The organism is Streptomyces aurantiacus (genome assembly GCF_001418335.1).
In the GTDB taxonomy this organism is placed as follows: domain Bacteria; phylum Actinomycetota; class Actinomycetes; order Streptomycetales; family Streptomycetaceae; genus Streptomyces; species Streptomyces aurantiacus.
In genome coordinates this window covers 58,160-114,893 of sequence record NZ_LIPP01000110.1, presented here as the reverse complement: position 1 = coordinate 114,893, position 56,734 = coordinate 58,160, and the positions used below count along the sequence as shown (strand labels likewise).

The 56,734-nt window shown below is 71.2% G+C and carries 51 protein-coding genes and 1 pseudogene (2 of these 52 cut by a window edge); 31 read left to right on the top strand and 21 right to left on the bottom strand.

Going from position 1 to position 56,734, the window contains the following annotated elements:
• The 9 genes in view from AOK01_RS16195 to AOK01_RS16155 are tightly spaced (at most 32 nt apart) and all read left to right on the top strand, a layout consistent with a single transcriptional unit that may run on beyond the window.
• Positions 1-223, top strand: partial view of a gas vesicle structural protein GvpA gene (locus AOK01_RS16195; RefSeq protein ID WP_055512150.1) — the final stretch only. It extends 230 nt beyond the left edge of the window; 223 of the gene's 453 nt are visible here — the last part of the coding sequence; its start codon lies off the left edge, out of view; it ends in the stop codon at positions 221-223.
• Positions 220-978, top strand: a complete 759-nt coding sequence (locus AOK01_RS16190) for a GvpL/GvpF family gas vesicle protein (RefSeq protein WP_055512149.1) — start codon at positions 220-222, stop codon at positions 976-978. Before AOK01_RS16195 ends, AOK01_RS16190 begins: the two co-directional genes overlap by 4 nt.
• Positions 979-1,005: 27 nt before the next feature.
• Entirely contained in the window at positions 1,006-1,272 is a 267-nt protein-coding gene (locus tag AOK01_RS16185; RefSeq protein ID WP_055512147.1) for a gas vesicle protein GvpG, read from the top strand.
• The gene (locus tag AOK01_RS16180) at positions 1,269-1,877 is read left to right on the top strand and encodes a hypothetical protein (protein ID WP_055512145.1); all 609 of its coding nucleotides are present in this window, start codon (positions 1,269-1,271) and stop codon (positions 1,875-1,877) included. Before AOK01_RS16185 ends, AOK01_RS16180 begins: the two co-directional genes overlap by 4 nt.
• Positions 1,870-2,979: an SRPBCC family protein gene (locus tag AOK01_RS16175; protein WP_055512143.1), complete on the top strand. Its 1,110-nt coding sequence runs from the start codon at positions 1,870-1,872 to the stop codon at positions 2,977-2,979. Before AOK01_RS16180 ends, AOK01_RS16175 begins: the two co-directional genes overlap by 8 nt.
• Positions 2,976-3,335, top strand: coding sequence for a gas vesicle protein (locus AOK01_RS16170; RefSeq protein WP_055512142.1), 360 nt, complete (start codon positions 2,976-2,978; stop codon positions 3,333-3,335). Before AOK01_RS16175 ends, AOK01_RS16170 begins: the two co-directional genes overlap by 4 nt.
• A complete protein-coding gene (locus tag AOK01_RS16165) occupies positions 3,332-4,108 on the top strand; it encodes a GvpL/GvpF family gas vesicle protein (protein WP_055512141.1) in 777 nt (258 codons plus the stop codon). Before AOK01_RS16170 ends, AOK01_RS16165 begins: the two co-directional genes overlap by 4 nt.
• On the top strand, positions 4,105-4,293 hold the full coding sequence (locus AOK01_RS16160; RefSeq protein WP_055512139.1) for a gas vesicle protein: 189 nt from the start codon (positions 4,105-4,107) through the stop codon (positions 4,291-4,293). The genes AOK01_RS16165 and AOK01_RS16160 overlap by 4 nt, the downstream gene beginning before the upstream one ends.
• A 32-nt stretch (positions 4,294-4,325) precedes the next feature.
• Complete coding sequence (locus AOK01_RS16155) at positions 4,326-4,616, top strand: gas vesicle protein K (RefSeq protein ID WP_055512138.1); 291 nt, start codon at positions 4,326-4,328, stop codon at positions 4,614-4,616.
• 108 nt (positions 4,617-4,724) lie between these two features.
• On the opposite strand, the gene AOK01_RS16150 is transcribed toward AOK01_RS16155, so the two are convergent.
• Both AOK01_RS16150 and AOK01_RS16145 read right to left on the bottom strand, forming a co-directional pair.
• Positions 4,725-5,543 carry a class I SAM-dependent methyltransferase gene (locus AOK01_RS16150; protein WP_055512137.1) on the bottom strand — a complete coding sequence of 273 codons (819 nt, stop codon included), beginning with the start codon at positions 5,541-5,543 and terminating at the stop codon, positions 4,725-4,727.
• Positions 5,544-5,707: 164 nt separating this feature from the next.
• Positions 5,708-7,198 carry a bifunctional phosphatase PAP2/diacylglycerol kinase family protein gene (locus AOK01_RS16145; protein ID WP_055512136.1) on the bottom strand — a complete coding sequence of 497 codons (1,491 nt, stop codon included), beginning with the start codon at positions 7,196-7,198 and terminating at the stop codon, positions 5,708-5,710.
• 81 nt (positions 7,199-7,279) lie between these two features.
• On the opposite strand from AOK01_RS16145, the gene AOK01_RS16140 reads away from it, so the two are divergent.
• Positions 7,280-8,899, top strand: a complete 1,620-nt coding sequence (locus AOK01_RS16140) for an ABC-F family ATP-binding cassette domain-containing protein (protein WP_055512135.1) — start codon at positions 7,280-7,282, stop codon at positions 8,897-8,899.
• Between the two features lie 171 nt (positions 8,900-9,070).
• Positions 9,071-9,298 (top strand): DUF6158 family protein, encoded by a 228-nt coding sequence (locus AOK01_RS16135; protein WP_055512134.1) that lies wholly within the window; start codon positions 9,071-9,073, stop codon positions 9,296-9,298.
• A 64-nt stretch (positions 9,299-9,362) separates the two neighbouring features.
• Here AOK01_RS16135 and AOK01_RS16130 read toward each other — a convergent pair whose 3' ends face one another.
• Positions 9,363-9,908, bottom strand: coding sequence for a type 1 glutamine amidotransferase domain-containing protein (locus AOK01_RS16130; protein WP_055512133.1), 546 nt, complete (start codon positions 9,906-9,908; stop codon positions 9,363-9,365).
• 104 nt (positions 9,909-10,012) lie between these two features.
• Entirely contained in the window at positions 10,013-10,441 is a 429-nt protein-coding gene (locus AOK01_RS16125; RefSeq protein ID WP_055512132.1) for a CBS domain-containing protein, read from the bottom strand.
• Positions 10,442-10,769: 328 nt separating this feature from the next.
• On the opposite strand from AOK01_RS16125, the gene AOK01_RS16120 reads away from it, so the two are divergent.
• The gene (locus AOK01_RS16120; protein WP_055512131.1) at positions 10,770-11,564 is read left to right on the top strand and encodes an RNA polymerase sigma factor SigF; all 795 of its coding nucleotides are present in this window, start codon (positions 10,770-10,772) and stop codon (positions 11,562-11,564) included.
• A 98-nt stretch (positions 11,565-11,662) separates the two neighbouring features.
• On the opposite strand, the gene AOK01_RS16115 is transcribed toward AOK01_RS16120, so the two are convergent.
• Positions 11,663-12,844, bottom strand: a complete 1,182-nt coding sequence (locus AOK01_RS16115; protein ID WP_055512130.1) for a GAF domain-containing protein — start codon at positions 12,842-12,844, stop codon at positions 11,663-11,665.
• A gap of 112 nt (positions 12,845-12,956) precedes the next feature.
• Between AOK01_RS16115 and AOK01_RS16110 the strand changes: the two genes are divergently transcribed.
• From AOK01_RS16110 to AOK01_RS16100, 3 genes are all read left to right on the top strand, one after another.
• Complete coding sequence (locus AOK01_RS16110; RefSeq protein WP_055512129.1) at positions 12,957-13,673, top strand: ANTAR domain-containing response regulator; 717 nt, start codon at positions 12,957-12,959, stop codon at positions 13,671-13,673.
• Positions 13,674-13,864: 191 nt separating this feature from the next.
• A complete protein-coding gene (locus tag AOK01_RS16105) occupies positions 13,865-14,590 on the top strand; it encodes a hypothetical protein (protein ID WP_055512128.1) in 726 nt (241 codons plus the stop codon).
• A 138-nt stretch (positions 14,591-14,728) separates the two neighbouring features.
• Positions 14,729-15,955, top strand: a complete 1,227-nt coding sequence (locus AOK01_RS16100) for an aminotransferase class I/II-fold pyridoxal phosphate-dependent enzyme (protein ID WP_055512127.1) — start codon at positions 14,729-14,731, stop codon at positions 15,953-15,955.
• Between the two features lie 27 nt (positions 15,956-15,982).
• On the opposite strand, the gene AOK01_RS16095 is transcribed toward AOK01_RS16100, so the two are convergent.
• Both AOK01_RS16095 and AOK01_RS16090 read right to left on the bottom strand, forming a co-directional pair.
• Positions 15,983-16,609, bottom strand: coding sequence for a DedA family protein (locus AOK01_RS16095; protein WP_055512125.1), 627 nt, complete (start codon positions 16,607-16,609; stop codon positions 15,983-15,985).
• Positions 16,610-16,677: 68 nt separating this feature from the next.
• Positions 16,678-17,445, bottom strand: a pseudogene (locus tag AOK01_RS16090) (MBL fold metallo-hydrolase); the annotation flags it as partial.
• A gap of 85 nt (positions 17,446-17,530) precedes the next feature.
• Here AOK01_RS16090 and AOK01_RS16085 point away from each other — a divergent pair.
• From AOK01_RS16085 to dnaK, 6 genes are all read left to right on the top strand, one after another.
• Positions 17,531-17,956 (top strand): hypothetical protein, encoded by a 426-nt coding sequence (locus AOK01_RS16085; protein ID WP_055512124.1) that lies wholly within the window; start codon positions 17,531-17,533, stop codon positions 17,954-17,956.
• Between the two features lie 225 nt (positions 17,957-18,181).
• A complete protein-coding gene (locus AOK01_RS16080; protein ID WP_213862105.1) occupies positions 18,182-20,305 on the top strand; it encodes an alkaline phosphatase family protein in 2,124 nt (707 codons plus the stop codon).
• A gap of 256 nt (positions 20,306-20,561) precedes the next feature.
• Positions 20,562-21,623: an ATP-binding protein gene (locus AOK01_RS16075; RefSeq protein ID WP_055512119.1), complete on the top strand. Its 1,062-nt coding sequence runs from the start codon at positions 20,562-20,564 to the stop codon at positions 21,621-21,623.
• A 68-nt stretch (positions 21,624-21,691) separates the two neighbouring features.
• Positions 21,692-23,434, top strand: coding sequence for a vWA domain-containing protein (locus AOK01_RS16070; RefSeq protein WP_107099822.1), 1,743 nt, complete (start codon positions 21,692-21,694; stop codon positions 23,432-23,434).
• A gap of 64 nt (positions 23,435-23,498) precedes the next feature.
• Positions 23,499-23,924, top strand: coding sequence for an OsmC family peroxiredoxin (locus tag AOK01_RS16065; RefSeq protein WP_055512115.1), 426 nt, complete (start codon positions 23,499-23,501; stop codon positions 23,922-23,924).
• Positions 23,925-24,119: 195 nt separating this feature from the next.
• The gene (gene dnaK / locus AOK01_RS16060) at positions 24,120-26,033 is read left to right on the top strand and encodes a molecular chaperone DnaK (RefSeq protein ID WP_055512113.1); all 1,914 of its coding nucleotides are present in this window, start codon (positions 24,120-24,122) and stop codon (positions 26,031-26,033) included.
• Between the two features lie 200 nt (positions 26,034-26,233).
• On the opposite strand, the gene AOK01_RS16055 is transcribed toward dnaK, so the two are convergent.
• The gene (locus AOK01_RS16055; RefSeq protein ID WP_079103458.1) at positions 26,234-27,097 is read right to left on the bottom strand and encodes a helix-turn-helix domain-containing protein; all 864 of its coding nucleotides are present in this window, start codon (positions 27,095-27,097) and stop codon (positions 26,234-26,236) included.
• Between the two features lie 257 nt (positions 27,098-27,354).
• Between AOK01_RS16055 and AOK01_RS16050 the strand changes: the two genes are divergently transcribed.
• The 3 genes from AOK01_RS16050 (at position 27,355) to AOK01_RS16040 (ending at position 30,381) form a co-directional block, all read left to right on the top strand.
• The gene (locus AOK01_RS16050; protein ID WP_055512109.1) at positions 27,355-27,660 is read left to right on the top strand and encodes a 4a-hydroxytetrahydrobiopterin dehydratase; all 306 of its coding nucleotides are present in this window, start codon (positions 27,355-27,357) and stop codon (positions 27,658-27,660) included.
• A gap of 8 nt (positions 27,661-27,668) precedes the next feature.
• The gene (locus AOK01_RS16045) at positions 27,669-28,421 is read left to right on the top strand and encodes a class I SAM-dependent methyltransferase (protein WP_055512185.1); all 753 of its coding nucleotides are present in this window, start codon (positions 27,669-27,671) and stop codon (positions 28,419-28,421) included.
• Between the two features lie 88 nt (positions 28,422-28,509).
• Positions 28,510-30,381 (top strand): rhamnogalacturonan lyase, encoded by a 1,872-nt coding sequence (locus AOK01_RS16040; RefSeq protein WP_055512107.1) that lies wholly within the window; start codon positions 28,510-28,512, stop codon positions 30,379-30,381.
• 86 nt (positions 30,382-30,467) lie between these two features.
• Here the strand turns inward: AOK01_RS16040 and AOK01_RS16035 are convergent, their stop codons facing one another.
• On the bottom strand, positions 30,468-33,383 hold the full coding sequence (locus tag AOK01_RS16035) for a glycoside hydrolase family 48 protein (protein ID WP_055512105.1): 2,916 nt from the start codon (positions 33,381-33,383) through the stop codon (positions 30,468-30,470).
• 305 nt (positions 33,384-33,688) lie between these two features.
• On the opposite strand from AOK01_RS16035, the gene AOK01_RS16030 reads away from it, so the two are divergent.
• Together AOK01_RS16030 and AOK01_RS16025 are read left to right on the top strand one after the other, a co-directional pair.
• The gene (locus AOK01_RS16030; RefSeq protein WP_055512184.1) at positions 33,689-35,410 is read left to right on the top strand and encodes a glycoside hydrolase family 6 protein; all 1,722 of its coding nucleotides are present in this window, start codon (positions 33,689-33,691) and stop codon (positions 35,408-35,410) included.
• A 163-nt stretch (positions 35,411-35,573) separates the two neighbouring features.
• Entirely contained in the window at positions 35,574-36,497 is a 924-nt protein-coding gene (locus AOK01_RS16025; RefSeq protein WP_055512102.1) for a class I SAM-dependent methyltransferase, read from the top strand.
• Positions 36,498-36,509: 12 nt separating this feature from the next.
• On the opposite strand, the gene AOK01_RS16020 is transcribed toward AOK01_RS16025, so the two are convergent.
• From AOK01_RS16020 to AOK01_RS16010, 3 genes are all read right to left on the bottom strand, one after another.
• Complete coding sequence (locus AOK01_RS16020; protein WP_055512100.1) at positions 36,510-37,196, bottom strand: glycoside hydrolase family 75 protein; 687 nt, start codon at positions 37,194-37,196, stop codon at positions 36,510-36,512.
• A 133-nt stretch (positions 37,197-37,329) separates the two neighbouring features.
• The gene (locus AOK01_RS16015) at positions 37,330-38,118 is read right to left on the bottom strand and encodes an aldo/keto reductase (RefSeq protein ID WP_055512182.1); all 789 of its coding nucleotides are present in this window, start codon (positions 38,116-38,118) and stop codon (positions 37,330-37,332) included.
• 235 nt (positions 38,119-38,353) lie between these two features.
• Positions 38,354-39,295 carry an SDR family oxidoreductase gene (locus AOK01_RS16010; protein ID WP_055512098.1) on the bottom strand — a complete coding sequence of 314 codons (942 nt, stop codon included), beginning with the start codon at positions 39,293-39,295 and terminating at the stop codon, positions 38,354-38,356.
• 184 nt (positions 39,296-39,479) lie between these two features.
• On the opposite strand from AOK01_RS16010, the gene AOK01_RS16005 reads away from it, so the two are divergent.
• A complete protein-coding gene (locus AOK01_RS16005; protein WP_213862104.1) occupies positions 39,480-40,346 on the top strand; it encodes a helix-turn-helix transcriptional regulator in 867 nt (288 codons plus the stop codon).
• Between the two features lie 25 nt (positions 40,347-40,371).
• Here AOK01_RS16005 and AOK01_RS16000 read toward each other — a convergent pair whose 3' ends face one another.
• Entirely contained in the window at positions 40,372-42,198 is a 1,827-nt protein-coding gene (locus tag AOK01_RS16000) for an AMP-dependent synthetase/ligase (protein WP_055512096.1), read from the bottom strand.
• 235 nt (positions 42,199-42,433) lie between these two features.
• On the bottom strand, positions 42,434-43,300 hold the full coding sequence (locus AOK01_RS15995) for a LysR substrate-binding domain-containing protein (RefSeq protein ID WP_055512094.1): 867 nt from the start codon (positions 43,298-43,300) through the stop codon (positions 42,434-42,436).
• Positions 43,301-43,432: 132 nt separating this feature from the next.
• Here AOK01_RS15995 and AOK01_RS15990 point away from each other — a divergent pair, with 132 nt between their 5' ends.
• Positions 43,433-44,479: a bile acid:sodium symporter family protein gene (locus AOK01_RS15990; RefSeq protein ID WP_245702275.1), complete on the top strand. Its 1,047-nt coding sequence runs from the start codon at positions 43,433-43,435 to the stop codon at positions 44,477-44,479.
• Here AOK01_RS15990 and AOK01_RS15985 read toward each other — a convergent pair.
• The 7 genes from AOK01_RS15985 to AOK01_RS15955 all read right to left on the bottom strand — a co-directional run bounded on the left by AOK01_RS15985 (position 44,418) and on the right by AOK01_RS15955 (position 54,306).
• Positions 44,418-45,668, bottom strand: coding sequence for a DUF4185 domain-containing protein (locus AOK01_RS15985; protein ID WP_055512092.1), 1,251 nt, complete (start codon positions 45,666-45,668; stop codon positions 44,418-44,420). The genes AOK01_RS15990 and AOK01_RS15985 overlap by 62 nt on opposite strands.
• A 10-nt stretch (positions 45,669-45,678) precedes the next feature.
• Entirely contained in the window at positions 45,679-47,592 is a 1,914-nt protein-coding gene (locus tag AOK01_RS15980) for a sialidase family protein (RefSeq protein WP_055512090.1), read from the bottom strand.
• Between the two features lie 188 nt (positions 47,593-47,780).
• A complete protein-coding gene (gene fdhD, locus AOK01_RS15975; RefSeq protein WP_055512088.1) occupies positions 47,781-48,644 on the bottom strand; it encodes a formate dehydrogenase accessory sulfurtransferase FdhD in 864 nt (287 codons plus the stop codon).
• 7 nt (positions 48,645-48,651) lie between these two features.
• Positions 48,652-49,512, bottom strand: a complete 861-nt coding sequence (locus AOK01_RS15970) for a 2Fe-2S iron-sulfur cluster-binding protein (protein WP_055512086.1) — start codon at positions 49,510-49,512, stop codon at positions 48,652-48,654.
• Positions 49,509-51,332: an NAD(P)H-dependent oxidoreductase subunit E gene (locus AOK01_RS15965; RefSeq protein WP_055512084.1), complete on the bottom strand. Its 1,824-nt coding sequence runs from the start codon at positions 51,330-51,332 to the stop codon at positions 49,509-49,511. Before AOK01_RS15965 ends, AOK01_RS15970 begins: the two co-directional genes overlap by 4 nt.
• A gap of 6 nt (positions 51,333-51,338) precedes the next feature.
• On the bottom strand, positions 51,339-53,264 hold the full coding sequence (locus AOK01_RS15960) for a molybdopterin oxidoreductase family protein (RefSeq protein ID WP_055512082.1): 1,926 nt from the start codon (positions 53,262-53,264) through the stop codon (positions 51,339-51,341).
• Between the two features lie 70 nt (positions 53,265-53,334).
• Positions 53,335-54,306, bottom strand: a complete 972-nt coding sequence (locus AOK01_RS15955) for a 2-dehydropantoate 2-reductase (protein WP_055512081.1) — start codon at positions 54,304-54,306, stop codon at positions 53,335-53,337.
• A 571-nt stretch (positions 54,307-54,877) separates the two neighbouring features.
• On the opposite strand from AOK01_RS15955, the gene AOK01_RS15950 reads away from it, so the two are divergent.
• The 3 genes from AOK01_RS15950 to AOK01_RS15940 form a co-directional block, all read left to right on the top strand.
• Positions 54,878-56,206, top strand: a complete 1,329-nt coding sequence (locus AOK01_RS15950; protein WP_055512078.1) for an OFA family MFS transporter — start codon at positions 54,878-54,880, stop codon at positions 56,204-56,206.
• Positions 56,178-56,369 (top strand): MFS transporter small subunit, encoded by a 192-nt coding sequence (locus tag AOK01_RS15945; protein ID WP_055512077.1) that lies wholly within the window; start codon positions 56,178-56,180, stop codon positions 56,367-56,369. Before AOK01_RS15950 ends, AOK01_RS15945 begins: the two co-directional genes overlap by 29 nt.
• A 193-nt stretch (positions 56,370-56,562) precedes the next feature.
• Positions 56,563-56,734, top strand: partial view of a beta-ketoacyl-ACP synthase III gene (locus AOK01_RS15940; RefSeq protein ID WP_055512075.1) — the 5' portion only. Its footprint extends 767 nt past the window's final position; only the first 172 of its 939 coding nucleotides appear in the window; its start codon is at positions 56,563-56,565; its stop codon lies beyond the right edge, outside the window.

The following is a 56,734-nucleotide window of genomic DNA, read 5'->3' as shown; positions in this document are numbered from 1 at the left end:
GCGCAGCCCCGGACTGCCCGACCTGGTCGGTGACATCACCGAGTCCGGCGCGCGCGGCAAGTCCAAGGGGGCGCTGTCCGGCGCCGCCGAGACCATCTCGGACGCGTTCAAGCAGTCCCGCGAGCAGTCCCGTGAGGAGCCGCGTGAGGAGTCCCGGTCCGAGTCGCGGCCGCGGGCCCGCAAGTCCACCACCGCCTCGCGCCGGAAGGAGGAGCAGGAGTGAGCACGTACGTCTACGGCATCACCGCCGGTTCGCATCCTGCGCTCCCCGACGGCATGGGAGGCGTCGGCGACCCGGCACAGGAGGTGCGCGTCATCAAGGAGGGCGACCTCGCCGCCGTCGTCAGTGACGCGCCCGAAGGACTGCGCCCCAAGCGCAGGGACCTGCTCGCCCATCAGAACGTACTGGCCGAGACCGGTGCGGGCGGTCCGGTGCTGCCCATGCGGTTCGGCAGTGTCTCGCCCGACGACGCGGCCGTGGCCGGCGTCCTGGCCGAGCGCGGCGACCACTTCAAGGAGCGCCTCCGAGCGCTGGCGGGCAAGGTCGAGTACAACGTCAAGGCCACACACGACGAAGAGGCCGTCCTGCACCGGGTGATGTCCGAGAACCCGGAGGTCCGGGCCCTCACCGAGGCCAACCGGGCCGCGGGCGGCGGCGGCTACGACGACCGGCTGAGGCTCGGCGAGATGGTGGTCGCCGCGGTGAAGAACCGCGAGGCCGAGGACGCCGCCGAGATCCAGCAGGCCCTGGAGCCGGCCGCCGCCGCCGTGAGCGCGGGGCCGGAGTCCACCGGATGGCTGGCCAACCTGTCGTTCCTCGTGGACCGCGAGTCGGCCGAGACGTTCATCGCCACCGTCGAAGAGGTCCGCAAGGGACACCCGCATCTCGATCTGCGGGTCCACGGACCGCTGCCGCCGTACAGCTTCGTCGAGCCGGGCCCTTCCGAGCCCGCTGAGCCCGCCGAGACGGACAACTGAGACAGCCGAGGCGGAGGAGTTGAAGGCATGGGGTTGATCGGAGAGGTCCTGATGCTGCCGTTCGCCCCCGTGCGCGGCAGCCTCTGGGCGATGAAGCAGGTGGTGAACGAGGCCGAGCGTCAGTTCTACGACCCGGCGGCGGTCCGTGCCGAGCTCGGCGCTCTGGAGGAGCGCCTTGAGGCCGGCGAGATCGACGAAGCGGAGTTCGACCGGATGGAGGACGAACTCCTCGACAGGCTGGAGGTAGCCATGACCAGGGGTACGGGAACGGGCGACAACGGGACGACACGATGAACCGACTGGGGCTCGGCCTCGCCGTAGGGGCCGGATACGTCCTCGGACGTACCAAGAAGATGAAGCTGGCGTTCGCCGTAGGAACCATGGTGGCCGGCAAGCGGATGCACCTCAGCCCACGGGCGCTCGGGGAACTGGTCACCCAACAGCTGCAGAACAATCCGCAGTTCAAGGAGATCGGGGACCAGCTGCGCCAGGACCTGCGCGGGGTGGGCAAGGCCGCCTCCGGGGCACTCGTCGAGCGGCAGATCACGGGTCTCGCCGACCGGCTGCACGGCCGGACCGCTCAGGTGAAGGACCAGCTCGCGGGCGTGGTCCCGGACGACGAGTACGACGAGTACGAAGACGAGTACGAAGAGGACGACGGGCGGGCTCCCGCGAAGAAGGCTCCCGCGAAGAAGGCCGCCGAGAAGCGGAGCCCCGCCACGAAGGCCCCGGCGAAGAAGGCATCAGCGAAGAAGGCACCCGCCAAGAAGACCGCGGCCAAGAAGACGGCGGCGACGGCCGCGAAGAAGGCTCCGGCCAAGAAGACAGCCGCGGCGAAGACGGCAGGGCGCCGCGTGCCGCGGGCCCGTACGACGAGGGGAGGCGGCGACGATGACTGACACCCTCGGGTCCGCGACCGAGCAGGCCAAGAGCAACCCGCTGACCTCCGTCGCCCGGAGCGAGGCGGCCGACCGGCTCAAGGCGGAGGTCCAGGCGTACCTGGCCGCCCAGACCCAGCGACTGCTGGTCGGAGTCGGACACAAGCTCGGCGAGACGACGGGCAAGCTCAACGACGTGGCGTCGGGCAACAGCCCCGGCTTCGCCAAGCTCGCTCTCGACGGCGGACGCAAGCTGGCCGACGGCAAGGGTCCGGTGAGGTCCGCGCTGGAGCTGGGCGCGGGCCGGGCCAAGGACGGCGTGGTGGGCGCGTTCAAGAACCTGACCGGAGGCAAGGGCAGGCGCAAGGGCGGTGCCGGCCAGAAGCCGACCGTCATCATCGAGTTCATCGACGTCGGTGTGCCGCTGCGCACGGCGTACGACCAGTGGACCCAGTACCAGGACTTCAGCACCTTCGCCAAGGGCGTCAAGAGCGCGAACCGCGCCGACGACACGTCGTCCGACTGGCAGATGAAGATCTTCTGGTCCAGCCGCAGCTGGAAGGCCCACACCACCGAGCAGGTGGCGGACCAGCGGATCAGCTGGACGTCGGAGGGCGCCAAGGGCACCACGAAGGGCGTCGTCACCTTCCACTCGCTGGCCGAGAACCTCACCCGCGTCCTGCTGGTCATCGAGTACTACCCCAAGGGGCTGTTCGAGAAGACCGGCAACATCTGGCGCGCCCAGGGCCGCAGGGCACGCCTCGACCTCAAGAACTTCGCCCGGTTCACCACGCTCAAGGGCGAGGCCGAGGACGGCTGGCGCGGCGAGATCCGCGACGGCGAGGTGGTCACGAGCCACGAGGACGCGCTCGCGGAGGAAACGGAGGAAACGGAGGAAGAGGCGCCTCCGGAGAACGAGGAGTCCTCCGAGTACGAAGAGGTTCCGGAGGACGAGTACGAGGATGAGGGCGAGGAGGCGTACGAGGAAGAGGACGAGCCGGAGGAGGCGGAGGAAGCGGAGGAAGCGGAAGCTGTCGCCGAGGACGCGGACGTGGAGGACGCGGACGCGGAGGACGTGGACGAACGTGAACGTGAGCCCGCCGGCACCCGGGGCCGTCGATGACCACGGCCCAGCGCTTCCCCGACCCCTACGGCCACGGCGGCGGCGCCAACCTCGCGGACATCCTCGAACGGGTGCTGGACAAGGGCATCGTGATCGCGGGCGACATCCGCATCAACCTCCTCGACATCGAACTGCTCACCATCAAACTGCGGCTCATCGTCGCCTCCGTCGACAAGGCCAAGGAGATGGGGATCGACTGGTGGGAGACCGATCCGCAACTGTCCTCCCGCGCCGGCCGCGACGAACTCGTCCGGGAGAACGCCGAGTTGCGCGCACACGTCGCCGAACTGCAGGGCACGCGTGCCGAGGTGCCCGCGCGTGAGCGTCGACCTTCGGAGGAGGAAGCTCAAGAATGAGTGGTCTGCGCTACGTCTACGCCGTCTGCCGCCCGTTCGGTACGCCCCTGCCGGCCCAGCTGACAGGGGTGGCAGGGGTGCCGCCCAAGCAGCTGGTCCACCACGACCTGGTCGCCGTCGTCGGCCACGTTCCGGAGGGCGACTTCGCCGAGGAGCCGCTGCGGGCCCACCTGGAGGACCTCGACTGGCTCGGCGCGACCGCGCGGGCCCACCAGAACGTGATCGACGCGCTCACCGTCGTCACCACGCCGCTGCCGCTCCGGCTCGCCACGGTGTTCCGGGACGACAGCGGCGTCCGGACGATGATGCAGGAACGGAAGGAGACCTTCCTGCGGACACTCGACCGGCTCGACGGGCGGGTCGAATGGGGAGTGAAGGTGTACTCGGAACCGGAACCGGAACCGGAACCGGAATCGGAACCCGGAAGGACCGGAAGGACCGGAAGGACCGGGTCGGGGCGCGACTATCTGCGGCAGCGGCGCAACCAGCGCAGGGAGCACGAGGAGAAGTGGGAGCAGGCCGAGCAGTTCGCGCGCCGGCTCCACGAGTCCCTTTCCGGGTACGCGGAGGACACCCGGATCCACGCCCCGCAGAACGCGGCGCTCTCCCGCGCGCCCGGCCGTAACATCCTGAACGCCGCCTATCTGGTGCCGCGCACGGAGTCAGAGGCGTTCGTGGAACTGGTGGACCGTACGAAGGACGACGCTCCCGGGCTGCGGGTCGAGCTCACGGGTCCCTGGGCTGCCTACTCGTTCAGCGGGGAGGACGCGTGACTGTCGTGGAACGCCGGGAGGTCGCCCTGGTCGACCTGCTCGACCGGCTGCTCGCGGGCGGGGTCGTCATCACCGGTGACCTCACCCTGCGGATCGCGGACGTCGACCTCGTACGCATCGACCTGAACGCGCTCATCAGCTCGGTGAACGAGAACGTGCCCGCGCCCTGGGACGACCTGCTGTGAACGGGGACGCGACAGCGAGGACCGCAGGGCAGGTGGCCGGGAAGGCAGGGCGCAGCCGTCTCGACCTCGAACCGGACACCGTGGAGCGGGACCTGATCAAGCTGGTGCTGACCGTGGTCGAGCTGCTGCGGCAGCTCATGGAGCGGCAGGCCGTGCGGCGGTTCGACACGGGTGATCTGTCGGAGGACCAGGAGGAGCGGATCGGACTGACGCTGATGCTCCTCGACGACCGGATGGCCGAGCTGCGGGACCGCTACGGGCTGCGGCCGGAGGACCTGAACCTGGACCTCGGGCCACTGGGCCCGCTGCTCCCCAGGGAGTAGGTCCGGCTGCGGGCCCGGTGGGGGCCGGCCGCGCAGTTCCCCGCTTTTCAGGGGCGCGGGGAACTGCGCGAGCAACCCCCACCGGGCCCGCAGGCGAAACTCAAGGCATCAGGTCGTCGGCTTGCGGCACAGGATTTCCCCGTGCAGGACCGAGAACCAGCCGTCCTCCGCCAGCCCCCACGCCCGCCACGCCGAGGCAACCGCCCGCAGCTGCTCCCCGTCGGCGTGACCCCCCTCCACGGCGAGCGCCGCGTACGCGGAGGCGACCGTGCGGTCCGCCCACAGACCGCTCCACCAGGCCCGTTCCTCGGCCGTCGAGTAGCACCAGGTACCGGCCGAGGCGGTGATGTCCTCGAAGCCGGCCGCCAGCGCCCAGGACTTGAGGCGCCGCCCGGCGTCCGGCTCGCCGCCGTTGGCGCGCGCCACCCGCCGGTACAGGTCGAGCCAGTCGTCCATGCCCGGGGACCGCGGATACCAGGTCATCGCCGCGTAGTCCGAGTCGCGGACGGCGACGAGACCTCCCGGCTTCGTGACCCGGTACATCTCCCGCAGCGCCTGCACCGGGTCGCCCACGTGCTGGAGCACCTGGTGGGCGTGGACGACACAGAAGGTGTTGTCCGGACAGTCCAGCGCGTGGACGTCCGCGACGGCGAACTCGACGTTGCGCAGGCCTCGTTCGGCGGCCGTGGCGCGCGCCTGGTCCAGAATGCCGGGCGCGTGGTCGACGCCGGTGACGTGTCCGTCCGGGACCAGCTCGGCCAGGTCGGCGGTGATGGTGCCGGGACCGCAGCCGATGTCCAGGATCTGCATGTGGGGCTTCAGCGAGCCGAGGAGGTAGGCCGCCGAGTTGGCGGCCGTGCGCCAGGTGTGCGAGCGCAGCACGGACTCGTGGTGGCCGTGCGTGTAGACGGCGGTCTCCTTCGGCATGGCGGCGTCCCCTCAACTCGTACCGGACCCCGCGGAGCGACCCCGCGGCGGATACGGGTCAAGCTACGCCGCCATGTCGGATGATGAGACCCACGTCTTGCGATACGGACTGACGAGTAGTCACCCTTCGCTTGCTTGAGTTTCCCGCATGAGTTTTCGGTGGCTCAGCGGCGCATGCTCGGCCGGTAGACCGTCAGTGCCTCCGGGAGCTTCTGGATCGTCACATCGCCCCCCATCGTGGTGACTTCGCCGTCGAAGGCCAGCAGGGTGCCCGGCTCCACGCCCTGCACACGCAGGCCGCCGACCCGGACCGCAGAGTGCGAGGACGAGCGGGTCAGCGGTCCGGCCGCGGCAGCGGCGAAGAGACGCAGGGCCGGGAAACGGCCGCCGTGCACGACCCGCACGTCGAGGCGGCCGTCCGCGAGGTCGTGGCGGCGGGCGGGCAGCGGTCCGGTCCGGTGGTAGGTGCCGTTTCCGGCGAACAGGAGCCAGAGCGGCCGTTCCTCGCCGTCGAGCTCGGCCCGCAGCGGATGCCGGCCGGCGCGCAGGACGCGCAGAGCCGCGACCACTCCGGCCGGCCAGCCGCCGATCCGCTTCGACCAGCGGTTCCGCTCGCGCACCAGCTCCGGGTAGACACCCAGGCTGCACGTGTTCAGGAAGAAGCCCTCCTGGTCACCGGCGGAGAACCGGCCCACATCCACCCGTACGGCCTCGCCCTCCGACAGGGCACGGCTCAGGCCGCGTACGTCCTCCACGCCCAGATCCTTGGCGAAGTGGTTGAGCGTGCCGCCCGGCAGCACGGCGAGCGGGAGGCCCTGGCGCAGCGCCACCGTGGCGGCGGCGTTCACCGTGCCGTCGCCGCCGCACACCCCCAGCACCTGGGCGCGGGCCGCGGCCTTCTCCAACTCGGCCCGCAGCCGGTCGGGTTCGCACTCCACCAGCTCGGCGAGCGGCAGGGCGTCACCGAGGGCGCGCATACGTTCCGAGGTGCCGGCCGCCTTGTTGACCACGAGCACCAGGCCCTCCCCGTCCCGCAGGGCGGGCACATCCGCGCGCGGACGCCCCGGGGACGGCAGCTGGCCACGCGTCGGCACGAGAGCGCGTACGGCGAAGGCGGTGCCCACGCCGAACGCCGCCCCGGCGAGTACGTCGCTCGGGAAGTGCGCGCCCGTGTAGATGCGGGACAGGGCCACCCCGGCGGCCACCGGGGCCACCACCGCGCCGAGCGGGCCGGACTCCAGGGCGACGCCCGTCGCGAAGGCCGCCGCGGACGCCGAGTGACCCGAGGGGAAGGAGGTGGTGATCGGCTGCCGCTTCAGCTGCCGCATCAGCGGCACGGTGTCCAGCAGGGGGCGCGGGCGGCGCACCGAGCGCTTGCCCACCGTGTTGATCGTGGCCGAGGCCACGGCGAGCGAGGCGATACCGCGGACGGCCGCGCGGCGCGCCCGCGGCGAGCCGGTCGCCGCGAGGGCCGCCGCCATGCCGAACCACAGCACCCCGTGGTTCGCGCCCCGGCTCAGCCTCGGCAGCAGCGGGTCCGCGCCCGGCCAGTGCCGGGCCGCGACCGCCTCGAAGGCGCGGAGGTCCAGGGCCAGCAGCCGGTCGCGCAGGGTGTGGCCGGGCCCGGGGGCGGTGAGGTCTATGTCTGCGGTCATGCGTCATCTTGTACCCCGGCAGGCCCGTACCCCGCATATCCGTTTGCTCCCTCACCCGTCCGCCCCGGACAATGCGCGACCATGGGACATCTCGAAGCCGCGCACCTGGAGTACTACCTTCCCGACGGGAGGGCGCTGCTCGGCGACGTCTCCTTCCGGGTGGGCGAAGGGGCCGTGGTGGCGCTCGTGGGGCCCAACGGCGCCGGGAAGACGACCCTGCTGCGGCTGATCTCGGGAGAGCTGAAACCGCACGGCGGCACCGTCACGGTGAGCGGCGGACTCGGTGTGATGCGCCAGTTCGTGGGGTCCGTACGGGACGAGACGACCGTGCGCGACCTGCTCGTGTCGGCGGCACAGCCCCGCATCCGCGAGGTGGCCCACGCCGTGGACCGCGCCGAGCACGCCATCATGACCGTCGACGACGAGGCCGCGCAGATGCAGTACGCGCAGGCACTCTCGGACTGGGCCGAGGCCCAGGGGTACGAGGCCGAGACGCTCTGGGACATGTGCACCATGGCCGCGCTCGGCATGCCGTACGACACGGCGCAGTTCCGCGAGGTACGGACCCTGTCGGGCGGTGAGCAGAAGCGGCTCGTCCTTGAGGCGCTGCTGCGCGGCTCCGACGAGGTGCTGCTCCTCGACGAACCGGACAACTACCTCGACGTGCCCGGCAAGCGCTGGCTGGAGGAGCGGCTGCGGGAGACCCGTAAGACGGTCCTGTTCGTCTCCCACGACCGGGAGCTGCTCTCCCGCTCGGCCGAGAAGATCGTCAGCGTGGAGCCGGGCCCGGCAGGCGCCGACGCCTGGGTGCACGGCGGCGGCTTCGCCACGTACCACGAGGCCCGCCGCGAGCGCTTCGCGCGCTTCGAGGAGCTGCGGCGGCGCTGGGACGAGAAACACGCCCAGCTCAAGAAGCTGGTGCTCACCCTGCGCCAGGCGGCCTCCATCAGTCATGAGCTGGCCTCGCGCTACCAGGCCGCGCAGACCAGGCTCCGCAAGTTCGAGGAGGCCGGGCCGCCGCCGGAGCCGCCGCGCGAGCAGGACATCACGATGCGCCTGCACGGCGGACGCACCGGCGTACGGGCCGTGACGTGCAAGGGGCTGGAACTCACCGGGCTGATGCAACCCTTCGACCTGGAGGTCTTCTACGGCGAACGGGTCGCCGTGCTCGGCTCGAACGGCTCGGGCAAGTCGCACTTCCTGCGGCTGCTGGCCGGCGGCGAGGTGGCGCACTCGGGGGAGTGGAAGCTCGGCGCGCGGGTCGTGGCCGGCCACTTCGCACAGACCCACGCACACCCCGAACTGGAGGGGCGCGTCCTGCTCGACATCCTGTGGAGCGAGCACGCCCAGGACCGCGGCGCCGCGATGTCACGGCTGCGGCGGTACGAGCTGACGGCCCAGGCGGAGCAGCGGTTCGACCGGCTGTCGGGCGGCCAGCAGGCCCGCTTCCAGATCCTCCTGCTGGAACTGGAGGGCTCCACGGCGCTGCTCCTCGACGAGCCCACCGACAACCTCGACCTGGAGTCCGCCGAGGCCCTTCAGGAGGGGCTTGAGGCCTACCAGGGCACGGTACTGGCCGTCACCCACGACCGGTGGTTCGCTCGCGCGTTCGACCGCTATCTGGTGTTCGGCAGCGACGGGCGGGTGCGGGAGACGACGGAGCCGGTGTGGGACGAGCGGCGGGTCGAGCGTGTCCGCTAAGCGCGGTGGCGGGTTTTGTGGCACGTGCCGCGCCGTGGGGGCTTGTCGCGCAGTTCCCCGCGCCCCTTAAAGGGGCGTGCCCCTCCGAGGGGCGCCTTGGGGTGAGGTGTTCGTAGAGTGGGGGTGTAGGGCCGGACTTACACCGACGGACGTGATGATCGGGGTACCACCATGACCGGAGTCGACCCGAGCCTCCTCGACGAGCAGCAGTTGATGCGAGAGCTGGAGACGATCCACCGCACCCGTCACGACACCCTGCTGCACGGTTCGAACGACGCCCTGCGCGCCCACAACATCCGAATGGCGGAACTGGAGGGCGAGTATCTGCGCCGCAACCCGCGCCGCCCGGTCGCCCGGGGCAGGACGCGTGCGGGGGCGCGGGAACGCGGAGCCGAGTAGCTGAGTAGTCGGGTGGCCGAGCAGTCGAGCAGTCGAGTGGCCGGACAGGGGATGCCGGGTCGGGTCAGCCCTGCTTGCGCTTCTGGAACTCCGGCACGAACGCCTCGCAGAACGCCTTGAGGTCGTCCGGCTTGCGACTCGTGATGAGTGTCGAGGGTCCCGCGCCGCAGACCGACACCTGCTCGTCGACCCAGGTGGCGCCCGCGTTGCGGATGTCGGTGCGCAGACTCGGCCACGAGGTGAGGGTACGGCCGCGGACCACGTCGGCCTCGATGAGCGTCCACGGGGCGTGGCAGATCGCGGCGACCGGTCGCCCCTGCTCGAAGAAGTCACGCACGAACGACACCGCCTGCTCGTCCATGCGCAGCGCGTCCGGATTGGCCACGCCGCCGGGGAGTACCAGGCCGTCGAAGGAGTCGGCCGAGGCCTCGCCCACGACCTGCTGCACAGGGAACTGGTCCGCCTTGTCGAGATGGTTGAACGCCTGGATCTGCCCCGGCTCCGTCGACAGCAGCACGGGTTCGTCACCGGCCTCGACGACGGCGTGCCAGGGATCGGTGAGTTCGATCTGCTCGACGCCCTCCGGCGCCATCAGAAACGCGATACGCATGAGATTCCAGTCCTTCCGTTCTGCGCGGCTCTGTCCTGCGCGGCTCTGTTGTATGGCGACTCGAACCTGACGTCACCCGGGCCTGACGTCACCCAGGTCTGACGTCACCCGGCCCCGGGCTCCGGTGCGGCGCGGCTGATCTCCGCGAGGGCCGAGTCCGGGTTCTCGGAGATCGCGAGGTCGCCCAGGCTGACCATGCCGATCGCGTGGCCGTCCTCGACGACCGGCAGGCGGCGTACGGCGTGCTCGCGCATCACCGCGACCGCGACCGCCACCGAGTCGTCGGGGCCGACCACCACCGGGTCCGGAGTGCAGACCGCCTCGGCGCTGACCGTCAGCGGGTCGGCACCGTTCGCGACGGCGCGCAGTGTGATGTCACGGTCGGTCAGGACGCCGATGAGCCTGCCGTCGCCGGCCACCAGGACATCGCCGATGTCCTGGGCACGCATGAGCTGAGCCGCTTCGACGAGCGAGGCGTCCGGACGGACCGAGACGACGACAGGCGTCATGACTTCCCTCACGAAAACAGCCATGCTGTGGACCTTTCCAGCGCTCTCCGGCCGCTGCGGACCGGGGATACGGGACCGCGGGCCACGTCGGTGTGACGTCGACGTGGCCCGCAGTACCCCTGAGACGGCGGGCTAAGCGTCCGGTGCCGGACGCGGAGCGGACGACCGGCTCCGGCCGGCTCCCGTGTTTGCTCCGCGACGTGTGGGGCAGGCGAATACCCAGTGCTTCGGACAGGAGGCACGTCCGTGGGAATGGTGTGTCCCCCGCCCACGGGTGTGCCCGTCCGGCTCAGGGGTGCGCTCCCACGGTTGACCACCAACCAAGGCACCCCTCAAGGGAGTTGCACGCACCATGCGAACTCACGCGAGCGCCGGGCACCACCCGCACGACGACGCCCCCGACACCACGGCGGACTTCCGCGAACTCGCCGCACTGCCTCCTGGCCGACGGCGCGACGACCTCCGCGACCGGATCATCGAGGCCTGGCTGCCCATGGCGGAGCGGCTGGCCGGCCGGTTCCGCAGCCGCGGTGAGAGCTTCGAGGACCTGCGGCAGGTCGCGGCGCTCGGCCTGGTCAAGGCCGTCGACCGCTACGACCCCGAGCGCGGGAACGCCTTCGAGAGCTACGCCGTGCCGACCGTCACCGGTGAAATCAAGCGTCACTTCCGCGACCACATGTGGACCCTGCACGTGCCGCGCCGGGTCCAGGACCTGCGCAACCGCGTCCGCTTCGCCCGTCAGGACCTGTCCCAGACCATCTCAGGGCGTCAGCCCACGATCGCTGAGATCGCCAAGCAGGCGCAGCTGAGCGAGGACGACGTACGCACCGGTCTTGAGGCACTGGAGAGCTTCACGGCGCTCTCGCTGGACGCCGAACTGCCGGGCAGCGAGGACGGATACTCGCTGAGCGACGCGCTGGGCTCGGCCGACCCGGCCATCGACGTCGTGATAGACCGCGAGGCGGTCAAGCCCCGCCTTGAGGCTCTGCCCGAGCGTGAACGGGCCATCCTGTACATGCGGTTCTTCCGCGACATGACCCAGAGCCGCATCGCCGAACAGCTCGGCATCTCGCAGATGCATGTCTCCCGACTGATCAGCCGGTGCTGCGACCGGCTGCGGGACCAGGTGATGCGGGACGTCGCGTAACGCCTACGGCGGGTTCGCGGAGGGGCGCGTCCGAAGGCCGGTGGTCGGCTGCGGGTCGTCGTTTTCTGGTCGCGCAGTTCCCCGCGCCCCTCTGAGGCCTAGCTGTGGGGGGCGTTCTTCAGGGCCTGGGCCAGGTGGCGGGACATCATGTCCATTGCCTGGGCCTCGGCCATGGAGAAGGCCGGGCGGGCCGCTGTGCGGAAGAGGGTGAGGACTCCCTGGACGGCGCCGTCGACGGTCAGGGGGACGCAGAGGAGCGATGTGACGTCGGCGCGGACCAGGACGGGCGCGCCGGCGGCGTCGTGGCCGAAGGCGTCGGGGTCCTCGGGGCGTATCTGAAGTGCCGTGGAACCACCCCGTGCCGCCTCGACGACCAGCGGACACGACGCCGGGTCCTGCGCCTCAAGATCCTGCGCCTCCAGATCCGGGGCCCGCAGCTCCGACTGGTCCGACTGGTCCGGTAGGTTCGCCCGGTCCGGCTGGAGCGAGGGGCCGAGGACGGTCGTGCGGCGCAGCCGTGCGGCCCCCACGTCGGCCACCACCCAGTCGGCGAACCGCCCGTGCAGCACCCGCGCCGCCCGCTCCAGTACGGCGGCCCGTGACCCGGTGGGCCCGGTCAGCAGGGCCGTGGTCATCATGTCCAGGAGGTCCATCAGCGCCGCGTGCCGCGTCGTCTCGCCCAGGTCCGGCACCGGCCCTGGGCCGTTCTCGGCCGACGGCGCCCGGGCCCCGGCGGTCTGCAGCACCACCAGTACCGCCGTACGCGGCTCACTGCTGGGCCGCAGCCCGGTGAGCGTCGCGTGTACGGGCACGGACGGACTCTGCTGCAGATGGACGGTGAGGCTCCGGTCGCCGTCGCCCCGTGCCACCGCCGCGGTCTGCGAGCGGAGCGCGGCCCGGTCGGCGTGCGCGAGGAAGCCGGTGAACGGACGGCCTGTCGCGTAACCCGCGCGCACCCCCGTGAGGGTGGTCGCCGCGAAGTTCAGCCTGCGGACCACCGTCTCCCGGTCGATCAGCGCGACAGGCAGCGGCAGCCGCTGGAAGATCACTTTGAGGAGCTGCTGTTCCTGACGGTCGGCGGACGACGTGTCCGACGCGCCCCTGGACGTCAGCCGCTCGTACCGCGGCCACAACTGGTCGGCCACATGGCCGAGTTCGAAGATGGCGGCGTCCAGCACAGCGGTCAGGTCGTCGGCGGGAACACTCCGTGCCGCTTTCAACTCCGCGACACGGCGCACGAAATCCGCGAGTTCCTCACCGAACTCCTCCGTCTGGGCCATGTGATGAACGTAGCTCGTCACATGGCGCTCCGGGACGGCGGTACCGGAACCGTGGTGCCTCGTTTCTCACCCGGTCGAGAGGGAAGGCGCAGGCAAGAGGAGGTACGCAGAAATGCCGGACAGCGAACATCTCGGCCACCGTGGGACACAGTCCCCGGAATCCGCCCTCCCGGGGCGTCGGATGTCGGAACTCGCCGAGCAGGTCGTCCGCTGGACCACGGACTGCTGCGGTGCGGGTACCACGGTGTCCGACGGAGGTACGGAGCGGCCGGCCGCGGTGACCCACCCGGACCTCGCGACGCTCGTCTCGATGCAGCTCCTTTCGGGGGAGGGCCCGATCCCCGCCGCCCTGGAGCACGGTGGACCCGTCGAGTCGGGCGACCTGCTGCGTGAGGAGCGCTGGCCGCAGTACCGGGCCATGGCGCTCGACGCGGGCGTGCGGTCCAGCGTCACGCTGCCCTTCCGCCGTGCAGGCCTGACGGTGACCCTCAGCCTGTACAGCTTCCGAGCGGGCGGCCTGGAGGACGCCCCGCACGGCCCGGCCCAGGCTCTCGGCGCCCTCGCCGCGACCGGTCTCGTCCGCGACCGCTCCTACCGCGCGGCCCTCACCGAGGTCGACCAGCTCGGCGCCGCCCTGCGCACGCGCCCCGTCGTCGACCAGGCGTGCGGCATCGTCATGCATGTGCTGGGCTGCGACGCGGACGCCGCCTTCACGGTCCTGCGCCGTGTCTCACAGGGCTCCAACCGCAAGCTGGCCGAGGTCGCCGCGGCCATCGTGGAGACCCGTGGCCGCGGACTGGAACAGCAACTGGCCTCCTTGGCGCACTGAGACGTGCACGGCCGCGGTGGTGCCGTGTCACCCGCTCGGGCGTCCGCATGGCACGAATGGTGTCCGGCCGCGCGCGCCGGGGCCGCGGGCGGGCTCTGATGGGCTGCGGGGCATGCCGGTCGTGCCCCGCCTCCGCCGCCGTACCCGGGCGTGGGGGGTCCCAGCCGACGGCCGAAGGAGAACCGAGTCCCATGCCGCTGAGCCGTACCGCTCGCGCACTGTCCGCCACCGCCTTCACCACCCTCGTACTCGGCGCCGCCGCGACGGCCGCGACCGCGAACTCGGGGGCCGAGGTCAGCCCGCGCACGGTGGCCCCCGGCGGCAGCGTCACCATCTCCGTCACCTGCGAATCGGCCGGTGGACACCCGCCCGAGACCATCGACGCCACCTCCCAGGCCTTCGAACACGGCACCGTGCGACTGCACAAGGCCGCAGGCAAGGAAGGCGGGGACCCGGCAGGCGTCGACGGTCCGGGAGGCGTGGATGGTCCGGGCGGCGTCGATGGTCCGGCGGGCGTGGACGACCCGGCCGGCGTCGACGATCTGGGGGGCCATGACGACCCGGCGGGCAAGGAGAAGCCACAGGGCGGGCATGTCTACAGCGGCACCGCCCGTATCGCGCCCACCGCCAACTTCCAGGACGGCGGACCCGACAGCGTCGGCAGGACCTCCGAGTGGAGCGTCGACGGCGTCTGCCCGGGGGCACACGGCGGCGAGGGAAAGCAGTGGAGCGCGTCCTTCACGGTGTCCCTCGACAGTTCCCGCGGTACGGAGGGCCGGCACGGCGTGCACGCCGGTGAGGGCGGTGCCTTCAACGACTCCACGACCGCCCTCGTGTCCGGCGGTGTCCTCATCGCGGGCGCGTTCGGCGCGGCCGTCCACAAGCTGCGCCACCGGGAGACCTCCTCGAACCGCTGAGTCGGCGAAGCGGGTGACGGCGTACTGGCTAGTGGGTACCGGGTACTGGGTACGAAGCCGGGTCCACGGACCGGCACGTCCGGAGACCGGCATGCCCGTGGACCGGCAGGTCCAGCGACCCTGCGCGGAGGTGCACAGATGCGGCGGACCGATCCGGAAGGGCACGGGCACGGGCCTGTCCGTTACGGCCCGCCTCTGCCCGGACAGGGCCTGCCCCTGCCGCCCGGGCTCGCCGCCGCGGCGACGGGCGCGCACACCGAACCGATCGGCGGGAGCCCCGCGCTCCTGGACGCCGCCCGCGGCTACTGGACCCGGCGCGGACTGCCCGCAGACCGCCACCGGACCGTCGCGGCCCCCGGCGCCCCGGCCCTGCTCCTCGCGCTGACCGCCGCGCTCGGCGGTGGTGACGTGCTGGTGCCCCGCCCCTGCGCGGCCTGGTGGGCGCCGCAGGCCCGGCTGCTGGGCAGCACCGTCTTCCCGGTGGCGACCCCCGCCGAATGCGGCGGGCTCCCGGACCCGTACGCCCTTCTGGAGACCGTGCGCCGGGTGCGTGCCGAGGGCGGTGACCCGCGGCTGCTCGTCCTGTCCGTGGCCGACGACCCCGCCGCCACGGTCGCGCCGCCCGAAGTGGTCCACGAGACCATGGAGGCCGCCGCGGACGAGGGCCTGCACGTGGTCAGCGACGAGACCTGGCGCGACACACTGCATGATCCCCGGGACACCGTGCTGCTCAGCCCGGCCGAGATGCTGCCGGAGCGGGTCACGGTCCTGACCGACCTCGCCGGCCCCTTCCTCCCGGCCGGCTGGCCCGCCGCGATCGCCCGCTTCCCCGACAACGACACCGGCACCGAGATGCGCGAGCGCGTCCTGGACGTCCTCACCGGGCTCGGCGCCCGGATCGCCGCACCGGTCGCCGCGGCAGCCGCGTACGTGCTCGACGAACCCGACGAGATCACGCACCGCCTCGCCGCGTCCGTACGCCTGCACGCGGGCGTGGCGTCCGCCGCCCACCGGGTCCTCGTCGCGGCGGGAGCTCTCGTCCGGCCCCCGCGCGCGGGCCGTCACCTGTACGCCGACCTCGGCCCGCTGCGGTCCGCGCTCGGTGCGCTCGGTGTCGGTGACGCGCAGGAGTTGGAGGACTTCCTCACCGCCCGTCTTGGCATGCCGGCGCCGGGCGGCCACCGCTTCGGCGACGACCTCGGCGCCCTGCGGGTACGCCTGACCACCGAACCGTTCCTCGGGGCGACCGACGACGAGCGCATGGCGTCTCTCGGGTCACCGGAACCTCTGGAACTGCCGCACGTGAGAAGCGCGTTGAGCCTGCTGGGATCGACCTTCGACGACCTGCGGCGACCTTCCCGATGACTGTGGCGCCGGGTTCGGCCCGGTCCGCTACCGCGCCACGCTCCGAACCCGGCGCCACAGCCCCGGCGTCACACTGATCGCCACGGTCAGCAGCACCGCCGCGGCCACTCCCTCCCACGGCTCCTTGAACAGGCTGCCGCCGAGCACCCCGATGAGCTGATACGTCGCGGCCCACGCGAGACAGGCCGGCCCGTTCCCACGGGCGAACCGCCGCACCGGCCACTTCGCCATCAGACAGGCGAGCATCACCGGTATGCGCCCCGCGGGGACCAGCCGGGACAGCACCAGCACCGCGACCCCGTGGTCGGCGAGCTTCTCCTGGGCCTGGGCCAGCCGGTCCTCGGGCGCGCGGTCGCGTATCGCCGCGAGCCAGCGCGAGCCGTTCTTCGACCGCATGCCGCGCCGCCCGAGCCAGTACAGCGCGAGGTCCCCGAGAAAGGCGGCAGCCGCCGCCACCACGAAGACCAGCGCCATCGCGAAGGGTGCCGTCTGGTGGACGGCCACCACCGCCGCCGAACTCACCAGCGCCCCGGTCGGAATCACCGGTACCAGCGCGCCGAACAGCACCAGCAGGAACAGCGACGGATAGCCGAGCGCCTGCTGGGTGGCCTCCGTGGGCACGCTCGTGACCGCGGCGGCGAGCGCATGTCTCACCGGGCCCCGCCCTCCCGCTCGTCGTCGCCCCGACCGGCCGGCGCGTCCCCAGGGCAAGAGCGGTACCCAGCGATCCGCGGTCGCACACTTTCCCCGTGTTCGAGCAGGTGCACCGTCACACCGGGCGCACGCTCGGCGGCCAGACGCACGAACTCGGTACCGGGTGCGTGGAATTCATGGGGGCGCACGGAGTCCATCCCGATGGGCCAGTACGTGCCGTAGTGCACCGGCACGGCGCTGCCCGGCCGCAACCGGGCCAGCGCGTCGGCGGCCCGCCCCGCGTCCAGGTGTTCCTCGCCCAGGTGCGGTCCCCAGCCGCCGACCGGCAGCAGCGCCACGTCGACCGGCCCGACCTCCTCGGCCATCGTCTCGAACAGACCCGTGTCCCCGGCGAAGTACGTGCGGGCCTCGCCCTCGATCACATAGCCGAGGGCGGGAGCACGACGCGGCCCGACCGGCAGCCGCCGTCCGTCGTGCCGCGCGGAGACGACCCGTACGGCGAGGTCACCGACCTGCACCCGGTCGCCGGGCGCCACCTCGGTGAGCTTCAGATGGCCGAGTCTGCGCAGCCCGGGCACCGCGCGCCGGGCACCCCGCGGCACCAGCAGCCGGGTGCCCGGGGCCAGCCGGGCCAGCGAGGGGACGTGCAGATGGTCGGCGTGCAGATGCGAGACGAGCGTCACCTCGGCCAGCGCCGCCTCGGCGGGCGGCGGCGCGCCCCGGCGCCTGCGCAGATGCGCGAGCCGGCGTACGAAGAGGGGGTCGGTGAGCACGCGCACTCCCGAGTCCTCGACCGTGCAGGTGGCGTGACCCCACCAGGTGATCTCCACCGGCACTCCTTTGCCTCCCTCGCGCGACTCCCCCCGAGCCTACGGGCAGGAGTAGGGTCGGCGACGAAACCCGGAGGTGAGGGGGGACACCATGGGAGGCACACGCCGTAGTTCCGGCATGCTTCGCGTGACGACGATCGCCAGCCTGACGCCGTTGGAGGAGCTGGACGAGGACCCCTTTCTGGTGGACTCCCGCAGCCAGCACGCCATGTGCGCGCGCTGGGCGGCGGAGCGGGGCTACGTGGTCACCCGGGAACTGCTGCTGCGAGGGCTGCGGCCCGACCACTGCGCGCTCTGGGAGGACGCCGAGGCCGGTCTCGTGGATCTGTTCGTGGCGCCCAGCCGCCGGGTTCTGGAGGGGGCGCTCGCCTCGGTCGACGAGTTCACCGCCGAGTGCGCCCGCCGCGGCGTACGGGTCGAGACGGTCGGGCACGCGGAACCCGCGTACGACGCACAGATGAAGGCGCGGGTGCACCGTCGGCTGTCGATGCCGACGGCGGGGTACGACGGCCGCTGAGCGCTCCGCGCGTTCCGCAGGTCCCATGCGCCGTTTGCCTGTCCGGCAGCGAGCACTGAGTCGCCTGTCGAGCGGCTGCGGGCCGTCCGTGGCCGGTCGCGCAGTTCCCCGCGCCCCTCAAGGGCGCCGCCCTGAAGGACGCCGAATGGGTCCTGGGCGGCGTGTGGGAGGGTGGGGCCGGGGCCGTCGGCAGGAGGGCGGGCGTGGATGTGAGGCGGGTGTGACGTGGGCGGGGAACGATGGCGGAGGGTGGGCAGCGCGGTCTGGCGGAGCGTCGCCGTATGGGCGGTGTCCACGGTCACCATGCTGGTGCTCGCCGGGATCCTGCCGGACTTCAGGCTCCAGTCCGCCGACGGGGACAGCGCCACCCGTATCGGCGCCACCGCCGCACTCGGCGCCGGAGCCTTCGGCATCCTCTCCTCCGTCGTGTGGCCCGTCCTCGTCCGGGCCCTGCTCCTCGTCCCCGCCTTCGTCCTCGCGGTGCTCGTCTTCTTCCTGAACGGCTCGCTCCTGCTCCTCGCCCTGCGCCTCGACCCCTCGGGACAGAGCACGGTGGCCCCGGAGACCGCGGTGGTGGTCGCCGCGGTGATGTCGGCGGTCGCCTCGGCCACCGGCGGCGCCCTGGCCGTACGGGACGACGACGCGTACCGGCGCAGGCTGTACCGGCTGTCCGACCGCCGCCGCAGACGGGCCCCGTCGGCCGGCGTCCTGCCGACCCCCGGCGCGGTCTTCCTCCAGTTCGACGGAGTCGGTCACGACGTGCTCGTGGACGCGGTCGGACGCGGTCTCATGCCCACCGTCGCCGCCTGGCTCGGTGAGGGACAAGGGGGACAGGGAGGACACGGGGGACAGGGGCACCGCACCACCCACCGTCTCACCCCTTGGCGTACCGACTGGTCCAGCCAGACCGGCGCCAGTCAGCTCGGCATCCTGCACGGCTCCAATCACGACGTCCCCGCCTTCCGCTGGTACGAGAAGGACACCCGGGAGATCGTGGTCTGCAACCGGCCCACCAGTGCCGCGGAACTCCAGCGCCGGGCCGTCGCGCACACCGGCGACGGCGGCCTGCTCACCGTGGACGGCGCGAGCCGCGGCAACCTCTTCAGCGGTGGCGCCGAGCAACTCGCCCTGGTGCTCTCCGTGGCCGCCAGGCGGGGCCGGGAGAACCGCTCCCGGGCGGGCTACTTCGCGTACTTCTCCGACCCGGCCAACGCCGTCCGTACCGCCATGTCCTTCGTCGCCGACGTCGGCCGTGAGATCGGCGAGTCCACCCGGGCCCGCCTCAAGAAGCGGCGCCCGCGTGTCGGCCGCGGCGGCCTCTACCCGTTCATCCGCGCCTTCGCGACCGTCGTCGAGCGGGACGTCGTCGTCGCGGCGGTGATCGGGGACATGTTCGCCGGCCGCGCCGCGGTCTACGCGGACCTCGTCGCGTACGACGAGGTGGCACACCACTCCGGCCCGCGCAGCCGGGACGCCGAGAAGGTCCTGCAGCGCCTGGACCGCTCGCTCGCCCTGATCGCGCAGGTCGCCGAGCACGCCCCGCGCGCGTACCGCGTCGTGCTGCTCTCCGACCACGGCCAGAGCCCCGGCGAGACCTTCCGCGCCCGTTACGGCCTCGGCCTCGGCGAGCTGGTCCGGGCCGGCTGCGGGCTGCCCGTGCCCCGCAAGGCCCGGCGCACGCACAGCGGCGCCGAGGCCAGGGCGGCGGTCCGGGCCGCGCTGCGCAGGCCCGTGGAGGAGGGCGGTGAACAGTACCGCCCGACCCGTGCCCCGTCGGAACCCGTCGTGCTGGCCTCCGGCAACCTGGGCCTGGTGTCCTTCCCCGACGTGCCGCACCGGATGAGCCGCGAGGAGATCGACGACCGGCATCCGGCACTGCTGACCACACTCGCCAACCATCCCGGTATCGGATTCGTGCTTGTGCGCAGCGAGGAGCACGGCGGACTCGTGCTCGGTGCGCACGGCGCCGAGATCCCGCTGGACGAACTCGACGAGAACCCGGGCCCGCTCGCGGAGTTCGGGCCCGGCGCCGCCGACGCCGTACGCCGCACGCACACGTTCCCGCACGCCGCGGACATCATGGTCAACTCCTGGTACGACCCCGAGGAGGGCGAGGTCCTCGCGTTCGAGGAGCAGATCGGCTCGCACGGCGGTCTCGGCGGAGCGCAGGGGCGACCCTTCCTGATGTCGCCGCTCGCCCTGTCGGCGCCGGTGTCGGACGGCGAGGACAGCGGGGAACTGGTGGGCGCCGAGCAGGTGCACCGGGTGCTGCGCCGGTGGCTGCGGGAGTGCGACGGGCCGCAGGTACCTGTGGAGGGTGCAGCCCTCGACGACCGGCGGGCGGCCTAGACAGCCCCGCCGCCTGCCGCCTGCCGGGTGATCGGCTGCGGGCCGTATGTGGCTGGTCGCGCAGTTCCCCGCGCCCCTGAAAGACGGGGCTGCGCCCCTGTCTTTCGTCTTCGGGGGCGGTAGCCCCTGCTTTTAAGGGGCGCGGGGAACTGCGCGACCAGCCCCCACGCACCCGCGGAAAATGAGCTGCGGGGCGGGACCCGAACCGCACACACTGTCCGTGCCGGACATTCGAACAACCCGCAGGAGCCATTGCGTGCAGGCAGCCGTCACCGTCACTCCCACCCGTATACCGGAGCTGCTGCTCGGTCTCGCGACCGTGCGGCCGGTTTTTCTCTGGGGTGCCCCGGGCATCGGAAAGTCCTCCCTGGTCAGGGAGTTCGCCGAGTCGCTCGGACTGGAGTGCGTGAGCCTGCTGGGTACGCAGCTGGCGCCGGAGGACCTGATCGGCGTACCCCAGATCCGCGACGGCCGCTCGGTCTTCTGCCCGCCGGAGGCGATCGCCCGCGACGAGCCGTACTGCCTGTTCCTCGACGAGCTCAACGCCGCGACGCCGGACGTCCAGAAGGCCTTCTACTCGCTGATCCTCGACCGCCGCATCGGCAACTACGAGCTCCCGGAGGGCTCGATCGTGATCGGCGCGGGCAACCGCTCGACGGACAACGCGCTGGCCCGCCCGATCGCGTCGGCGCTGGTCAACCGGCTCACCCACGTACATCTGGAGGCCTCGGCGAAGGACTGGCTGGTGTGGGCGGCGGCCAACGACATCCACCCGTGGGTGCTCGACCACCTCACCGACCGGCCCGACCACCTGTGGTCCAAGCCGCCGAAGACCGAGGAGCCGTTCTCCACCCCGCGCTCCTGGCACATGCTCTCCGACGCCCTGCGCTCCTTCGGTCCGACGCTCGACGAGCCGACGCTCAAGGTGATCGCGCACGGCACGCTGACACCCGCGCACGCGGTCGCCTTCTGCGGCTATGTGAAGATCGTCCGCAGCCGGTTCGGCATCGAGTCGATCATCAAGGGCGAGGCCCGCTGGCCGCACCGCGTCGAGGACCGCGACCTGCTGTACTACCTCGCCGAGTCCTTCCGGGGCCGCCTCGTCAAGGAGCTGCCGGCCAGCAAGGAGCACGCCTCGGCGAATGGCCGGCAGACCGCGTACCGCGCGAAGTCGCTGCTCGTGCAGCTCGCCGAGATCTCCGTGGAGGTCGCGCAGAGCGTCATCGCCTCCGACGAGGACGGCAACCCCGTCCTGCCCGCCTGGTTCCTCGTGGAGGCGGCCCGCGACATGCCGCGCCTGGTGGAGGCCCGCAGGTGAGCCGTGCGAGCAAGCAGCAGCAGTCCAAGAAGAAGAAGGACCTGGCCGCCGAGGCGTTCGCCGAGGGAATGCGGCTGGTGCGCGCCAACCGCGCGCTGGCCGCCATCGGGTTCAGCGTCTGCCGCCAGGAGGACTGCGCACAGTCGCCCCGTGACGGGCTCGTCCGCGTCGACTCCGACGGCGTACTGCATGTGCACCCGGAGCGCCGGGCCGACCCGGACGCCTGGGCCTGGGCGGTCGCGCACGCCGCCCTCCACCTCGGCTTCGGGCATGTCCCGGCGCACCACAAGGCCAGGGAACAGCCCGACAGCTTCGACCTTGCCGCCCGCTGCGTCGTCGTCAACCGCTTCCTGCTCGGCTTCCCCATCGGCCTGACGCCCGCGGACCTGCCGATGGCGTACCCCGACGGCGACGAGGAGCAGCTCGCCGCGCGCTGGCGCCGCGACGGCGCCGGGGTGCCCGCCGTGTACGAGCGCTGCGGCACGGCGGGTGGTGAGCCGGACCAGTTGCTGGTGACCTGGGACACCTGGCGGGGAGGCACCGCGCCGGACTGGCAGCTCGCCTTCGCCCACGCGCTGACGCGCACCGTGTCCGCCGCGATGGACATGGCGGGCGGCCGGCGCGACTCGATGCGCGGCGGCATCACCCCGCGGCAGCCGTGGGAGCGGGCGCTGAGCTGGTTCGTGTCCTCGTATCCCCTGCTCGGCGGCATCGCGGCCGGCATCACGATCGTCGCGGACGCCGAACTCGCCCGCGCGCACGGCATCTCCGTCGCCGCGGTCGACCCGGGGGCCGCCGAGATCTACATCAACCCGCTGCGTCAGTACGAGGACGAGGAGTGGCGGTTCGTCCTCGCCCACGAGATGCTGCACGCCGCGCTGCGTCACGGCGACCGCTGCGGCGCCCGTGACCCGTACCTCTTCAACGTCGCCTGCGACTACGTCGTCAACGCCTGGCTGGTCGAGATGCAGGTCGGCCTGATGCCCGAAGGGCTGCTGTACGACGAGGAGTTGAGGTACCTCTCCGCCGAGGAGGTCTACGACCGGATCGCCACCGACCTGCGCCGCCACCGACGGCTCGCCACCCTGCGCGGCAAGGGAGTGGGCGACATCCTCGGCGGCCCCCTCGGCCCGCCCCGCGACTGTGTCGACCTCGACGAGTTCTACCGCCGCGGCCTCGCCCAGGGCCTGGACATGCACGAGCGGCAGGAGCGCGGCTACCTGCCCGGCGGCCTCGTCGAGGAGATCCGCGCGCTCAGTCATCCGCCGCTGCCCTGGGACGCGCGACTGGCCCGCTGGTTCGACGAGTTCGTGCCGCGCCCCGAGCCGCTGCGGACCTACGCGCGCCCGTCGCGCCGGCAGGCCGCCACCCCCGACATCCCGCGCGCGGGACGCTACTTCCCGCCCGAGGAGATCGCCCGCTGCACGTTCGGCGTGGTCCTGGACACCTCCGGCTCCATGGACCGCACCCTGCTCGGCAAGGCGCTGGGCGCCATCGCCTCGTACGCCGAGGCCCGGGACGTACCCGCCGCGCGCGTCGTCTTCTGCGACGCGGCCCCGCACGACGCGGGTTTCCTTCCCGTCACCGAGATCGCCGGCCGGGTCCGCGTCCACGGCCGCGGCGGCACGGTTCTGCAGCCCGGCGTCGACGTCCTGCACCGGGCGAAGGACTTCCCGACGGGCGCCCCGGTCCTGATCATCACGGACGGCTACTGCGACGTCCTGCGGGTCCGCCGCGAGCACGCCTACCTGATTCCGCAGGGCTCGTCACTGCCGTTCACCGCACGGGGACCGGTCTTTCGCGTGCGCTGAGCGCGAGTGTGATCGGATGGTGCCACGGACCCCGGAACCGGGACCTTGTCGAAAGGGAATCATCGTGGCAACAACGCGCTCCGCACACACCGTCTGGGAAGGCAACCTGCTCGAAGGCAACGGAGTCGTCACCTTCGACTCCTCCGGCATCGGCGAGCAGCCGGTGTCGTGGCCGTCGCGTGCCGAGAAGGCGAACGGCAAGACCAGCCCCGAGGAGCTGATCGCCGCCGCCCACTCCAGCTGCTTCTCCATGGCGCTCTCGCACGGCCTCGCCGGTGCGGGCACCCCGCCCACCAAGCTCACCACCTCCGCGGACGTCACGTTCCAGCCGGGTGAGGGCATCACCGGCATCCACCTCACGGTGGAGGGCACGGTGCCGGGCCTCGACGACGAAGCCTTCGCCGCGGCTGCCGAGGACGCCAAGAAGAACTGCCCGGTCAGCCAGGCGCTGACGGGCACGACGATCACGCTGACGGCGAAGCTCGCCTGACACCCGTCTGTTGCGACACCCGTCACCGTGCCGATGCCGCGTCCCCCGCAGGAGGGCGCGGCATCGTCATGTCCAGGCCGGTACAAGTCAGTTGGATGCGCTTGTCCCATTGACAGGGAGACACTCAAGTTTTCTGATGGAACACGGGAAGGACCGTGGGAAGGACCGAGCAGGACCGGACGGAAGGGGACGGACATGGCACGTGCGGTCGGGATCGATCTCGGTACCACGAACTCGGTGGTGGCCGTACTGGAAGGGGGCGAGCCCACGGTCGTGACCAACGCCGAGGGCGCACGCACCACCCCCTCGGTGGTGGCCTTCGCCAAGAACGGCGAGGTGCTCGTCGGCGAGGTCGCCAAACGGCAGGCCGTGACGAACGTCGAGCGCACGGCACGCTCCGTCAAACGCCATATGGGGGACCCGGACTGGCGGTTCCCCGACAGCGGCACGGTCGACGGCACCCGCTACCGCGCGCAGGAACTCTCCGCGCGCGTGCTGCAGAAGCTGAAGCGGGACGCCGAGGCGTATCTCGGCGAGGACGTCACGGACGCCGTGATCACGGTGCCCGCCCATTTCGACGACAGTCAGCGGCAAGCCACCAAAGAGGCCGGCGAGATCGCGGGCCTCAAGGTCCTGCGGATCATCAACGAGCCGACGGCCGCGGCCCTCGCGTACGGACTCGACCGCGGCGAGGAGCAGACCGTCCTCGTCTTCGACCTGGGCGGCGGCACGTTCGACGTCTCCCTGCTGGAGATCGGCGACGGCGTCATCGAGGTCAAGGCCACCAACGGTGACACCCGGCTGGGCGGCGACGACTGGGACCAGCGGATCGTCGAGCACCTCGTCAAGCGCTTCAAGGGTGCGTACGGCATCGACCTCGGCCAGGACAAGATGGCGCTCCAACGGCTGCGCGAGGGCGCGGAGAAGGCCAAGATCGAGCTGTCCTCGTCCACCGAGACGACCGTCAACCTGCCCTACATCACCGCCACGGGGGACGGCCCGCTGCACCTCGACGAGAAGCTGACGCGTACTCAGTTCCAGGAGCTCACCGCCGACCTGCTCGAACGCTGCAAGGCACCCTTCCACCAGGCGGTCAAGGACGCCGGTGTGCAGCTCTCGGCGGTCGACCACGTCATCCTCGTCGGCGGCTCCACCCGGATGCCCGCGGTGACCGAGGTGGTCAAGGAACTCACCGGCAAGGACCCGCACAAGGGCGTCAACCCGGACGAGGTCGTGGCCCTCGGCGCGGCGCTCCAGGCGGGCGTCATCCGCGGCGACGTGAAGGACGTCCTGCTGCTCGACGTCACCCCGCTGTCCCTGGGCATCGAGACCAAGGGCGGCATCATGACCAAGCTCATCGAGCGCAACACGACCATTCCCACGCGGCGTTCGGAGATATTCACCACCGCCACGGACAACCAGCCGTCCGTCGGCATCCAGGTCTTCCAGGGCGAGCGGGAGATCGCCGCCTACAACAAGAAGCTGGGCGTCTTCGACCTCACCGGGCTGCCGCCCTCGCCGCGCGGGCTGCCGCAGATCGAGGTCGCCTTCGACATCGACGCCAACGGGATCATGCACGTCTCGGCGAAGGACCTCGCCACGGGCCGCGAGCAGAAGATGACCGTCACGGGCGGCTCCAAGCTCCCCAAGGACGACATCGACCGCATGATGCGCGAGGCCGAGCAGTACGCCGACGAGGACCGGGGGCGCCGAGAGGCCGCCGAGACCCGCAACCAGGCCGAGCAACTCGTCTACCAGACGGAGAAGTTCGTCCGGGAGAACGACGAACGCGTCCCGGCCGACATCAAGGCGGAGGTCGAGACCGCGATCACCGAGCTGCGGGAACTCCTGGACGACCGGGCCGGCACCGACACGAACACCCTGCGCACCGGCGTCGAAAAACTCGCCACCGTCAGCCAGAAACTGGGCCAGGCCATGTACGCCCAGGCCCAGCAGTCACCCCCGCAGGACCAGGACCACGACCAGAACCAGGACGGCAACGGCACCGAGCAGCCCCGGCCCGGGGACGAGGAGGGCGTGGTGGACGCGGAGATCGTGGACGAGGAGCCCGACACCAAACCCGGCGCCACGAAGGGCGACACGACCTGAGGGTCCCGCCGATCAGCACCCCAGGGGCGCGGGGAACGGCGCACCCAGCCCACGACAATCGGTCAGCCGACAACGGGCGCCGGCCCCCCAAGGGGCGCGGGGAACTGCGCGCCCAGCCCACGACAACCGCAAGCCAACACACGACAGCAAGCCCCCCAAAGCCCTCCCCGCTAACCGCGGAGCGCACCGCGGAGCGCCCGTCAGAAGTCCGCCCGGCGCGCCAGAATCATCTCCCTGGTCCGCTGCGCGGAAGCCGCGCCGGTCGCCATGTGGTCCAGTACTTCCAGGTGCGCGGCCACCTCCGCGCGGGAGTCCAGGTAGAGCGCCCCGGTCAGATACTCGGTGTAGACCATGTCCGGCAGCTCCGGCTCCGCGAACCGGAACAGCACGAAGGGCGCGTACGTCCCCGGGTGCGGGCCGGCCGAGAACTCGGCGATCTGCAACGTGATGTGGTCGTACTCGGCGACCGCCAGGAGATGGTCCAGCTGGTCCGCCATCACCTCGGAGTGGATGCTGACCGGCCGCTGCAGGACCGTTTCCTCCATGATCACCCATAGGTGGGGCGGACGGTCCCCGGTGAGCAGCTTCTGCCGGGCCATCCGCAGGGACGCATGGCGTGCGATCTCCTCGGCGCCCGCCTGCCCCACCGTGCCCGCCGCCAGGACGGCACGGGCGTAGCTCTCGGTCTGCAGCAGCCCCGGCACGAAGTGCGGCTCGTACGACCGGATGATCGAGGCCGCCCCCTCCAGACTCACGTAGAGGCTGAACCAGTCGGGCAGGACGTCGTGGAAGCGCTGCCACCAGCCGGGCTCGTTCGCCTCCTCGACCAGCCGGACGAACCCTGCGATCTCTTCCTCGGGCACGCCGTACGCCGACAGGAGCACCTGGACATACGGGATCTTCAGCGCGACCTCGGCCATCTCCATCCGCCGAACGGTCGCACCTGTCACCCGCAGCATCCGCCCGGCCTCGTCCCGCTTCAGGCCGGATGCCTCCCGCAGCTCCTGGAGCCGTCTCCCCAATACCACCTGACCCACGGTCGGGGCAGGACGTCTTTCACTCACACCACGCCTCCCCAAGCGCCGAACATGGCGAGAAGTGTGCCATGCTCCCGCGAAACCCTCACATGATCAAGGTTTTCGCCGCCACCCCCTTGCTGCCTCGCCGCCACCGCGCCGGTGATCGACGGCCCCGGTGGCACCCGGCACGGTGAGTGTACGGACGTCAGAACACCAGGCCGTCGCGGCTGCTGAGGCAGCTGCCGGCCGCGCCGGATTGTGGCACGCTGAGGAGATCCGGACGTCATGGAAGGAGCGCGATCATGCCCGTCGCACCGCTGTCGCAGAAGGAGATCGAGGACCGGCTCGCCGAACTGCCCGGCTGGTCCCTCGACGGGGACAGGCTCGCCCGCTCCTACCGGCTGGACTCCCACTTCGCTGCGGCGGCCCTGGTCGTGCACATCGCCCAGGCGCAGGACGAGCTGGACCACCACTCCGACCTCACACTCAGCTATCACACCGTCTCCCTCACCGTGAACACGCACAGCGTGGGCGGCGCCGTCACCGAGAAGGACTTCGAGCTGGCCGGCCGGGTCGAGGAACTCGCCACCGGGCACGGCGCCAGGTGAGCACGCTGGTGTTCGACTACGACAAGGAGGCCGAGCGGTACGACGCGTCACGAGGCGGCGAACCCCGCGCCGCGGCAGCCGCCGACGCCGTGCTCGGACTGCTCCCCGAAGGCACCGGCACCCTCCTGGACGTCGCCTGCGGCACCGGCATCGTGACCCGTCGGCTCACCGCGGCCGGTCTCGACGTGACGGGCGCCGACGCGGCGTACGGCATGCTGTGGCGGGCCGCCGCGCGCGTACCGGGCCGGGTGGTGCTCGCCGACATCCGTCAACTCCCTTTTCCCGCCGAGTCGTTCGACGCCGTTTCGGCGGTCTGGCTGCTGCACCTGCTGGACGACGCGGAGCGGGTCGTTGCCGAGGCGGCCCGGGTGCTGCGCCCCGGCGGCGTCTTCGTCACGACCGTCGACAAGGCCGCCTCGCACGACGTGAGCAGTGACATCGACGCCGTGCTGGCGCCGCGCCCCCGTCGCACCGCGCGCGACCGCTCCGACCTCGTGGCCTCGTACGCCGGCCGGCACGCACTGCTCCCGGTGGGACGGGCGAGCTTCCGCGGCTGCGGCCAGGGCCGGTCCCCCGTACAGGCCGCGGCCGACCTGCGGCGCGGCTGGTACACCCTGCTGCCGCCGGGCGCGCCCCTCACCGAAAAGCTGGCGACCCGTCTGGAACAGCTCCCGGAGCAGCATGTCCCGCGCCGGGAACCGGAGTTCACGCTGCGGGCGTTCCGGAAACCGGGTCCGGCCGCTCGTCGCGCCGACCGATAGAGAGCGCTTGCTAAAACGCGGCAACTCCCGTGCCGGCAGCGGCGACTGAGGTAGCAGAACCGTCTGCCCCTCAAGGGAGGTACCCCCCGTGCAGCACCCGCATCGCAGACGCGGCAGGACCCGTCTCCTCCTCTCCACCCTGCTCGCCGGCGCCCTCGCCGCCGCCGGTCTCACCACGGTCACCGCGTCACCGGCCCAGGCCGCGACCGCCCGCCAGGCCGAGAAACTCGACCGGGGTGTCGTCAGCGTCCACACCGACGCGGGCAACCTGGTCAGCTGGCGCTGGCTCGGCACCGACCCGAACGACGTGTCGTTCAACGTCTACCGGGCGGGTACGTTGGTCAACTCGGCCCCGGTCACCGGCTCGACGAACTACTTCCACTCCGGCGGGCCGGCCCAGGCCGACTACACGGTCCGCGCGATCGTGGGCGGCGTGGAGCAGAGCGACTCGGTGCACGCGATCCAGTTCCGTACCGGATACAAGGACGTCCCCATCACCCCGCCCGCCGGCGGCACGACCCCCGACGGTGTCGCGTACACCTACGAGGCCAACGACGCCTCGGTCGGTGACCTCGACGGCGACGGCGCGCTCGACTTCGTCCTCAAGTGGCAGCCCACCAACGCCAAGGACAACTCCCAGTCCGGCTACACCGGCAACACGATCATCGACGGCGTCAAGCTCGACGGCACCCGGCTGTGGCGCATCGACCTCGGGCGCAACATCCGCTCCGGCGCCCACTACACGCAGTTCCAGGTGTACGACTACGACGGTGACGGCAAGGCCGAGGTGGCCGCGAAGACCGCCGACGCCACGGTCGACGGAACCGGCGCGGTCATCGGCAGCTCCTCCGCCGACCACCGCAACTCCAGCGGCTACATCCTCACCGGGCCCGAGTATCTGACCATGTTCAACGGCCAGACGGGCAAGGCGATGGGGACCGTGGACTACGTACCGGCGCGCGGCACTGTCTCGTCGTGGGGCGACTCGTACGGCAACCGCGTGGACCGGTTCCTCGCGGGCACCGCCTATCTGGACGGCGCCCGGCCCTCGCTCGTCATGGCGCGCGGCTACTACACGCGCTCGGTGATCGCCGCCTGGGACTGGCGCGGCGGGGCGTTCAGCCGGCGCTGGACCTTCGACAGCAGCTCGTCGACCAACACCGGCAAGGGTTACGACGGCCAGGGTTCGCACAGCCTGTCCGTCGGGGACGTCGACAACGACGGCAAGGACGAGATCGTCTACGGGGCGATGGCCGTCGACGACAACGGCAACGGCCTGTGGACCACGAAGACCGGGCACGGCGACGCCCAGCACCTGGGTGACCTCGACCCGGCGACCTCGGGCCTGGAGTACTTCAAGGTCTCCGAATCCACTTCCCAGCCCGCCGAGTTGTACATCAACCCCGCCAGTGGCTCCGTTCGCTGGCAGCTCGCCGCCTGCTGCGACAACGGCAGGGGAGTGGCCGGGGACATCTACGCGGGCAACGACGGCGCGGAGGTCTGGTCGGCCTCCGACACCGGCATCCGTGACGAGGCCGGCGCCACCAAGGGCCGCGAACCGTCCTCCGTCAACTTCCTGTCGTGGTGGGACGGGGACACCACGCGCGAACTCCTCGACGGCACCCACATCGACAAGTACGGCACGTCCTCCGACACGCGCCTGCTGACCGGCGCCTCCGTCCACTCCGGCAACGGCACCAAGGCGACGCCGGCCCTCTCGGGTGACCTCTTCGGCGACTGGCGCGAGGAGGTCGTCTGGGCGACCGGCGACAACACGGCGCTGCGCGTCTACTCCACCCCGACCGAGACCACCACGAAGATCACGACCCTGCTCCACGACACGATGTACCGCACGGGCATCGCCTGGCAGAACACCGCCTACAACCAGCCCCCGCACCCGAGCTTCTACATAGGAAACGGCATGCCGACGGCACCACGACCGACGATCTACACCCCGTAGAACGCACAGGGAGGGCAGAGCGCGCAAGGAGGGCGCGGGCCGCTTTCGGCTCGCGCCCTCCCGCTGTACACGGAGCCGCGACGGGGCTATTCGAGAAGCTCCGCGTACGAGCCCATGGCGAGGGCGATGTCCGCCTGGGCCCAGAACCGGTGGTACGTGAACGAGGGCGCGGCCCCGCCCGCCAGATAGGACTCGATCTTCGACCAGGCCGGGTCGTCCTCGTAGAACGAGCGGATCGAGTCGAACGTCGACGACGCGTTCACGGCGTCCCCGTTCGGCATCGTGCCGGTCCAGCCGCTCGGGACGTACACGGCGTCGTCGAAGCGGTTGTAGTCGGTGCGCGTCTCCGGGACCGCGATGCCCAGCGCGTCCTGGTTGTGCGCCCACATGCCGTCGAGCAGCGCCTTCGCCGTCGTGCCCGCCTCGGTGTCACCGGAGCGGTCGGCGTAGTACGTCAGCGTCTTGGCGTACGCAGCCGCCACGCCGACGTCGTTCGTGTAGTCGGCGACGGTGACATGAAGTCCCGTGTTCGCGCCGGGACTTGACGCGTTCCAGGTGTCCGGCTTGCCAGACCACTGGAGGGTGCTGGGGATGCGGTAGGAACCGTCCGGGTTGACCGTGGTGTGGGACAGCGCCCAGTCGACCCACTTGTCGAGGACGACCTTGGCGTCCGCGTCTCCCGTCTGCTGGTAGTACTCGGCGACCCGCTCCATCGACCACGCCTGGAAGCCGAACCACTGGTTGGACGGCGGGTCGTGGTAGACGGGCTTCTCGTCGTAGTACATGCCGTGGAAGGTCGGCGTACCGGAGGGCGGTGTCGCGTAGCGGCCCTGCCAGCTGTTGGTCGCACCGCCCGCGATGGCTCCCTCGCTGGACTGCAGCCAGCGGTAGAACTCCAGCTGCCGGTCGAGGGACGTGGCCCAATCCGCTTGTCCGGTCGCCGACTTGGGCTTCAGGTCGGCGTACGAGCTGAGCGCGTAGGCCGCCAGGGGGTTCTGGTAGCCGCCGTGGGTGTGGCTGGAGCCGATGCGCCAGGCCCAGCCGGCCGACGTGTCGGTGGCGCCGCCCCACGCGTAGTACCAGTTCAGCAGGTAGTGCGAGGCGTCCTTGCCGGTGCCCGCCGGGCAGGTCGACGGACCTACACAGTTGCCGATCTTCTTGAAGTACTTGTCGTACATGGAGTAGCGCAGATAGTCGCCCATCTTCGCCGCCTTGCCCACCGTCGCCGACACCTCGGAGCCCTTGCCCTGCGCCTCGGCCCAGACGTCCGCCCAGTACGCGGCCTGCACGGCACGCGCGTCGGCGTCCGGGGCGTTGGTGAACTTCCACTGCTTGGCGTAGGACGCGTCCTTGGTGAACAGGTCCAGGTAGCCGTTGGTCCCGCCGTACTTGAAGGCGTCGCAGGTCGGCTGCGGCACCGTCTCCCACACCGACTCCTGCGCGCCGCGCTGGAAGGTGTTGATGTAGGAGGGACCGGTGTCGGCCGGGCCCGCCTCGCACTTGCCCGGCGAGTTGCCGTACCCGTAGACGTTGTCGACGTCCTGCAGCCAGTGCATGCCGTACACGTCGTCCGTGCCGTACGCGCTCTTCAGCTCGGCGGCGATCGGATCGGGACCGACCGAGATGCCCGAGTCGAGCTGCGCCGGGTACTCGTTCGGGGTGTCCAGCTCGGGCGCGTACGTCGCCGGCTTCGACGCGTTGTAGAACGAGTTGGTCGGCTGGTCGGCGTGCGTGGGGATCATGAACTTCTCCATGATGTCCCAGGCCCCGTTGAACTTCGTCCAGTCGCCCGTCACCTTGCCGTACATGGCCTGCAGCCACAGCAGATAGCTGTACGCCTCCGAGGTCGTCTCATGGCCGTGGTCGGGCGCCTCGACGATCAGTGTCTCCACCGAGTGGTACGGGATGCCCTCCGGCGAGAAGTAGCCGTTCGCCGGGTCGGTGATCTTCCCGTAGAGCTCCAGGAAGCGGGCGTCGTACTCCTTCGACGCGGCGAGCTGGGTGACGGTGACCGCGGACTTCGCGTGCCCGGTGGCCGTCGACTCGAAGGTCGCCGAACCGGTGCCCGCGGCGTCGGCGGTGACGGTCACTTTCTGCGCCGTGTTCCAGTTCGACGGCGTGAAGGTGAGCGACGCCCCGCCGGTCACGGACAGCCCCGTGTTGCCGCTCGCGCGGGCCGTCGTCACGGTCACGTTCGCCGAGGGCTGGGTCGACAGCTTCACGTCGTACGTGCCCGTCCTGCCCTGCTGGACGCCGAGTTGGGCCGGCGACGCCACCACCGCGGGACCCGAGGCGACCGTGATGCCGACCGGTGTGGACTCCGCCGACGCGCCAAGGCTGTCGTACGCCTTCGCGAGCAGCGAGTGACTGCCCACGGCCAGGCCGGCGGCCGAGAGCGTGTACGGCGCGTTGGTGTCGGTGCCCAGCAGCGTCGTGTCGTCGTAGAACTCGACCTTGCCGATCGTCGCGCCGTCCGCCGCGGCGGCGGTCGCGGCGAGCGGGACCGCGTCACCCTGGGAGTAGACGGCACCCGACGCGGGGCTGGTCAGCACGGTGATCGGCGGCTGATGGGCGCCGGCGCAGGTGGTGCCGTTGATCGCGAAGGAGGTGGGCGCGGTGTTGGTGCCGGTGTACGTGAACTGGGCGCCGGTCGTCACGGCGGCCCCGGCCGCGATCGTCCCGTTCCAGGACGCGTTCTTCGCGGTGACCGTCTTGCCCGCCTGCGACCAGGTACCGCTCCAGCCACTGGTGAGCTGCTGGTTGCCCGTGTAGCCGTAGGTCAGGGTCCAGCCGCTGATCGCCTCCGTGCCGCGGTTGGTGAGCGTGAGCTCGGCGGTGAAACCGGTGCGCCAGTCGTTCGTCGTGTAGTCGACACTGCACTGAACTGCCGCTGCTTGCGCAGGAGTTGTGCCGGTCGCGAGCGTGGCCAACGGGAGGGCGAGGGCCGCCACCACGGCGGTCCAAATCCGCCGCGCACGGCGGTGGTCGCGTCTGGGTGCCATGTTCTGGTTCCTCTCCTTGCGGCTCGGAGATGGGGGGCGGAGCAACAAGCCTTGAACCAGTGGGAGCGCTCCCATAGTGCGGAGAGGGGTGCATGCGGTCAAGGTGCTTGAAGAGTCGAAATGATTCGAAAGATCAAGAGTGTCATGCCCCTGTCGCTCATCAATACTTGGCGCTACCTTCGTCCGCACCAGTGGGAGCGGTTCCATCAGTCGACGTGTCCGTAGTGGCGCGTCCGTACTGCGTCGTTCGGTTTCGGGCCGCGTGAACATCCGTGCGCGCCCTCGACGGATTGGACATCCCGCACATGAGCCGTACCAGAACTGCACTTCTCGCCGCGCTGGCGCTGGTCGCCGGGACCGCGGGCGCCGCCGTGGCGGCCACGCCCCCGGACGTCGGCGCGGCCGCCGTCCCCTGCACCGTCGAGTACAAGGTGCAGAACCAGTGGGACACCGGCTTCACCACCGCGGTGACGGTCACCAACAACAGCGCGGCCAAGTCGAGTTGGGCCGTGAAGTGGTCGTACGCCGGCAACCAGAAGGTCACCAGCGGCTGGAACGCGAAGCTCAGCCAGAGCGGCACCGCGGTGACCGCAGCCAACGAGAGCTACAACGGCCCGCTCGGGGCCGGGAGTTCGGTCAGCTTCGGCTTCAACGGCACCTACAGCGGCACCAACGCACTTCCCACGGCCTTCACCCTCGACGGTGTGACCTGCAACGTCGACGACGGAGGCACCGACCCGACCGATCCCACGGACCCGACCGACCCGGGAACGGGCAGCCGGGTGGACAACCCGTACGCCGGCGCCAAGGTGTACGTGAACCCGGAGTGGAAGGCGAAGGCCGCCGCCGAGACCGGTGGCAGCCGGATCGCGAACCAGCCGACCGGCGTGTGGCTCGACCGGATCGCCGCCATCAACGGCGTGAACGGCGGCATGGGCCTGCGTGACCACCTGGACGCGGCGCTGACGCAGAAGGGCTCGGACGAACTGGTCGTCCAGCTGGTCATCTACAACCTGCCCGGCCGTGACTGCGCCGCACTGGCCTCGAACGGCGAGCTCGGCCCGACGGAGATCGACAAGTACAAGACCGACTACATCGACCCGATCGCGGCGATCCTCGCGGACACCAAGTACGCCGGTCTGCGCATCGTCACCACCGTCGAGATCGACTCGCTGCCCAACCTCGTCACCAACGTCACGCCCCGGGCCACCGCCACCGCCAACTGCGACACCATGAAGGCGAACGGCAACTACGTGAAGGGCGTCGGCTACGCGCTGAACAAGCTCGGCGACGCGCCCAACGTCTACAACTACGTGGACGCCGGACACCACGGCTGGCTCGGCTGGGACGACAACTTCGCGCCGTCCGCCGCACTCTTCAAGGAGGCCGCCTCCGCCGAGGGCGCGACCGTCGCGGATGTGCACGGCTTCATCGTGAACACCGCCAACTACAGCGCCACGAAGGAGGCCTACTTCACGGTCGACGACTCGGTGAACGGGGCGTCGGTCCGTACGTCGAAGTGGATCGACTGGAACCGGTACGTCGACGAGCAGTCGTACGCGCAGGCCATGCGCGCCCAGCTGGTCTCGATCGGCTTCCCCTCCGGCATCGGCATGCTGATCGACACCTCCCGCAACGGCTGGGGCGGCACGGCCCGGCCCACCGCGGCGGGTCCGTCGACCAGCGTGGACACCTATGTCGACGGAGGGCGCTACGACCGGCGCATCCACCTCGGCAACTGGTGCAACCAGTCGGGTGCGGGCCTCGGCGAGCGGCCGCAGGCGGCGCCGGCGACCGGTATCGACGCGTACGTGTGGATGAAGCCGCCGGGTGAGTCGGACGGGTCGAGCACCGCCATCGACAACGACGAGGGCAAGGGCTTCGACCGGATGTGCGACCCGACGTACACCGGCAACCCGCGGAACAACAACAACATGTCGGGGGCGCTGGCCAACGCGCCGCTGTCGGGGCACTGGTTCTCCGCGCAGTTCCAGGCGCTCATGAAGAACGCGTATCCGGCTCTGTGACCTGCGCTTGTCGCTCGGTCGTCTGAAAGATCAAAAGATTGCGCCGTTCCCCGCGCCCCTGAAGGAGGGGTGCGGGGGACTGTTGCTGTTTCGGCAAGGCGAGTAGCTGTTTTCGGGAGAGACGGAGCACGCTGTCGGTATCCCGAAAAGAGAGGCTCGGAACATGGCACACGGGCATGAACACCACGACGAACAGGGTCCCGGACACGGTCACCAGCACGGCCACGGCCACGGTCACACCCACACGCACATCGACTTCGCGGAGATGCTGCCGATGCTGGTGCAGGAGGCCGAGCTGTTCACCCCGCTCTACACACAGGCGGCGGCCTGGCTGCGGGAGCTGCGGCCCGACCCCGAGCTGGTCGTGGACGCGGGCAGCGGGCCCGGTGTCATCTCCTGCCTGCTCGCCGACACGTTCTCCGCGGCCCGGGTCATCGCCGTGGACGGGGAGGAGGCCCTTCTGGAGGCGGCCCGCGCCCGCGCCGCCCGGCAGGGGATCGCCGACCGGTTCGGCACGCTGAGGGCGGAGCTCGGTGCCGGGCTCGGCGACCTGGAGTACCCGGCCGATCTTCTCTGGGCGAGCCGGTCCCTGCACCACGTCGGCGACCAGCGGGGCGCACTCGCCGGCTTCGTCGACCGGCTCGCGCCGGGCGGCACCCTCGCGCTGCTGGAGGGCGGCCTGCCCTCGCGGTACCTGCCGCGCGACTTCGGCATCGGGCGCCCGGGACTGCAGTCCCGGATGGACGCCATCCAGGAGGAGTGGTTCGCCCAGATGCGGGCCGAGCTGCCCGGCGCCGTCGTCGAGGACGTCGAGGACTGGCCGGCCCTGCTGACCGCGGTCGGGCTGCGGCACACCGGGACCCGTACGTTCCTGCTCGACCTCCCCGCGCCGGTCTCCGACGAGGGCCGTGCGTTCATCGCCACCGCCCTCGGCCACCGCCGCGACGGACTCGCCGAAGGCCTCGACGCGGACGACCGCGCCACCCTCGACCGGCTCCTCGACCCGGACGACAAGGCGAGCGTGTTCCAGCGGCCGGACGTGTTCGTGCTCACGGCACTCACGGTGTACGTCGGCGTGAAGCCGTAACGCTCCGCGCGCTCAGTTCCTCGCCAGGAACCGGCGCGCCAGCTCCTCACCGAGGGACGCCGCCGCGCCGGGGCTCTCGATCGGAGTGACCTCGGAGTCGGTGAAGACGATGTACGTCACCCCCGAGCCTGTCCCGCCGGACTTGGGGTCGGGATCGATCCCGAGGCCCCGGGCGGTGGCGTACGAGGCCTCGCCGATGATGGCCGAGGGGCCGATGTCACCGACGACCGCGTACTGGATCCGGCCCCCGTGGATGACCGCGGCCACGCTGCCGCCCCGGACTTCGGACTTCGTGTGGTTCCAGACGGTGCCGGGGGCGGGCACCACGATGTGCGGGAGTTTCTCGGAGTTCAGCGGCCTGCCGTCGGACTGCCGGAAGGCGGTCTGCTCCAGGAAGGACGGATCGGCGCGGCGGTTGCACCGGGCGGTGACCTGGCCGTCGCAGTCGATGTCCATGTCGGCCTTCCAGAAGACCGCTCCGTCCTTGCCGCACACCGGGACCGTGGCCGGCGTTCCCACGTCGGTGCGGTACCGGCCGTTCGAGACCCGCGAGCAGTGCGTCACCTCGGCGAGCAGGGCCGCGGCGCCGACCGGGCCGTTCCGCGCCGGCACGGGGGCGGCGGCGCCCGCCGGGAGGACCGCGGCGGCGAGCAGGGCGGCGCCGCCGGCCGCGGCGAGGATCAGGGTTCGAGCGCGCATCGTGGGCCCCTTCCGAGGGTCGGTTTCCTACCGAATTCACCCACATCGCACGCTCTCCCGCAGGACGTGACGGAGCCGCCCACCCGATCGGGTGGGCGGCTCCGTCACGTCCTGGTGCCGTGCGGCGGTCCGGTCAGTCGTTGACCTCAGACGGGGCGGAGCCCAGGCGGCGGTTCTCGTTGAGGGCGCTGATCGCGGCGATGTCCTCGGTGTCCAGGGCGAAGCCGAAGACGTCGATGTTCTCCTTGATCCGGGACGGCGTCACGGACTTGGGGATCACCACGTTCCCCAGCTGGAGGTGCCAGCGCAGGACGACCTGGGCGGGCGTACGGCCGTGCTTCTGGGCGATGGCCACGATCGCCGGGACCTCCAGGAGGCCCCTGCCCTGGCCGAGCGGGGACCAGGCCTCGGTGGCGATGCCCTGCTCCGCGTGGTACTCGCGGGCCGCGGCCTGCTGAAGGTGCGGGTGCAGCTCGATCTGGTTGACGGCCGGGATGACGGACGTCGCGTCGATCAGCTTGTCCAGGTGCTCCGGGAGGAAGTTGGAGACGCCGATGGACTTGACGAGGCCGTCCGCCTGGAGCTTCTCGAAGGCCTTGTACGTGTCGATGTACGTGCCCCTGGCCGGCATCGGCCAGTGGATGAGGTACAGGTCGACGTAGTCGAGGCCGAGCTTCCCCAGGGACGCGTCGAAGGCGCGCAGCGTCGAGTCGTATCCCTGGTCGCCGTTCTGGAGTTTGGTGGTGACGAAGAGGTCCTCACGGGCGATCCCGGAGGAGGCGAGGCCCTTGCCTGTGCCCTCTTCGTTGCCGTAGGCCGCGGCGGTGTCGATGCTGCGGTACCCGGCCTCCAGCGCGGTGGCGACGGCTCGCTCCGCCTCGTCGTCCGGCACCTGCCAGACACCGAAGCCCAGTTGGGGCATCTCGACGCCGTTGTTCAGGATGATCGGGGGGACCTTGCTCACGAGCTCTCGATCCTTAGGTCGGCGGGTGGTACTCCATCGTGAACGATCACGGGCTGTCGCGCATTCCTTTCCCGTGCGTACGCGGTCGAAGGAGAGTTCGGCCGGAAGGTACCCGCTGATGTGCCCGGGTACGCGTCCCGCGCCCGTCGGTGGCGTGCACCTCGTCGGGAGGAGGTCCGCGGGCCGTGCCCGACTACCCCTGGAACCGAACGCCGACCAGGTCTTCGGAGACCTGCCAGACGCGCTCCGCCTCCTCGGCCCCGCGCAAGGGGGCATAGAGCTTCTGCTCTGCGGGCGGGCCGCCCAGGTGGCCGGGCCCGCTGGGTCCGTAGAAGCCGCCGCGCCGGGCGTCGGGGGAGGTGGCGGCGTAGAGGGCGGGCAGCTGCGCGCTCTCCACGGTCCCGACGAGGATGCCGCGGGCCGACAGGGCACGGATCAGGCGCACGCTCCTGGTGTCCGCGGCGCGTCCGACCTCGGGGCGGGCGGCGAGCAGGCTCGTCGGAGCGACCCCCGGGTGGGAGAGGTTGCTCGTGATGCCCCAGCCCTCGGCCTGGCTGCGCCGGTCGAGTTCGAGGCCGAAGAGCCCGAACGCGATCTTCGACTGGCTGTATGCCTTCATGCCGTCGTAGGAGCGTTCCCAGCCCAGGTCGTCCCAGTTGATGGAACCCCGCCTCGCTGCGACGCTGACCTGCGAGGTCACCCGTGCCTGGCCGGCGCGCAGCAGCGGCAGCAGGCGGGCCGCCAGGGCGAAGTGCCCGAGGTGGTTCGTGCCGAACTGAAGCTCGAACCCGTCGGCGGTCCGCTGCAGGTTGGGCGGGGTCATGACACCGGCGTTGTTGATCAGCAGGTGAAGGGGCAGGCCCTCGTCCAGCAGGGTCCGGCCGAGGGCCGCGACGGAGGTGAGCGAGGACAGGTCGAGGTCGCGCAGCGACACCTTCGCGCCGGGAACCCGTTGCCGGATCGTGGCGAGCGCGGCCTCGCCCTTGCGCGGATTACGGACGGGCATGACGACCTCGGCCCCGGCCGCGGCGAGCCGCGTCGCGATGCCGAGCCCCATTCCGTCGCTGGCCCCGGTGACGACAGCGCGCCGGCCGGACAGGTCGGGAACAGTGAGGTCGATGGGTGTGCGTGGCATGTGTTCACTCCTGGAAACTGGGCTTTGCCACCAACATCGCGGACGACGACGGTGATATCCAGGACCGACCGATCCCCTGACAAGGAAGGCGAGGCTCGGGCCGGTGGTCGCAAAGGGGGATCGACAGGCCGTGGATACGCGGGTGCGCGGCCGGTAGAAAGGTGCACGAGTAAAGGAGATGCCCATGGTGATCGACCGGACCGGCCTTGCGGAGTTCCTCCGGCTGCGCCGGGAGTCGCTGCAACCCGAGGACGTCGGCATGCCGCGTGGGCGTCGCCGCAGGACGAGCGGGCTACGGCGGGAGGAGGTGGCCTCGCTGTGCCACATGTCGGCCGACTACTACGCGCGCCTTGAGCGGGAGCGCGGACCCCAGCCCTCCGAGCAGATGGTCGCCTCCATCGCGCAGGGACTGCATCTCTCCCTCGACGAGCGCGACCACCTGTTCCGGCTGGCCGGACACCACCCGCCCGTGCGAGGGGAGGCCGGTGAGTACATCAGCCCCGGCATGCTGCGCATCTTCGACCGCCTGCACGACACGCCCGCGGAGATCGTCACCGAGCTCGGCGAGACGCTGCGGCAGACCCCGCTCGCCGTCGCACTCACCGGCGACCTGACCGTCTACAGCGGCCCGGCCCGCAGCCTCGGCTACCGATGGTTCACCGACCCCGCCACCCGGCAGCTCTACGCTCCGGCGGACCATCCGTTCCTCACGCGCATGTTCGCCTCGGGACTGCGGGGGGTGGTCACGCTGCGGGGTCCCGGGTCCCGGGCGGCGCACCTCGCCGACCTGCTGCTCGCTCGCAGCGAGGAGTTCCGGGAGGTGTGGGACGACCACGAGGTCGGTGTCCGTCCCCACGAGGTGAAGCACTTCGTCAACCTGCAGGTCGGCGCGCTGGAGCTGACCTGCCAGACGCTGGTCGACCCGGGCCAGTCGCAGTACCTGCTCGTCTACACCGCCGTCCCCGGCAGCGAGAGCTACGAGAAGCTGCAGCTGCTGTCCGTCATAGGCACGCACTTGAGGGGGGCGCCCACCGAAGGGGCCGCGTCCTGAAGGACCTTGAAGGGGGAGCCCCCCACTACGCCCGGTACAGCGCCTCGACCTCTGACTCGTACGCGTTCTCGATCGCCTTGCGCTTCAGCTTCAGGGACGGCGTCAGCAGGCCGTGTTCCTCGGTGAACTGGTGGGCCAGTATCCGGAAGGTGCGGATCGACTCGGCCTGGGAGACGAGCGTGTTCGCGGCGACCACGGCCCGCCGCACCTCGGTCTCCAGATCGGGGTCCCGTACCAGCTCCGAGGGGGTGAGCTGGGGCTTGCCCCGCATCTGCAGCCAGTGCTCGACGGCCTCCCCGTCGAGCGTGACGAGCGCCGCGATGTACGGCCTGTCGTTGCCGACGACGATGCACTGCGCGACCAGCGGATGGTCACGCACCCGCTCCTCAAGCACCCCCGGCGAGACGCTCTTGCCGCCGGAGGTCACCAGGATCTCCTTCTTGCGCCCGGTGATGGTGAGATAGCCGTCCTCGTCGAGCGAACCGAGGTCACCGGTGGCCAGCCAGCCGTCGTGCAGGGCCGCGTCGGTGGCCTTCGGGTCGTTGAGATAGCCCTGGAACACGTTGTCGCCGCGCAGCCAGATCTCGCCGTCGTCCGCGATGTGCACGGTCGTGCCCGGGATGGGCTGGCCGACGGAGCCGTACCGGGTCAGCTCGGGCGGGTTCGCGGTCGCGGCGGCCGTGGACTCGGTCAGCCCGTATCCCTCGTAGATCTGCACGCCGGCGCCCGCGAAGAACAGGCCGAGCCGCCGGTCCATGGCGGAGCCGCCGGACATCGCGTGCCGCACGCGCCCGCCCATCGCGGCACGGATCTTCGAGTAGACGAGCTTGTCGAAGAGCTGGTGCTGCATGCGCAGCGCCGTCGAAGGGCCGGGGCCGATGTCCCACGCCTTGGCCTCCACCGCGTCCGCGTACCGCACCGCGACCTCGACGGCCTTCTCGAACGGGCCGCCCCTGCCCTCCCGTTCGGCCTTGCGCCGCGCGGCGTTGAAGACCTTCTCGAAGATGTACGGCACGGCCAGGAAGAACGTCGGCTGGAACGCCGCCAGGTCGGGCAGCAGGGCCGCCGCGTTGAGCTGCGGCTGATGGCCGAACTTGACCTTGCCCCGGATCGCCGCGACCTGCACCATCCGCCCGAAGACGTGCGCGAGCGGCAGGAACAGCAGGGTGGCCGCCTCGTCGCCGCGCTTGGAGTGGAAGAGCGGCTCCCAGCGTCCGATCGCCGTGTCCGTCTCGAACATGAAGTTGGCGTGCGAGAGGACACAGCCCTTGGGGCGGCCGGTGGTGCCGGACGTGTAGATGATCGTCGCCGTGGACTCCGGGGTGACCGCGCGCCGGTGCCGGTGCACCACCTCGTCGTCGATGTGCCCGCCCGCCTCGTACAGCTCCTGCACGGCGCCCACGTCGAGCTGCCACAGCTGGTGCAGGGCCGGCAGCCGGTCGATGACCGTGGCGATGGTCATCGCGTGGTCCTCGTGCTCCACCATCGCCGCCGACACCTGCGCGTCGTGCAGCATCCAGAAGACCTGCTCGGCCGACGAGGTGGGGTAGATCGGTACGACCTGGGCGCCGATCGACCACAGCGCGTAGTCGAAGAGCGTCCACTCGTACCGGGTACGGGACATGATCGCGACCCGGTCGCCGAACCGGACGCCGTGCGCCAGCAGGCCCTTCGCCAGCGCGAGGACCTCGTCACGGAACTCGGCGGAGGTCACGTCCCGCCAGCTGCCGTGCTCGTCCTTGCGGCCTAGTGCGATGTAGAGAGGATCCTCCTGGGCATACTCGAAGACGGCATCGGCCAGGCCGCCCACCGGCGGTGCCGACGCCAGGGGAGGGTTGGTGAACTCGCTCAATCCCCGCTCCTTGTGGTGCTCCGCAGCGCGGTGAAAGCTACCCCACCCGAAGCCGCCGCGGGAGGGGCGGCGAACCGACCCGGGGCCGGGCGTACGCACAGGTCAACCCCTGAAATCCGGCCACAAGGGGGAAGGCCGGGACAGAATCCTTACCCAGACGTAAGTTTCGGTTCCGCAATCTCCACGGAATCTGTACGACCCGCTTACGACGCCTCGGCGTAGCCCCGGTACACCCTCAGCGGGCGCGGTGCAGCCGGTCGCCCGCCGACAGGATCGACGCCGCCAGCGCGTCCGCCGCACCCCGGGCCGCCGTGTGGCGCCTGCCGTGGATCAGCACGAACTCCACCTCGCCCAGCTCCGGCAGACCCGCGCGGTCGGGGACGCGGACGAGCCCCGGCGGGATCAGGCTCCGCGAGTGGGCCATCACGCCGAGCCCCGCGCGGGCCGCCGCGATGAGGCCGTTGAGGCTGCCGCTCGTGCACGCGACGCGCCAGGACCTGCCCTGCCGCTCCAGGGCCTCCAGGGCCAGGGCCCGGGTGATGCCCGGAGGCGGGAACACGATCAGCGGGACCGGGCGGTCGGGATCGAGCCGGAGGCGTTCCGCACCGATCCAGACCAGGTGGTCGTGCCAGACCAGTTCGCCCCGCGGGTCCTCGGGGCGGCGCTTGGCCAGCACCAGGTCCAGCTTCCCCTCGGCCAGCCGCTCGTGCAGGGTGCCCGAGAGCTCGACCGTCAGTTCCAGGTCGACCTCGGGATGGTCGTGGCGGAAACCCTCCAGGATCTCGGTCAGCCGGGTGAGGACGAAGTCCTCCGAGGCGCCGAACCGCAGCCGGCCGCGCAGCCGTGTCCCCGTGAAGAACGCCGCCGCCTGCTCGTGCGCCTCCAGGATCCGGCGCGCGAACCCGAGCATCGCCTCCCCGTCCTCCGTCAGCTCCACGGAGTGGGTGTCCCGGGTGAACAGCTGCCGCCCCGCGGTGTTCTCCAGGCGGCGCACATGCTGGCTGACCGTGGACTGCCGCAGCCCGAGCCGCCGGGCCGCCCGGGTGAAGCTCAGCGTCTGGGCCACGGCGAGGAAGGTGCGTAGCTGGGAGGGGTCGTACACAAGCCAAGGTTATCGCGTTCCGTGATGGCAGTCAGAGCGGTATACCGGATTCCCGATCAAGGTCGCGAGGAGGACGATGGAGAGGGCACGAACCATCTGCTACGACCCAGCGAGACCCAGCAACGGAGCACCGTGAAACGCCGCCCGAAGTGGCCGTCCTGGCTGCCGATAGACCCGTACATCCTGCTGCTGCTCGGGACGGTGGGCCTCGCCGCTCTCCTGCCCGCCCGCGACGCCGGCGCGGAGGTCGCGTCCGGTGCCTCCACCGCGGCGATCGCCTTCCTCTTCTTCCTCTACGGGGCACGTCTGTCCACCCGCGAGGCGATGGACGGCGTACGGCACTGGCGGTTGCACCTCACGGTCCTGGCCAGCACGTTCCTGGTGTTCCCGCTGCTCGGCCTGGCGACCCGCGGACTGGAACCGGTGTTCCTGGACCACTCCCTCTACACCGGTCTGCTCTTCCTCACCCTCGTCCCCTCGACGGTCCAGTCCTCCATCGCCTTCACCTCCATGGCGCGCGGCAACGTGCCCGCGGCGATCTGCGCGGGCTCCTTCTCCTCCCTGGTGGGCATCGTGCTCACCCCGCTGCTCGCCGCGGTGCTCCTCGGCGGCAGCGGGGGCGGGTTCTCGGCCGACTCGCTCGTCAAGATCCTGCTGCAGCTGCTCGCGCCGTTCCTCGCCGGGCAGTTGCTGCGCCGCTGGATAGGCGGCTTCATCGCGCGCCACAGGAAGATCCTCGGCCTGGTGGACCGCGGCTCGATCCTGCTGGTCGTCTACACCGCCTTCAGCGAAGGCATGGTGGAGGGCGTCTGGCACCAGGTCAGCCCGCAGCGCCTGGGCGGTCTGCTCGCCGTCGAGGTGGTACTGCTCGCCGTCATGCTGGCACTGACCTGGTACGGCTCCAAGGCCCTGCGGTTCGGCCGGGAGGACCGTATCGCCATCCAGTTCGCCGGCTCGAAGAAGTCCCTGGCGTCCGGACTGCCCATGGCGAGCGTGCTCTTCGGCGCCGACGCCTCGCTGGCCGTGCTGCCGCTGATGCTCTTCCACCAGATGCAGCTCATGGTCTGCGCGGTCATCGCCAAACGCCGCTCCCGCGACCCGGAGCCGGCCTCGTCCCTCACTCCGGGCCAAGCCGCAGCGTCACGAATCGCGGTCGGTACAGGGACACGTTCCGACTGAGGTTCGCCTGCGCCGCCACCCCACCGCCGGCGTCCAGCCAGTTGACGTCGTAGCTCAGCACGAGCCCGCCCCGGCCGACCGCGCCGAGCGCGGGATGGACCTGCGGGTTGTACGCCGCGACGCCCGCCCGCCGCTCCGGCAGCGGCGGGCTGAAGACCTTGCCTGGTCCGTGCCAGGGTCCGGTGGGCGAGCACGCCCAGTACGAGGTGACGGCCGTCAGCCCCTCGGCGCCCGCCGCCATCGTGAACAGGACATACGTGCCCGCGTCGCGAGTGACCGTGAACGCGCTGCCCACCCCCTTGCGCGCGCCGTCCCCCAGCACGGGCTTCATGAGCGAGGGGATGGTCCACCGTTCGCCGTCCCAGTACCGCCACGCGGCGGGGTCCGCGAGCCGCCCCCGCGGCACGCGCGCGACGTACGCCTTCGACGCCGGCTGTGCGGCGGCCCGCGCGTCGTCACCGCCGAAGACGTACGTCCAGTCCTCGTCGTGGGTCAGCGCGGTCGTGCCGAACAGCACCCGCCGCGCCGGGTCCGGGACCCCCTGCTGGTCGAGGACGCGCGTGACGCCTTCGAGCCGCAGACCGGGCAGCGACAGCGTGGCGACCTCGGTGGCGGCGGGCACCCCGTAGATCCAGGGATACGCACCGGTCGTACGGGTCCACAGCACGACCCGCACGACCTGCTCGGACGAGCCGGGGGAGCGGGGCTCGACCCGCGCCGCCACCGGCCAGCGCCACTGCCCGGGCGCCGGGTCCGCGAACAGCGGCGCGGGAAGCGTGCTGTCCAGGCGCCCGTCCTCCATGACGACGGCCGAGTTGCGCACCAGCGGCGCGGTCGTGTCCCGCCAGGCGTAGGACTCGCCCGCCGGGTTGGGCGGGCGGTGCACCTGGCCGAGGTACGTGTCCGAGAACAGCCAGAGCACCCGCCCGTCCGGCAGCCGCACCGAGTGCGTGCCGTCGCCGCCGGTCCAGTCGTCGGCCCGCGAGGCGTCGTCCCCGTACCGCGCGAACTCGTCGGTGACGTCCGGTTCCGCGGCCCAGGAAGCGACCGTACGGGCCCGGCAGGCGTCCTTCCCGCTGTCGCCCTCGGGCCCTGCGGTGAGCAGCACCGCCCCGAGGACCAGGGCCAGGGCCAGCAACACCCCCAGACCGGTCCCCGTGCGCTGTCGTGCTCGTGCGTCGGCGGGCACGCCCGGGACGTTAGTGGCTGCCGCCCACCCGGTCCACCCGGTCCATGGGCAGCCACAGGACGGTGTCACCGGGCACCGCCTTGTCCGAGGCGCGCACACCGGTCAGTTCGGTGTCGCTCAGCGCCCGGTCGTACACGCGGACGTCGTCGATCGCGCCGGTGAAGTGGGCGCGGCTGTCGAGTTTCTGGCCGATGTGCACCCCGAACGGCGAGTTGCGGCTCACCGATCCCGGTACGTCCGCCGTGCCGGTCGCGGTCCCGTCGACGGACAGGGTCAGTCGGCCCGCGCCGCGGCGCAGCGCCAGATGGTGCCACCGTCCGTCGTTGTACGCGCCGGCCGTGCGCACGGACACCGACCGCGGGGCGCTCGCGCCGTCCCGGACGGTGATCAGCCCCTGGATCCGGTCGCTGGCGGGCTCGCCGCGCAGCCATACCTGCGGCTGGGTGGTGCCGACCCCGCCCATCCACAGCAACGGCTGCTCGCCCGTCGTGGCCGAGTAGCGGAACCACAGCGACGCCGTGAAGTCCTTGGTCCCGAGCGGCAGTCCGGCCCGGTACGGCAGGCGTACGGCGTCGTCGGCGCCGTCGAACGCGAGGGCGCCGCCGGACACCCCGGCCGTCTCCTGCGCGCCGCCGAGGACCGCCGCGCCGGGCGCGTGCGAAGCGAGGTCGGGGGTGGTCGGGTCCGGGCCGCGGCGCGGTGCCAGCCAGTCCTCGGTGAAGCGCGCGAAGCGGATCTCGTCGCGGGCGTCCACGGCGCCGCCCTCGTACAGCAGGCCCGCCGTGCCGGCGTCGATGCCCACCAGGTCGGAGTAGCCGGACCAGTCCGTCGTGACCACCGTGCCCCGGTCGACGCTGTCCCAGGTGCGTCCGCCGTCGTAGGAGGAGCGGAACAGCATCGTGCGGCGGCGGTCCGGGTCGCCGGGGCAGGCCAGCAGCAGCCGGTCGCCCAGGCGCAGCGTGGCGCCCTGGACCTGGGGCGCGTAGAGGCCGGGGAGGGCACGGAACGGCGCGGTGAAGCTGTCGCCGCCGTCGGCGCTGAACGCCTGCGTGCGGTGGCCGGGATCGGTGCCGTCCTGTTCGCGTCCGCTGACCAGGACCGTTCCGTCGGCACGCTCGGTCACGGTCAGCTCGGACGGCTTCTGCCGGAACGTACCGTCCTGCGCGATCGGCCACGAGTCCGTCGCGCCGATCCGCCAGTGGTCGCCGCCGTCGTCGCTGACGACGAGCGCGGCATGGTTGGCGCTGACACGAGTGCCGTCCCACGTCTCGGTGTTGACGCCGAACACGAGCCGGCCCGGGTGCCGGCCGCCGGTCAGCTGGATGCCGTGCACCGGTCCGGTCGCGTACCAGGAGTTCCAGTGCGCGGGCAGGATCTCGTCGCTGAGGTCGCGGGGCTCGGACCAGGTGCGGCCGTCGTCGTCGCTGTGCTGCAGGTGCGGGGTGCGGTCGCACGGGACGTCGCAGTTGCCGCCGTCCGTGCGGCCTGTGTTGTACGTCTCGGCCAGTACGACCCGGCCGGTCCGGCGGTCCACGACCGGGGCGGGGTTGCCGTGGGTGTCGCCCGCGCCCTCGTTGACGATCTGGAGGGGGCCCCAGGTGCGGCCACCGTCGGTGGAGCGCTTGAGCACGATGTCTATGTCGCCGGCGTCGCCGCAGTCGTTCACCCGGCCCTCGGCGAACGCCAGCAGCGTGCCCTTCGCCGTCCGCACGACCGCCGGAATCCGGAAGCAGGCGTATCCGGGGTCCTGGGAGGCTTTGAAGAGCACCTGTTGCTCGAACGGTTCGGATGCGGTGCTCTCGCCGGTGGTCCCACCGGGCTCGGTGGCAGACCGGGCGTGTCCGGTGCCCGGCAGCGCGAGCAGCGCGGCGGCGGTGAGGACCGCGGTGAGCGCGGTTCTGAGGGGATTCCCTTGCGACGGCATGGTGCGACCTGCCCTTCAGCTGCCTGGACATCCGGACATCCCACGTCCGACGTGCGCGCACAGACGCTACTGGGGCTCCGCGCACCTCACAAGAAGCGTGCGCGTGTCGTGGTGAGGCGGGGCCCCTCCGGCGCAGGGGGCGCTCCCCGCCGGACAAGGGCCCCGCCGCCGTGTCGCGGGGAGACCGGTCAGCTCTGGGCGGCCGCGGCCTGCAGAGCGATGCGGTGCTCGCCCGCGTACACGTTCATGGAAGCGCCCCGCAGGAAGCCGACGAGCGTCAGGTTCGACTCGGCGGCCAGGTCCACCGCAAGCGAGGACGGCGCCGAGACCGCGGCGAGCACCGGGATACCGGCCATCACCGCCTTCTGGGCCAGCTCGAAGGAGGCGCGCCCCGAGACCAGGAGCACCGTGCGGGACAGCGGCAGGGAGCCGTTCTGGAGGGCGCGGCCGACGAGTTTGTCGACCGCGTTGTGCCGGCCCACGTCCTCCCGGACGTCGACCAGTTCGCCGTCCTCGGTGAACAGGGCCGCCGCGTGCAGACCCCCGGTCCGGTCGAACACGCGCTGCGCCGCGCGCAGCCGGTCGGGGAGGCCCGCGAGCAGTTCGGGTTCGAGCCGTACCGGGGGAGTCGTGTCGCCGTGCGTGTCGTCGATCGTCCAGCGGGCCGTCGTACGGACCGCGTCCAGGCTCGCCTTGCCGCACAGACCGCAGGACGACGTCGTGTACACGTTGCGTTCGAGCGTGATGTCCGGCATGACGAGGCCGGGCGCCGTGCGCACGTCGACGATGTTGTACGTGTTGGAGCCGTCGACCGTCGCGCCCGCGCAGTAGACGATGTTCTGCAACTCGTCGGCCCGGCCCAGCACCCCCTCGCTGACCAGGAAGCCCGCCGCGAGCGCGAAGTCGTCGCCCGGGGTGCGCATCGTGATCGCGAGAGGTTTTCCGTTGAGCCGGATCTCCAGTGGTTCCTCGGCGACGAGCGTGTCCGGGCGGGCGGAGACCACTCCGTCCCGGATGCGGATCACCTTGCGTCGTTCCGTGACTCGTCCCATGTCCTGATCAGTCCCGGTTCTGTACGTGCTGGTAGCCGAAGCGGCCCTTGATGCAGAGGTTGCCGTGGGTCACCGGGTTGTCGTGCGGCGAGGTGACCTTGACGATCTCGTTGTCCTGGACGTGCAGCGTGAGATTGCAGCCCACTCCACAGTAGGCGCACACCGTGGTCGTCTCGGTCTGCGCCGGCTCGTTCCACGTACCCGCCGCGCGCATGTCGAACTCCGACTTGAACGAAAGTGCCCCGGTCGGGCACACCTCGATGCAGTTGCCGCAGTACACGCAGGCCGAGTCGGTGAGCGGCCCGTCGTGCTCGACGGCGATCCGGGCGTCGAAACCGCGCCCGACGACCGAGATCGCGAAGGTGTTCTGCCACTGGTCGCCGCACGCGTCCACGCACTTGTAGCAGAGGATGCACTTGTCGTAGTCGCGTACGTAGAGGTCGTTGTCGACCCTCGGCTCCTCGTCGACGCGGGCCGCGTCGGGGCCGAACCGGTCGGGCTTGGCCTCGTACTCCTTGAGCCAGCCGGCGACCTCCGGGGTGGTCGACAGGTCGACGGAGGACGCGAGCAGCTCCAGGACGATCTTGCGGCTGTGCCGGGCCCGTTCGGTGTCCGTGCGCACCTCCATGCCCGCCTCCGCCTTGCGGGAACAGGCCGGGACCAGGGTGCGCGCGCCCTCGACCTCGACGACGCACACCCGGCAGGCGTTCTTGGGGGTCAGGGTGTCGCCCTGGCACAGGGTCGGGACGTCCTTGCCCGCGGACCGGCAGGCGTCCAGGATCGTGGCGCCCTCCGGCGCCCGCACCGGCTCGCCGTCGATGGTGAACTCCAGCAGACGGCGGGGAATCCCCAGCGATGTGACGGTCATTCGTACGCCCCCAGGCGGTCGATGGCGGATTCCACGGCGTTCCACGCGGTCTGTCCCAGACCGCAGATCGAGGCGTCCTTCATGGCCCGGCCGACCTCCCGCAGCAGGGTGATGTCGGCGGCGGCGTCCGCGCCGGTCCGCTCGACGATGCGGTGCAGCGCCTCCTCCTGGCGCACGGTCCCGACCCGGCACGGCACGCACTGCCCGCACGACTCGTCGCGGAAGAACTCGGCGATCCGCAGCAGCAGACGGGGCAGCGGCACGGTGTCGTCGAAGGCCAGCACGACCCCGGAGCCGAGCGTCGTGCCCGCCTCCCGCGTGCCCTCGAAGGTGAGCGGGATGTCCAGCTCGTCGGGCCGTACGAAACCACCGGCCGCGCCGCCGAGCAGCACGGCGCGCAGCCGGTCGCGTACGCCCGCCAGGTCCAGCAGTTCGCCGAGTGTCGCGCCGAACGGCAGCTCGTAGATGCCGGGCCGGTCCACGCTGCCCGACACGCAGAACAGCTTCGGCCCGGTGGACTTGGCCGTGCCGATCGCCGCGTACGCGGGAGCCCCGATGGTGAGGATCGGCAGGACGTTGACCAGCGTCTCGACGTTGTTCTCCGCGGTGGGCTTGCCGAACAGGCCCTTCTCCACGGGGAAGGGCGGCTTCGACCGCGGCTCTCCTCTGTACCCCTCGATGGAGTTGAAGAGGGCCGTCTCCTCGCCGCAGATGTACGCGCCCGCGCCGCGCCGGATCTCGATGTCGAAGGCGTACCCCTGGCCGAGGATGTCGTCCCCGAGCAGCCCACGCGCGCGTGCCTGCCCGATGGCGTGCTCCATGCGGTGCAGCGCCCGCGGGTACTCGCCGCGCAGATACAGATAACCCTGGTGCGCACCGACCGCGTACGCCGCGATCGTCATCGCCTCCACGAGCGAGTACGGGTCGCCCTCCATGACCACGCGGTCCTTGAAGGTGCCCGGCTCGGATTCGTCGGCGTTGCACACCAGGTAGTGCGGATGGTCGGGCGCCGCCGCCGTGGCCTGCCATTTGCGGCCGGTGGGGAAGGCGGCGCCGCCGCGCCCGACCAGGCCCGCGTCGGTGACCTCGCGGATGACCCCGGCGGGGCCGATCGCGAAGGCCTGCCGCAGGGCCGTGTAACCGCCGTGCGCCCGGTAGTCGTCGAGCGACGCCGGGTCGACCACGCCGACGCGGCCGAGCAGCATCAGGGAGGGGTCCCCGGCCTGCGGTACCGCCAGCGCGGCCGACGGCTCCTCGGGCGCCGAGTCGGGTGCGCTCGCGGCGAGCACGGCCCGCTCGACGGTCGCGGGCGCCGACACGGCCGTACGTACCGGGTCCCCGGCCGTGATCGCGAGCGCGGCCGGGGCCCGCTCGCACAGGCCCAGGCACGGGCTGCGCTCGACGCTCACCCCGCTGCCGAGGCCGAGCCGGGCCTCGACGCCCGCGCACAGCTCGGAGGCTCCGGCCGCCGCGCACGCGAGGTCCGTGCACACGTGCAGGACCGTCGCGGGGCGCGGCTTCACCGAGAACATCGCGTAGAAGGTGGCGACCCCGTACGCCTCCGCGGGCGGCACCGTCAGCCGCCGGCACAGGTAGTCGAGGGCGCCCTCGCTGATCCAGCCGATCCGGTCGTTGACGGCGTGCAGCCCCGGCAACAGCAGGTCACGGCGGTCCCGGGCCGCACGCCCGCCGCGTGCCCACCTCAGGTCGGCGTCGCTGCGGTCGGCACCCTCCCACGAAGACTCCGGAGGACCGAGCAGCGTGTCGACCGCCGCCCGCTCCTCGTCCGTCGGCTTGCTGTCACCGAAGTGCAGGTCCACCACACATCACCTCACTTGAATCGCAACCGGCAGTTTCTCGATCCGGATCGCCGACGCCTTGAACTCCGCCGTCCCCGCGATCGGGCAGTTCGCCTCGATCGTCAGCTGGTTGGTGTCCACCTCGTCGGGGAAGTGCATGGTCATGAACGCGAGGCCCGGCCGCAGCGCGGGATCGACCCACACCGGCGCCACCACCGCGCCGCGCCGCGAGGAGACCTGGACCTTCTCGCCGACCACCACGCCGTAGCGCTCGGCGTCCTCCGGGCACAGCTCGACGAACTCGCCGCGCCGCAGCGGCGAGGCGAAACTGCCGCTCTGCACCCCGGTGTTGTACGAGTCGAGCCGCCGCCCGGTCGTCAGCCGGATCGGGAACCGTTCGTCCGTCAGGTCGACGGGCGGATCGTGCTGGACGAGCCCGAAGGGCGCGAGCCGGCCCCGCGAGGCCGGGTCGGCGTCCCACAACCGGCCGTGCAGATAGGTCGGTTCGATCCGGTCGGTCTCCGGGCAGGGCCACTGGATGCCCTGGTGCTCCTCAAGACGCTCGTACGTCATCCCGTAGTGGTCCGGGGACACCGACCGCAGCTCGTTCCACACGGCCTCGGAGTCCGCGTACTTCCACTGGTGGCCGAGCCGGGAGGCGAGGTCGCAGAGGATGTCGATGTCCTCGCGGGCCTCACCGGGCGGGGTGACGGCCGCGCGGACCCGCTGAACCCGGCGCTCGCTGTTGGTCGTCGTTCCCTCGGTCTCGGCCCAGCCGGCCGTCGCGGGCAGGACGACGTCCGCCAGTTCGGCCGTCTTCGTCAGGAAGATGTCCTGGACGACGAGGAAGTCGAGGGCCCGCATCCGCCGTACCGCCTGCTCGCTGTCGGCCTCCGACTGCGCCGGGTTCTCCCCGATGCAGTAGACGGCCTTGAGGGAGCCCTCCTCCATGGCCTCGAACATCTCCGTCAGGTTCAGCCCGTAGTGGGGCTCGATGACGGTGTCCCACGCGGACTCGAACTTCAGCCGCGTGTCCGGGTCGAGGATGTCCTGGAAGCCGGGCAGCCGGTTCGGGATCGCGCCCATGTCACCGCCGCCCTGCACGTTGTTCTGCCCGCGCAGGGGCTGCAGCCCCGAGCCGAAGCGCCCCACATGGCCCGTCAGGAGCGACAGGTTGATGAGGGCGCGCACGTTGTCCGTGCCGTTGTGGTGCTCGGTGATGCCGAGCGTCCAGCACAGCTGGGCGCGCTCGGCGCGGGCGTAGGCGTGCGCCAACTCCCTTATCGCGGCGGCCGGTACGCCGGTCACCTTCTCGGCGAGCGACAGCGTCCACGGCTCGACGAGCTGCCGGTACTCCTCGAAGTTGGTGGTGGCCCGCTCGATGAACGCGTCGTTCGCGAGCCCCGCCCGGATGATCTCGCGGCCGATCGCGTGGGCCATCGGGATGTCCGTGCCGACGTTCAGCCCGAGCCAGCCCTCGGCCCACTCGGCCGTGGAGGTGCGGCGCGGGTCGACCGCGTACATCCGGGCGCCGTTCCTGATCCCCTTCAGGACGTGCTGGAAGAAGATGGGGTGCGCGAAGCGGGCGTTGGACCCCCACATCACGACGAGGTCGGTGTGCTCCACCTCGGCGTAGGAGGAGGTTCCGCCGCCCGAGCCGAAGGCCGCCGACAGGCCTGCCACGCTGGGGGCGTGGCAGGTGCGGTTGCAGGAGTCGACGTTGTTGGTGCCCATGACCACGCGGGCGAACTTCTGTGCCACGTAGTTCATCTCGTTGGTCGCGCGGGCGCAGGAGAACAGGCCGAACGCGCCACGTGCGGCGCCGAGGCCCCGGGCGGCACGGTCCAGGGCCTCGTCCCAGGTGGCGCGCCGGAACGGCTCGTCACGGGAGTCACGGACCAGGGGGTACTGAAGTCGGGTGTAGGTCTTGGGAGTTCGGTCTCGCTTTGTCATACAGCGTTCCCCAAAGTCGTCGTGCGGTAAGTGCTGGTGCTCATGCGGCAGGTCCTCAGGCGGGAAGTGCTCATGCGGCGGTTCTCAGTGCGAGCAGGTCAGAGATGGCGTGGACGGTGCGGAGCGTGGGCACCGGGACGTCGGTGATCTCCGCCAGTTCGACGACGGCGGCGAGCAGCACGTCGAGTTCGAGGGGCTTGCCGCGCTCCAGGTCCTGGAGCGTCGAGGTGCGGTGGTCGCCGACCCGCTCCGCGCCGGCCAGCCGTCTCTCGATGGAGACGCCCACCCGGCAGCCCAGTGCCTCGGCGACCGCGAGCGTCTCGGTCATCATGATCTCGATGACCCGGCGGGTGCCGCCGTGCAGACACATCTGCCGCATGGTGGCGCGGGCCAGGGCGCTGATGGGGTTGAAGGAGATGTTGCCGAGCAGCTTGAGCCAGATGTCGTTGCGCAGGTCGGGCTCCACCGGGCACTTGAGCCCGCCGGCCACCATGGCCTCGCCGAACGCGGCGCAGCGCACCGAGACCGTGCGGTCGGGCTCGCCGATGGAGAACCGGGTGCCTTCGAGGTGGCGGACCACGCCGGGTCCCGCCAGCTCGGTCGCCGCGTAGACGACACAGCCGACGGCCCGGGAGGGCGCGATCACCGCACTGACCGCGCCGTCCGGGTCCACGCTCTCGACGCGGTGACCGTCGTGCGGGCCGCCGTGCCGGTGGAAGTACCACCAGGGAATGCCGTTCTGGGCGGCGATCACCGCCGTCGTGTCGTGCAGCAGAGGCTCGATGAGCGGCCCGCACGCCGCGTACGAGTTGGCCTTCAGGCCCAGGAAGACGAAGTCGACCGGGCCGACCTCGGCCGGGTCGTCGGTGGCGTGGGCCCGGGCGGTGAAGTCACCGCGCGGGCTGAGTACGCGCACTCCGTGCTGCCTCATGGCCGCGAGATGCGGTCCACGGGCGATGAGGTGCACATCGGCACCCGCGCGATACAGCGCGGCACCGACGTAGGCGCCGATCGCACCGGCGCCGAGAACTGCGACCTTCACTTGGAGGCTCCGTTCGGTCGAGGGTACCGAGGAGTCGCTGACAGCGTTGAACCATGTCGACTGAATATTGTCTACAGTATGGGAGTTGGGGCGGCAAGGGTTCGCGCAGCGCACGCTCAGTACCCTCAGGGCAAGAGCCGGGCGGCGGCCGCACTTTTCAGGGGCGCGGGGAACTGCGCGACCAGCCCCCACGGGCCCGCGGACGACGCACGGTCCCCGGCAGGGCATTCGGCAGGGCATTCGGCGGTTGCCCGCCAGGCGATGCGTCGGGGCGGGCCGCACTTTTCAGGGGCGCGGGGAACTGCGCGACCGGCCCCCACGGGCCCGCGGACGACACACTGCCCCCGGCAGGGCCCCGGCGGCTGCCCGTCAAGGGAAGTCCGTCGAGGGAAGCTCGCCGAGCGTCGCGCTCCGAACACCCTTGGTGCGGGCGCGGAGAAGGCCCGGGGACACCGTTCGTCGGCCGAAACCGACCGTTCACCGCATCCCGCACACCGTTCACCGCATACGATCGACAAGTTGGGACGGACCGGCTTCCCAACTGAGCAGCCGCTTCCTATCGTCCGGGATCATGAGTCCCCCTGTAGCCCCACCGGGCTGGAGCCGCTGGCTGGTCCCGCCCGCGGCCCTGTCGGTCCACCTCTCCATCGGACAGGCCTACGCCTGGTCCGTGTTCAAGCCCTCCCTGGAGTCCGCGCTCGACCTCAGCGGCACCCAGAGCGCCCTGCCCTTCCAGCTCGGCATCGTGATGCTCGGCCTGTCCGCCGCGTTCGGCGGCACACTCGTGGAGCGCAACGGGCCGCGCTGGGCGATGACGGTCGCCCTGATCTGCTTCTCCTCGGGCTTCCTGCTCGCCGCTCTCGGCGCCGCCACCGAGCAGTACTGGCTGATCGTGTTCGGCTACGGCTTCGTCGGCGGGATCGGCCTGGGCATCGGCTACATCTCACCCGTCTCGACGCTCATCAAGTGGTTCCCGGACCGGCCGGGCATGGCCACCGGCATCGCCATCATGGGCTTCGGCGGCGGCGCGCTGATCGCCTCACCGTGGTCCGCGCAGATGCTGGACTCCTTCGGGTCCGACAGCTCGGGCATCGCGCTGGCGTTCCTCGTGCACGGACTGACGTACGCCGTCTTCATGTCGCTCGGTGTGCTGCTGGTGCGCGTGCCGCGTCCCGCGAAGACCGCGGCCGACGGCACTCCGGCCCCGCTGGAGGGCGTACAGGTCTCCGCGAACAGCGCGGTGCGGACCCCGCAGTTCTGGCTCCTGTGGATCGTGCTCTGCATGAACGTGACCGCGGGCATCGGCATCCTGGAGAAGGCCGCGCCGATGATCACGGACTTCTTCGCGGACACCTCGACACCCGTCTCGGTGTCGGCGGCGGCCGGTTTCGTCGCGCTGCTCTCGGCGGCCAACATGGCGGGCCGTATCGGCTGGTCGTCGACGTCCGACCTGATCGGGCGCAAGAACATCTACCGCGTCTACCTGGGCGTCGGCGCGCTGATGTACGCGCTCATCGCCTGGGTCGGGGACTCCTCGAAGCCCGTGTTCATCATCTGCGCGCTGGTGATCCTCTCCTTCTACGGAGGCGGCTTCGCGACCGTCCCCGCCTACCTGAAGGACCTGTTCGGGACCTACCAGGTCGGCGCGATCCACGGGCGGCTGCTCACCGCCTGGTCCACGGCCGGTGTCCTCGGCCCCCTGATCGTCAACTGGATCGCGGACCGGCAGGAGGAGGCCGGAAAATCCGGAGCGTCCCTCTACGGAGTGTCACTGATTATCATGATCGGGCTGCTCGTGGTCGGGTTCGTCGCCAACGAACTCGTCCGGCCCGTGGACGCCCGCCATCACGTCACCCAGAAGGAGGCCGCAGATGTCCACGAGCGACAGCAGCCCGCCTGACAGCAGCCCGCTGCCCAGCAGTCCGCCGGAGAGCGGCCTGCCGGCCGGCGGTCCGTCCGACCGTCGCGGGCTGATCGTCCTCTCCTGGGCCTGGGTGGGAGCGCCACTGGCCTATGGTCTGTACGAGCTCGTACGGAAAGCCACCCAGTTGTTCACCGGTTAGGGTCCGGAATACGCAGGTCAGACGCCCGAATACCCGCAGGCCGGGTGTTCGGGGCGTCAGGGGGCCTTCGGAGGGTCTGACGGAAGCCGACAAGGGTGGCACGCCAATCCTGTGACTTTACGTGCCCGCATACCCGTGGGTACCTGATCAGACTGGTGAGTCCTGCTACCCAGGCAACCAAGGGGACCAACCCATGAACGGCTCACGCATCGCTGCCGTCGGCCACTACCAGCCCGCCAGGGTGCTCACCAACGAGGACCTGGCGGAGCTGGTCGACACCAGCGACGAGTGGATCACGAGCCGGGTGGGCATCCGTACGCGCCACATCGCCGGTCCTGACGAACCGGTCGACGAGCTGGCCGCGC

Bases quoted from the DNA above. Each gene is read 5' to 3' on its own strand.
- AOK01_RS16110 (WP_055512129.1), top strand. From the start codon at position 12,957: ATGCCGGACAGCGAACATCTCGGCCACCGTGGGACACAGTCCCCGGAA.
- AOK01_RS16085 (WP_055512124.1), top strand. From the start codon at position 17,531: ATGGGAGGCACACGCCGTAGTTCCGGCATGCTTCGCGTGACGACGATC.
- AOK01_RS16010 (WP_055512098.1), bottom strand. From the start codon at position 39,295: ATGCCACGCACACCCATCGACCTCACTGTTCCCGACCTGTCCGGCCGG.
- AOK01_RS16005 (WP_213862104.1), top strand. From the start codon at position 39,480: ATGGTGATCGACCGGACCGGCCTTGCGGAGTTCCTCCGGCTGCGCCGG.
- AOK01_RS16130 (WP_055512133.1), bottom strand. From the start codon at position 9,908: ATGCGTATCGCGTTTCTGATGGCGCCGGAGGGCGTCGAGCAGATCGAA.
- AOK01_RS16175 (WP_055512143.1), top strand. From the start codon at position 1,870: ATGACTGACACCCTCGGGTCCGCGACCGAGCAGGCCAAGAGCAACCCG.
- AOK01_RS16025 (WP_055512102.1), top strand. From the start codon at position 35,574: ATGGCACACGGGCATGAACACCACGACGAACAGGGTCCCGGACACGGT.
- AOK01_RS15970 (WP_055512086.1), bottom strand. From the start codon at position 49,512: ATGACCGTCACATCGCTGGGGATTCCCCGCCGTCTGCTGGAGTTCACC.
- AOK01_RS15960 (WP_055512082.1), bottom strand. From the start codon at position 53,264: ATGACAAAGCGAGACCGAACTCCCAAGACCTACACCCGACTTCAGTAC.
- AOK01_RS16020 (WP_055512100.1), bottom strand. From the start codon at position 37,196: ATGCGCGCTCGAACCCTGATCCTCGCCGCGGCCGGCGGCGCCGCCCTG.
- AOK01_RS16165 (WP_055512141.1), top strand. From the start codon at position 3,332: ATGAGTGGTCTGCGCTACGTCTACGCCGTCTGCCGCCCGTTCGGTACG.
- AOK01_RS16135 (WP_055512134.1), top strand. From the start codon at position 9,071: ATGACCGGAGTCGACCCGAGCCTCCTCGACGAGCAGCAGTTGATGCGA.
- AOK01_RS16050 (WP_055512109.1), top strand. From the start codon at position 27,355: ATGCCCGTCGCACCGCTGTCGCAGAAGGAGATCGAGGACCGGCTCGCC.
- AOK01_RS16140 (WP_055512135.1), top strand. From the start codon at position 7,280: ATGGGACATCTCGAAGCCGCGCACCTGGAGTACTACCTTCCCGACGGG.
- AOK01_RS16150 (WP_055512137.1), bottom strand. From the start codon at position 5,543: ATGCCGAAGGAGACCGCCGTCTACACGCACGGCCACCACGAGTCCGTG.
- AOK01_RS16015 (WP_055512182.1), bottom strand. From the start codon at position 38,118: ATGCCCCAACTGGGCTTCGGTGTCTGGCAGGTGCCGGACGACGAGGCG.
- AOK01_RS15950 (WP_055512078.1), top strand. From the start codon at position 54,878: ATGAGTCCCCCTGTAGCCCCACCGGGCTGGAGCCGCTGGCTGGTCCCG.
- AOK01_RS16145 (WP_055512136.1), bottom strand. From the start codon at position 7,198: ATGACCGCAGACATAGACCTCACCGCCCCCGGGCCCGGCCACACCCTG.
- fdhD (WP_055512088.1), bottom strand. From the start codon at position 48,644: ATGGGACGAGTCACGGAACGACGCAAGGTGATCCGCATCCGGGACGGA.
- AOK01_RS16030 (WP_055512184.1), top strand. From the start codon at position 33,689: ATGAGCCGTACCAGAACTGCACTTCTCGCCGCGCTGGCGCTGGTCGCC.
- AOK01_RS15945 (WP_055512077.1), top strand. From the start codon at position 56,178: ATGTCCACGAGCGACAGCAGCCCGCCTGACAGCAGCCCGCTGCCCAGC.
- AOK01_RS16035 (WP_055512105.1), bottom strand. From the start codon at position 33,383: ATGGCACCCAGACGCGACCACCGCCGTGCGCGGCGGATTTGGACCGCC.
- AOK01_RS16115 (WP_055512130.1), bottom strand. From the start codon at position 12,844: ATGGCCCAGACGGAGGAGTTCGGTGAGGAACTCGCGGATTTCGTGCGC.
- AOK01_RS16120 (WP_055512131.1), top strand. From the start codon at position 10,770: ATGCGAACTCACGCGAGCGCCGGGCACCACCCGCACGACGACGCCCCC.
- AOK01_RS16105 (WP_055512128.1), top strand. From the start codon at position 13,865: ATGCCGCTGAGCCGTACCGCTCGCGCACTGTCCGCCACCGCCTTCACC.
- AOK01_RS16170 (WP_055512142.1), top strand. From the start codon at position 2,976: ATGACCACGGCCCAGCGCTTCCCCGACCCCTACGGCCACGGCGGCGGC.
- dnaK (WP_055512113.1), top strand. From the start codon at position 24,120: ATGGCACGTGCGGTCGGGATCGATCTCGGTACCACGAACTCGGTGGTG.
- AOK01_RS16180 (WP_055512145.1), top strand. From the start codon at position 1,269: ATGAACCGACTGGGGCTCGGCCTCGCCGTAGGGGCCGGATACGTCCTC.
- AOK01_RS16100 (WP_055512127.1), top strand. From the start codon at position 14,729: ATGCGGCGGACCGATCCGGAAGGGCACGGGCACGGGCCTGTCCGTTAC.
- AOK01_RS16070 (WP_107099822.1), top strand. From the start codon at position 21,692: ATGCGGCTGGTGCGCGCCAACCGCGCGCTGGCCGCCATCGGGTTCAGC.
- AOK01_RS15980 (WP_055512090.1), bottom strand. From the start codon at position 47,592: ATGCCGTCGCAAGGGAATCCCCTCAGAACCGCGCTCACCGCGGTCCTC.
- AOK01_RS16185 (WP_055512147.1), top strand. From the start codon at position 1,006: ATGGGGTTGATCGGAGAGGTCCTGATGCTGCCGTTCGCCCCCGTGCGC.
- AOK01_RS16125 (WP_055512132.1), bottom strand. From the start codon at position 10,441: ATGGCTGTTTTCGTGAGGGAAGTCATGACGCCTGTCGTCGTCTCGGTC.